The following is a 57,183-nucleotide window of genomic DNA, read 5'->3' as shown; positions in this document are numbered from 1 at the left end:
CCGGCATTACCCATATCAAAGGTATAGCGCAGGGCGATGTTATAACCGATATCCAAATCAGACTCGCCGTTACCAAGTATGTACGCTACAGACACATCGAAGTAGTCATAGCTATTTTGGTATTGCAAGGTACCGTCCTGGCGGAAGACTTGTGTGGCAGTACTATCCACCGCTCCCACTTGTCGAGCGATGGCAATATCCGATCCCGCAAAAACATCGACAATATCGGTAAACATGATCAGACCTGATGCGACACGGCCACCAGTGTATTTACCGTACTCTGAGGCATCAATCCCCGCCCATACATAACGCGCGGTAAGATCGCTGGAATCCGAATCTAAGCTATTGGCAAACTCTGCCGCTCCGACTTGATATTCCGCCCAGCCAATCACCGATACGTCATCATTGACCGTTTGTGCCCCCCCGAGCCCGAGACGGGCATCGAACTTCCCTTCAACATCATTGGATCCTTTATCGGTGACATTGAAGGCCAAGCGCCCGTACACATCAATGGTCGAGCCATCATCACCTTGGAAGATTGTCCCTGCCTGAGCGTACCCTGTACCTAGTAACGCCGACACTGCCACTGCTAATGCTAATGCTACTCTTTTCATGTTCAACTCCTGTTGTACATTTTTATTGTCGAGGCCGTCATTTGCCCCGTAAAAAGCACTGCCATTTTATAAACGCTAAATGCAAAACCAATAAATCAAGCACTTAATCGCGCCTAATTAGCATAGTACAGATCCTAAAATGTTGAATAATTGTTGAATATTTATTGAACTTTTATGCGAAGGAGAAAATGAGCAAGAAAATACTGGGGAGGAAACGTTGAAGGTTTGGCATAAAAAAGGGAAGCAAGATTGCTCCCCTCTTCAGGTATTAAGGTTTAAACCAACTTAGAAGCCGTAAGATGCACCGAATACAAATGCATTGTTGCTGTTGTTCGCTTGGTTACGGTACTCAAAGTATGGCTGCACACCACTGCGAGTCCATGTTGCACGAAGCTCATGATCTTTTGAATCTTTGCGGGAGTCGCCATTATTCGCATCATCATTGAAGTTATAAATAAAGTTATACTTCAGGTTTACAGTTTCGTTTAACTGGTAAGCGATAGATGTATCTGTACGCAGTGAGTCACCCGCACCAGCCGCATCTGTCGCATCAATGTGGTAGCGAGAACGGTGGTACAGAGAGATGTTGTCCATGTTGTAGCCAACTTTAATTAGCGGACGGTACTGGATAGTCTCACCCTCTTGGATCAAGTGGTGGTAACCCGCCGCAACCCATAGGCTATCAGTAATGTTCATTGCTTGCTCAGCGCCTAGAGTAACGTAGGTGCTGTCCTGCGTATTAACTTCACCAATCTGAATACCGTCAAACTCAGTCAGTAGCGTTAGACCACCCAAAGAGTTAGTAAAAGTGTGGCCCGCTTCTAGTGTTGAAGTCGCATCTGCCGCACCGTCACTGTGGAACTGTACGTTACCGGTTACGTAAGATGACGCCATTGCGCCTTGTGCCATAAGTAATGCTACTGCGCCTAATGCAAAACGTTTCATTGTGAACTCCTGGAGACAAATTCTCGCGGCATGTGTGCAATCTTGTTTTTTTACGGCATAAATTATTATTCGAGAAATGGATAGATTCGACAATGAACATAACCCAATTCACTTATTGCTATACAACAGAATAATATTCCAACCCATCCATAGGGTATGCAATCAAACACCAAAAACCACTTGATAAAAAAGTAAAAAACAAACTTAACCACTTCCTTTTAGATGCAAAATATCTTAGAAAGCTGAATAGGAGTTGAACATGAAGCACGGAATTTTATTTAAAATATAACTGTGATCTGGGTATAATTTTACAGCGCGAAATATGTGATCGGTATCCTTTTCTCCCAGCGCTTGCAGGCGTATATAGGCGGCGTTTACAATGCACTTATACTTCTTCACCTCGGTATTCCTATGACGTATCAATGCCCTCTCTGCCACCAGCCACTTAGCCAAAATGAAAAAAACTGGAAGTGTGAAAGCAACCACCAGTTTGATCAGGCCAAGGAAGGGTATGTAAACTTATTGCCCGCTCACCATAAGGGCTCGAAGAACCCTGGCGATAATAAGGAAATGATGCAGGCCAGACGCCTATTCCTCGACGCCGGCCACTATGATCCAATGCGCCAGAAGGTCATAGATAAGCTAGAAAAACACCTACCGGAAGAGGCTGAGCAGCTATTGGATATCGGTTGTGGCGAGGGGTACTACACATCCGGTTTTGCCGCTGCACTGACAGCTCATCCGGCTTTGGAAGTACATGGTTTGGACATTTCTAAAGTAGCGGTTCGCTACGCAGCCAAGCGCTATCCGACCTGCCATTTCTGTGTCGCTTCCAGTCACCGTCTGCCTTTTTCCGACCACTCTCTGGATGGCATGGTACGTATTTATGCGCCATGCAAAGACGAAGAGCTAAAGCGTACGATTAAATCGGGTGGCATTATTGTTACCGTTACGCCGGCAGCCCGCCATTTGTACCAGCTGAAAGAGCTGATTTACGACGGTGTTCGACTTCATGATATGGCAGCTGAAAGTATTGAAGGCTTTGAACTTATCGATCAAACCCAACTCCACTACGACATGGTTCTAACGGGCGAAGAAGCAACAGCGCTGATGCAGATGACACCATTTGCATGGAAAACCAGTGACACTATTTGGCAGCAACTGGCGGCAAGCGAGCAATTCCGTTGCGAAGCCGATTTCGCGATTAGGGTCTATCAACGACAAGCTTAACGGCGCTAAGCTTCAGCCAATACCTCAAACCAAACAATAGTGGTTATCAATTGCATTTGATAACCACTATCAACTCATCTATCATCACAGCCTCTATACTCATACCAAACTCACTGTGACTTGATACCCATGAAGAAATGGCTTTCCCTCGGTCTCGCTGGCCTGATGTTCGGCTGTGCCTCCCAAACCGATATTACCGATATCAACGGCAACGGTGGTGCCCAGCTGTTACCGACTATGTACGACTCGACTATCCAGTCTCCGCAAGGTCAGCCGATGACCCTTGCCCAGCTTGCAAATGCACTTAAAGATGCTGATATCGTGTTGGTAGGCGAATGGCACGGCCACCCTGGCGCGCACCTGATGCAAACTCGCCTCTTTGCCGCTCTGTACCAACAAAACCCAGATATGGCTTTGTCAATGGAGCAGTTCACCCGGGACAAACAGCATGTCGTAAACCAGTACCTAGAGGGTGAGATCGGCGAGAAAACCCTGATCAAAGACGGAAATGCCTGGCCTAACTACAGCAGTGACTACCGGCCCCTGGTTGAATTTGCCAAGATGAACCAGCTGGATGTGATTGCCGCCAATGCCCCGAAATCCATTGTTCGCTGCATAGGCCAGCAAGGCGAGGACTATTTGGAGCTGCTGCCAACCACTGAGCGCAAATGGGTCGCCGAACAGCTGACACTGGGCAACGATGCCTACCATGAGAAATTCAATGCGTCGATGCACCATGGCGATGAAGAAAAAACCCAACGCCAGTTTGCAGCCCAAACCGCTTGGGATGACACCATGGCTGAAAGTATGGTGGATTACCTTGCCCTTTATCCCGGCAAACAAATTATTCATGTTGCAGGACGCTTCCATGTGGCAGAAGGTTTAGGTACCGCTTCACGGATCACCGCACGTAACCCGGATTTGAACGTCATGATGGTGACGCCGGTAACCGAAAAAGCCAATGTGGCAGAAGGAGCGCCTGATTTCACTTTCAAGGTCATGCAGCTACCGACAGCCTATGTCGATAAAAACAAAATGCATGCAGCGATGAAAGAGATTTACGGCAGGAATAAAGCGTTGAAGTGCTATAAATAACAGCGATATAAGTGGATAGCCCTGAAAAGAACTGACCCCACCGGCGGCCAAGCTTGTGGGGTCATAGGGAGAGATACAGCTAATACCTCATAGCGCTTATTATCTCGTACCCGACCTGACCCTTCACTGAACACCGACCTTTCCACTGCATGATCTGTGGCACAGATTTTCGTAGCGCTATCGATACCAATCAGAAAACGTCTCTCCACAGCCGATAAAAATAGAAATAAAGCATAATTAACCATTCATTCATCAGAAAACCAACCAGCCAAAGCAATATTTCGCAACAAACAACCACTCTCACTACTTGGTCATTGCGCTGCAGCATGATCGACCGCACCATGTTGCGCAATTGTTAAAAATCATATGTCATTTTAAGCCCTGATGCGATAAAACATTATGCTAAGCAACGATTTGAACAGCGTGAAACAAACAGGGAGTGTGAGAATGGATATGAAAAACAATAAAATACTGACAGCTATCTGCGTCGCCGCCTCATTAAGCATGGCCTCTGCCACTGCCGTGGCTGAAGTAGCAAAAGTTGCCGTTTCGCAAATTGTTGAGCACCCAGCATTGGATGCTGCACGCAATGGCTTGCTCGATGGCTTGAAACAAAAAGGGTATATCGAGGGCGAGAATCTAGAGTTCAGCTACCAGACTGCGCAAGGCAACCCGGCGATTGCCGTGCAGATTGCCAAACAATTCGTTGGTGAACGTCCCGACGTACTGGTGGGCATTGCCACCCCTACCGCCCAAGCGTTGGCTGCTTCCACTCGCTCTATCCCGGTTGTTTTCACGGCAGTGACCGATCCGGTAGGCGCCAAGCTGGTCAAGGATATGGAAAAGCCAGCCCGAAATGTCACCGGCTTATCCGATCTGTCACCGGTTGCCCAACACGTGGCACTGATGCAGGAACTATTGCCTGAGATGAAAAGTATCGGGGTGGTCTTCAATCCAGGTGAAGCCAATGCCGTTGCCTTGGTCCAACTACTCCGTGCCGCCGCCAAGGACAAAGGCCTCACAGTGGTTGAGGCAACCGCGCTTAAAAGTGCCGATGTCCAATCAGCAGCCCAGATTGTCGCTTCCAAAGCTGACGTGATTTACGCCCCAACCGACAATACCGTAGCCAGTGCAATCGACGGGCTGGTCAATGCCGGCAACCAAGCCAACACCCCGATTGTCGGCGCCTCTACAACCTACATTGAAAACGGTGCCCTCGCCGCTCTCGGCTTCGACTACTATCAAGTCGGCGTGCAAACGGCGGATTATGTTGATGCCTTACTAAAAGGAAAGAAAGTGTCTGATCTTCCTGTAAAAGTGGCAAAAGGCTCCGATCTTGCCCTTAACCAGAAGGCCGCCGACAAGCTGGGGCTCACCTTCCCTGCGGCGGTACTTGAGCGCGCAACATCGATAGAGAAGTAATTATCAATCATAAAGACAAGGAGAATAAGGATGTCTTTCTTTGCCTTTCTCGGGACCCTCGAGATAGGGTTGGTCTATGGACTGGTTGCCCTCGGGGTCTACCTAACGTTTCGTATTCTGGACTTTCCCGATCTCTCGGTCGATGGCAGCTTTCCAATGGGAGCCGCTGTCGCGGCCACTGCGATTATTGCCGGTTTCAACCCTTGGGTAGCCACCTTACTGGCCATCGCCGCTGGCGGGCTTTGCGGGCTGGTAACTGCCTTCTTGGCGGTTCGCTGCGGGATCCTCCACCTCCTCGCCAGTATCCTGACAATGATTGCCGCCTTCTCAATCAATATCCGGATCATGGGCAGTCCCAACCTCTCCCTGTTAGGTGAGGATACCTTGTTTACCCCGTTCGAAATGCTCGCTTTTGAAAACGGGTTAGACGAAGGCATTATCCGTTTAGCGATAGTGCTTGCCTTAGTAGTCGCTAGCGCTTGGTTTATTACCCGCCTGCTTGCCAGTGACTTCGGCCTTGGCCTGCGTGCAACCGGGGTAAACAGCCGGATGGTCAATGCTCAAGGGGGCAATACCGATCTGTATACCTACTTCGGCTTGGCCTTATCCAACGGGCTAGTCGGCTTTTCCGGTGCCTTATTCGCCCAAACCAATAGCTTTGCCGATGTCACGTCGGGGGTCGGCACCATTGTGGTGGGTCTTGCTGCAGTGATCCTCGGTCAAACCCTACTCCCCGGCCGCAAAATCTGGGTCGCAGTCATCGCGGTGATCCTCGGCTCTATTCTTTACCGCTTGGCTGTCGCCTTTGCCCTCAGCAGTGGGATGTTTGGCCTGCAAGCCTCTGATCTCAACCTGATCACCGCCCTACTGGTTGCCGTTGCCCTGATCGCCCCACGCATGAAAGGAAAATTGACTCGCGGAAAGAGAAAATCATCCGCAACCACCAAGAAATTAGCGTAAGGCGTTGAGGTAAGCATGATTGAACTAAACGATATCCGTGTGACCTTCAACGAAGGCACCATTTTGGAAAACCAAGCGCTCAAGGGTGTCTCCCTGACGGTACCTGAAAAGCAATTTGTCACCGTGATTGGCTCGAACGGGGCTGGTAAATCCACCCTCTTGGGAGCAGTCAGCGGGGAGACCCCGATGGTCGGCGGGCAGGTGTTGATCGACAATATCGATGTTACCCAGAAAAGTGTCCACCAACGTGCCCAATATGCGGCAAGGGTGTTCCAAGATCCGCTGGCCGGCACCTGTGGTTCGCTCACCATTGAGGAAAATATGGCGCTGGCCTACAAACGCGGTAGTCAGCGCAATTGGAAACTGGCTCTGTCATCCAAGCGCCGCAAGTTATTTCAGGATCGGATCAGTATATTAGGCCTCGGCCTTGAGGACAGGTTGGGCGATAGCATTGGGCTGCTATCAGGTGGCCAACGTCAAGCAGTCAGCTTGGTAATGGCCACACTGGCAGACAGCAAGCTGCTACTGCTCGATGAGCACACTGCCGCCTTGGATCCCCGGATGGCCGCATTTGTTCTGGCCCTTACCAATAAAGTGGTTGAAGAGTTTGATCTGACAGTCATGATGGTGACCCACTCGATGAAGGATGCATTAGCCTATGGTGAGCGTACCGTGATGCTGCATCAAGGAGAAGTGGTACTTGATGTAGCAGGAGAAGCGCGCAGCCATATGGGCGTGAAAGATCTGTTAGAGATGTTCAGCAAAGTCCGCGGGGAAGAATTGGCTGATGATAGCCTGCTATTAAACTAGCGATAAAATTGCCATTCGCGACCAGCGCCAAATTAAAGTAAAATACACATCGTGCCCAGCGTGTTCTGGGCCCTTTTTGATTTTTAGGAAAACGATGAAAAAAACATTTGCCTTAACTCACCCAAAAAAAGCGGTTCCACGCGTTGTCGAAGCAATCAAGTACGAAGTAAAGAAGTACCTCAAGCGTGAACGTAACAAATCCCTTCCAGCCGGTGCTGATTACTGGGATTTCGACTGTAAGTTTGGTCATACCGAGCAGGAAGCAAAGGTTATCCACGTTAAAGAAATCAATAAGTGCATTGATGAAGCCGAAACACTGGCGCTAACGTCATTCTACTTGGAAATCCTGGCCAAGCCGGGTGTTCGCACCAAGCGAGAAGTTGAAGACGAAGAGTAATCGCCGTTTTCAAGACAAAGCCACACTCGCAGTGGCTTTGTCTGCATCCCTCTTCTTACTTATTCTCTCCCTTCTCTACCTATTCATTTCTTTATTAATCACTTCACAAGGCTCGCAATTGAACGCGTTATTGAGCCATTAGAAGTAAAATTCACCCACTTACATACATTCAAGAATGTATGTAAAATAAAGCTATTGTCCCTACCCAGAGAATAACCATGAAACTTCGTTCGCTAACTGCCAAGGCATGGCTGATATTCCCCATCGGCTTGCTATTGCTGACTGGCTACCGGTTTTCACAATTGGAAGACACCAACCAGATCCTCCCACCACCTCAACCGGTAAAAGTCCAAACGGAGAAGATGACGCCAGAGCTGCTAACAGGTTGGTCCTTCTCCGAAGGGACAGTGCAGGCCTACCGAAAGGCTTTCCTCGATTTTGAAATGCCGGGTAAAGTCGTCACCATCGGTGAACTGGAAAACGGCACCCAGCTTCGGGAAGGTGCTCGCGTCTTCGGTCCGGACAAGACAATCAAACGCGGCCAGCTGTTGGCACAAATCGACAGCCGCCAGAACTCCGCATCGGTCAAAGCGCTCGAAGCCCGCCTGCAAGCTGTACGCGCCCAAAAACAAGAAGCCCAAGCCCGCCTTCAGCAGGCAGAGAATGATCTCGCCCTTTCCCAACAAAACTTTGCCCGGATGGAAGAAGTCTATGAGCGAGGCGTAATTTCTCAGGATGAATTCGAGCGCAACAAAACGGCTCTACTCAATGCCCATTCGGCCGTTACCATGAACATTAGCGCGCTGGAGGCCATCGAATCAGAAATTCTTAGCGTTTCCGCCGATATCAACCGCGAGACGGTGAGCCTTGAAAAGACCAGCTTATTTGCCCCATTCGATGGCTATATTGCCGCGATGAATATCCGCGAGGATAACCACTACTACCCACCGGCAGGTATTACTTCAAACCGCGACCGCGAAGCCAGCAGTGCCATTGTGGTGGTTGATGACAGCTTGCTGGAAATCCAACTGGAACTGCCGGTTGAAGACGCCCGCCAGCTGAAAGAGGGGCAGACCGTTTATCTCGCCAGCGATAACGCCATCCTGTACCGCGCGGAAGAAAACCAGTTCCAAGGTAACGAGGTCGTGACCGGGACTATCTGGTCGGTAAGCCCAACGATCAACCTCCAGCGTCGTTCACAAAGTGTCAAAGTACGAGTGCAAAACGAAGACCAAAAGCTCATCGACGGTGAGTTCGTTCGGGCCTGGATAGCCGCAACGGTCGTTGAAAATGCAGTGTCACTGCCCATCTACGCAATATCGTTCCGCGGTGGAAATGCCTTTGCGTTTGTCGTCAATCACGATAACCAAGTCGAAGAACGCCAGCTTTCCCTCGGCCTGCAAGGACTGCGTCGTATCGAGGTGCTAAGCGGCCTCAAGGCAGATGAACAAGTTGTCACCCGAGGCCAGCACCTACTGGTAAACGGTAGCGCTGTTGAGGTAGTAGGAGCGACCCGATGAGGCCGATTGCACGCAAACTCTTTGTCCAAACCTTGGTTGCCCGCCTGCTATTGGGGATGGTGGTACTCGCAGGGTTGCTGTCGTACAACAACATGGTAAGAGAGAACTACCCCGATCTCGAAATCCCCCAAGCCATCGTGATGACCTTCTGGCCAGGAGCAGCGCCAGAGCAAATCGAGAAAGAGATCACCAAGCACCTTGAGGATGAAATCCGTAGCTTAAAAGGACTGAAGTCATTTTCCAGTGGATCCTATAACTCCTACTCCATTGTCGCGGTAGAGTTTGATGCTGACATGCCGATGAGCGAGTCGATGCAGCTGTTGCGCGCCGCCGTCGATAAAGCCGAGGCGGAATTCCCTGCCGATGGCAGCATTGAAAAGCCCGATATCGAAGAAATGTCGGTCTCCAATATGCCGGTGATCAGCTGGGTACTCAGCGGTGACGTCGACGATATCTTACTGTCGGATACCGCCAAGCGGCTGGAGACCCAGTTTGAAAACCTGCCATTGGTCAAAAAGGTCAACCTCAATGGCATGCGCGAAAAGAGCCTGCATGTACGCCTAAGAATGGACAGGTTGCGTGATCTTGGGATCTCCCCCCTGCTGGTGCGCGATCGCTTACAAAATGCCAACCACGATATGGCTTGGGGAGAGTTCGAGTCTGACGAAAATACCTTTAATCTCTACTTATCCGGTCGTTTCGTTACCGTCGACCAGGTGCGCCAACTCCCTATTACCCGCCTGAGTGATAATCGACCTGTTCGCCTCGGCGAAGTAGCCGAAGTCAGCCACCGCCTTGATCGCGAAGTCAGCCGAACTTTCTTTAGCGTTAACAACCAAGCCTACGAGCCGGGTATTACCCTTGATGTCCTCAAACATCCTGGGGCCGATACCTTCGCCGTTATAGCATCAACCCAGCAGATGGTCGATCAACTCACCAACCGCTCTGATTGGCCCCAAGGGCTATCCTTGTCCCGGGTAAGTGACGACGGTGAGTTAATCGAGTTAGCCTTCAATGATATCTCCAGTTCCATGCAGCAAGCCGTCGTGATCGTGTTTATCGTGCTGATGCTGCTACTCAGCTGGCGCGAAGCCTTGGTTGCCGGTATCGCCCTGCCAGTCACCCTACTGGCGACACTGGCCGTGATGGCAAGCTTCGGCTACTCCTTCAATTCGATGATCATGATCGGCATGGTGCTGGCACTCGGCCTGATGGTCGATGTCTATATTCTGGTGATGGAAGGGATGCACGAAGGTCTCTATGTCAAAAAGCTCCCATTTGCAGAGGCCGCACTTGAAACCGTTCGCCAGTTCATCTTGCCAGCGACCGCTGGACAGCTCACCACCATTTTAGCCATGGTGCCGATGATGATGGTGGGAGGGATTGACGGTAAGTTTATCCGCATTCTGCCGATCACTATCACCGTCACCCTACTGATCAGCCTATTTATCGCCTTTCTGATCTGTATCCCACTGTCGCGCTACATGCTCGAAAGAGCGGCCGACAACGACAAAGAGCTGCTCATCGATAAGCTATCAAGCCGCTATCGCCACCAATTGCGCCGTTGGCTGACCACCTATGTGCTCAAGAGTAAACGCCGGGCCGGGGTATGGGTTGGCGGTACACTGGTTCTCTTCGTTGCCAGTATCATGTTGGTTGGCCTGATGCCCTCGGAAATGTACCCAGAATCCGACGATCGCAAAATCGGGGTATCACTGGTACTCGCCCCCGACGCGACGCTTGAGCAATCACAGCGTGCTGCCGATAAAGCCGGTGAGTTCTTGCGCCAACAGCCTTGGATCGAGAAAGTCATCACCTATGTCGGAGCCAAAAGCCCGATGACAACCGCTTCGCTCAATGATGCCCTATTGCCATCCCAAGAATGGAACCAAGTCGGTTTCAGCCTGACCCTCTACCCGAAAGATCAGCGCGATAAATTATCATTCGAATATCTGGAGGAAATCCGTAATGGCATCCAACAAGCATTACGCAACGAACCCGGGATCGAAGTGTCTCTGGTTCACATCGGTGGCAACCCTGATACCTCAGCACCGATCCAAATTGACTTAATTGGGCCAGATTATAATCAGCTGATTGCTAATGCCGCAGCAGTCAAAGCCGCACTGGCACAGGTGCCGGGCAGCAGCGACATCAACGACAACCTTGGCCCTGCCCGCCATGAGGTGCGCTTTCACTTCAAGCATGAAATGCTGAGTTTCCACCAACTGTCAGAATCTGAAGTCTCGCAGCAGATCCGAGTGGCAATGGAGCAGGACGAAATCGGCCACTTCAAGATTGAAGGTATCGATGACGACGCCAAGATGCGCCTCAGCGTATTGTGGCCAAGCCGTGGCGACAGCCTTGGCGGCCCCCGTCATTTGTCGGAGATGCAGTTACTCCACATCATCAGCCAGGATGGCCGAGCCGTGCCATTGACCGATCTGGTGGATTACCAAATTGTCGAAACTCCACGGGTATTCGTCCACAAGGAAGGCCAGCGTGCCGTTACCGTTGCCTCGCGCACTGAAGGCCGTACAGCCAGCGAAGTGATCACGGCGTTGATCCCGCAATTGGAGCAGCTACAAGCCCAGTGGCCGAACGGCTATTATTATCAACTCGGTGGTGAAATGGCCAAAGCCGACGAGAGCTACAGCGCTATGGGAACAGCCTTCGTCTTGGCCATGTTCTCGATCTTCGTGTTGTTGGCACTGATGTTCAACTCGTTTGCCCAACCGGCGATTATCTTGCTGATTGTACCGCTTGCCTTGATGGGGACCTTCTTCGGTTACTTCCTGTCAGGCACCGCAATGTCATTCTCGGGACTGATCGGTATCGTGTCACTGGCGGGGATTGCGGTAAATAACGGTATCGTATTGGTCGATACCATGAACCGCCACCTCAAGCGCGGCGAGTCTGTCGCCCAAGCAGCCGCCTACGGTGCAGCCGAGCGCCTGAGGCCGATCCTTAGCACCAGCTTGACCACCATCCTGAGCTTGCTGCCACTGGCATACAGCGATCCACAGTGGTACCCGCTTTGTATGGCGATTATTTATGGCTTAGTGGCATCGACCATTATTGCCATTGTAATAATCCCCGCGTTGTATATTCTTTTGACCAAACCATTAGGCAGCCCAGTAGCACAAAGCGCCTAATTGATTATCGGGGGTGCTTTGGCACTCCCGTATTTCGGATAAAGTAGATGGCAAGAAAAAGTAAAGAAGAAGCAGAACAGACCCGGCTATTGTTGCTTGATACCGCAATGAAAGTATTCAGTCAAAAAGGCCTGAACAAAGCAACCCTCGCCGGTATCGCCTCTGAGGCGGGGCTCACCCGAGGGGCGATTTACTGGCATTTCAAAGACAAAGCCGATTTGCTTGATGCATTATGGCAAGAACAGTCGACTGCGGTCCAACACGCGGCAGAAGCCGTCGCAGAACAAACAGGTCCGGCATTGCGAGAAGGGGTACTCAATATCGCCCGGGTGCTCCTGACAGAGATGCGCGACACCCCCAAAATGGCCATGATTATTCAGCTATCACTGCAGGGGTTTACCGATGAAGACCTGCGTCTGCGTAGTATCGAAAAGGGGCAAGAGGACAACGCAAAAGTAGAAGGCGCGATGTTGCAACTGCAGCAAGATGGCCTGTTGTTACCCCACCTCACCGCTGACATTGCTGCGGTTATCTACAGTGGCCTGCTGACCGGGATCTGCGAGCAATGGACAATGTACGATCGCATCGCTAAGACCGATGAACAGATCGAGCAGTATGTCCACTCCCTGTCGTTGGCACTGTTTATCCGGTAATTATTTATCCGGTAGACAAGCCGAATACCTAATTACCGCCAACTCGCTAAAACCAGCGCTCGAGCGATGTTTTATCCAGCTGATTAAAAGCACGATTTAGCACCTGTGCCAGTTCTTTGTAGCGAGGGCGGCTTTTCAGCGGCTGCAGCGCATGCCCTTCACTGACAATCTTGTCATGGATTTCACGGTACCAACTTGCCAGCGACGGCGGTAGGTCGGTCCGGCTTCGTTTGCCCAGCCACCACAGCCCCTGCAACGGCATACTCAAGGCAAATAGCGCCACCGTAATCGCCTGCGGCAAGGCATCGTAATTATCGAACGCCATCTGGCTCAGCACGCTCATAACCGCAACGGCAGGCATCACCCGCGTCGCAAACCGCGTGGCCTTGATATACCGCTGCTCGGGAAACAGAATGGCCAACTCTTTGCGCATTGGCCACGTAGCCATGTAATCCTGACCATAACGGAATGCTTGCCAAATCGAATGTTGTTGACTCATAAACCACCAAACTTCAAAAAAATTAGTAAAAATTCAAAACTAGCAATAACAAACTTGATTCAAATTAATTTTTTCTAAAAATACTTTTGTTATATTGCACCACAATCGCTATCCTATGCACGCCTACATTTATTGTTGCCTGTAATCATCGTTCTGGCAACTGAAGGCGCTTCCAAGGATGGCCCAGAATCTGGGTTTCTCGATTCTATCTAGATACGGATGTAGCACGATTTTGACCCTGATTAGACCGGCTTGTCGAAAAGTCGTCTATCCTATGGGTAATTTTTATATCAGTTGAATATCAACTTTCAGACAGATTATAGGTAGTCACTCATGTCTAAGCTGGTTTTAGTTCTTAACTGCGGTAGTTCTTCTCTTAAGTTCGCTGTTGTTGACGCGGTATCAGGTGAAGAGCACCTGACAGGTCTTGCAGAATGTCTGCACCTTCCAGAAGCTCGTATCAAGTGGAAACTTGACGGTAAGCACGAAGCACAACTAGGCGAAGGCGCTGCTCACGAAGAAGCGCTAGCGTTCATGGTAGACACTATTCTTGCTTCTAAGCCAGAACTAGCAGAAAACCTACAAGCTATTGGTCACCGTGTTGTACACGGCGGCGAGAAATTCACTAAGTCTGCTCTTATCTGTGGCGATGTGCTTAAAGGTATCGAAGACTGTGCAACTCTAGCACCGCTTCACAACCCAGCTCACATCATCGGTATCAAAGCGGCTCAGAAGTCTTTCCCAGCACTTAAGAACGTAGCGGTATTTGACACAGCTTTCCACCAGACTATGCCTGAAGAAGCTTACCTATACGCTCTACCGTACAACCTATACAAAGAGCACGGTATCCGTCGCTACGGTATGCACGGTACTTCTCACCTATTCATCACTCGCGAAACTGCGAAGCTGCTAGGTAAGAAAGAAGAAGAGCTAAACATCATCAACTGTCACCTAGGTAACGGTGCTTCAGTTTGTGCTATCAAGAACGGTCAGTCTGTAGATACTTCTATGGGTCTTACTCCTCTTGAAGGTCTAGTGATGGGTACGCGTTGTGGTGATATCGATCCAGCTATCATCTTCCACCTGCACGACAACCTAGGTTACTCTGTTGAGAAAATCAACACGATGCTAACTAAAGAGTCTGGCCTACAAGGTCTGACTGAAGTGACTTCTGACTGTCGTTTCGTTGAAGACAACTACGGCGAGAAAGCTGAAGCAACTCGTGCAATGGACGTGTTCTGTCACCGTCTAGCTAAGTACGTTGCTGGTTACACAGCTTCTCTAGAAGGTCGTCTAGACGCAATCACTTTCACTGGTGGTATCGGTGAAAACTCTGCACCAATCCGTGAGATGGTTCTAAACCGCCTTGCTATCCTAGGTGTTGAAGTTGACGGTGAAGCTAACCTGAAAGCACGCTTCGGCGGCGAAGGCGTTATCACTACTGAAAACAGCCGTGTTCCTGCAATGGTTGTTTCAACTAACGAAGAACTAGTTATCGCGGAAGATACAGCTCGTCTAGCTGAAATCTAATCGGTCGATACTGACTTCAACGGCTGGCCTAGGCCGGCCGTTTTTTCATGACTTATGACCTTAGGTCATGCTTTTGTGTGGTGCTGTCCAATACCGGTTCACCCATCGTTATTGCACAGCACTGTCGTGTTTCAATAGTTGAGGAATCCATAGTGTCCCGTACTATTATGCTTGTTCCGGTTGGTGCCGGTGTTGGTCTTACTAGCGTAAGCCTTGGTGTGCTTCGTGCAATGGAGCGCAAAGGTGTTCGCGTTTCTTTCTTCAAGCCTATCGCCCAGCCGCGTCACGGCGGTGATCAGCCAGATCTAACAACTAACATCATCACTGCTAACAGTGATATGAAAGTGGCTGAACCTTTCTCAATGGCTTGTGCAGAAGAGCTTATCCGTAACGATAAGAGCGATGTTCTGCTAGAAGACATCGTAGCACGCTTCAAAGAATCAACAGCTAACGCTGAAGTTGCGCTAATCGAAGGTCTTGTACCAACGCGTAAGCACCCGTTTGCGAACCAGATCAACTACGAGATTGCTAAGACTCTGGGTGCGGAAATCGTATTCGTTGTTGCCGCAGGTACTGATAACCCAGCTCAACTTAAAGAGCGTATCGAAGTAGCATGTTCTAACTTCGGTGGTATCAAGAACAAGCAAATTGCTGGTGTTATCGTTAACAAGCTAAACGCACCTGTTGACGCTGAAGGCCGTACTCGCCCAGACCTATCTGAAATCTTCGACGACGCTGAAGCCACTGTGCCTTCAAACGTTGAAGTTATGCAGGTATTCAACTCAAGCCCTATCCGTGTACTTGGCTGTGCACCTTGGAGCGCTGAGCTGATCGCGACTCGTTCAACTGACATCGCTAAGCACCTGAACGCTGAAATCATCAACGAAGGTGATATCGCGACTCGCCGTATCAAGAGCATCACTTTCTGTGCACGTTCTATCCCGCACATGGTTGAGCACTTCCGTCCTGGCTCTCTGCTAGTAACTTCAGCAGACCGTCCAGACGTAATCGTTGCGGCATGTCTTGCTGCAATGAACGGCGTTGAAATCGGTGCCCTACTGCTTACTGGCGGCTACGAGCTACCTAAGCCAGTAATGGACCTATGTGAGCGCGCATTCGAAACAGGCCTACCTGTTATGACTGCACTGGGTAACACTTGGCAGACATCTCTGAACCTTCAGAGCTTCAGCCTAGAAGTCCCTGCTGACGATAAAGAGCGTGTTGAGCTCGTTAACGAATACATGGCAAGCCACATTGACGGTCAATGGATTGAATCTCTAACTGAAGGTTCAGCCAAAGAGCGTCGCCTAAGCCCACCAGCATTCCGTTACGAGCTAACTGAACTTGCTCGTAAAGCGGCTAAGCGTGTTGTCCTGCCTGAAGGTGACGAACCACGTACCGTTAAAGCAGCTGCTATCTGTGCTGAGCGCGGTATTGCTGAATGTGTGCTTCTTGGTAACCCAGAAGAGATCAAGCGTGTTGCTGAGCAACAAGGCGTTACTCTAGGTGCTGGCGTAACCATCATCGATTCAGAAGCTGTTCGTGAAAACTACGTTGCTCGCCTGGTTGAGCTTCGTGGCGCGAAAGGCATGACTGATGTTGTTGCACGTGAGAAACTTCAAGACTCTGTTTTCCTAGGCACTATGATGCTAGAAAACAATGAAGTTGACGGCCTAGTTTCTGGTGCTGTTCACACAACCGCGAACACTATCGTTCCTCCGTTCCAGATCATCAAGACTGCACCGGATGCGTCAATCGTATCTTCTGTATTCTTCATGCTACTGCCTGATCAGGTACTGGTATACGGTGACTGTGCAATCAACCCAGATCCAAATGCTGAGCAGCTAGCGGAAATCGCTATCCAGTCTGCAGACTCTGCGAAAGCATTCGGCATCGAGCCTCGCGTTGCAATGATCTCTTACTCTACCGGTACTTCTGGTAAGGGTGCAGACGTTGATAAAGTACGTGAAGCAACTCGCATTGCTCAAGAGAAGCGTCCTGACCTAGTGATCGACGGTCCTCTTCAGTACGATGCTGCGATCATGGAAAACGTTGCTGCTTCTAAAGCGCCTAACTCACCTGTAGCGGGTAAAGCAACTGTATTCGTATTCCCTGACCTAAACACAGGTAACACGACTTACAAAGCGGTACAGCGTTCAGCAGACCTAGTTTCTATCGGTCCAATGCTTCAGGGCATGCGCAAGCCAGTTAACGACCTTTCTCGTGGCGCACTAGTAGACGATATCGTATACACAGTGGCACTAACTGCGATTCAGGCGAAACAAGCTGACGACGCAAACAAGTAAGACTTTCTTGTTTGAATGCTCTCTAGTTTGAATAAAGTTTCAATGCCCCGCGCTGCGGGGCATTTTTTTATCTATATAAAACAAGTCCCCTATTGTTTTCGTTGAATATTTATTCCACTTTTTTCACGCAACTAACATCATATATTGACCAGCCTCACAATACCCACATAAAGAGCATGTTTATTCGTTAACGAGATGTATTTTCGGAACTTGTATACCACTTTTGGTGTAGTTGATGGTTTATAAATCCACCCTATGAACTTAGTGCAGAAGTTCAAGCGGATTGTAACTTATATGAAACAAGGATAATGGAAGAATGTTCTGGATACACCTGTTATTACTGCTAGCTGTCATTTTGATCGGTATACGCCACGGCGGTATCGCCTTTGGTCTTCTCGGGGGCCTCGGTGTCTCTGTGATGACATTCGTTTTTGGTATTGCGCCAGGCTCCCCCCCTGTTGGCGTTATGCTTATCATCTTGGCAGTGGTTGCAGCTTCGGCCACCCTTGAAGCCACTGGCGGCTTGAAGCTACTGGTTAAATTTGCCGAACGCCTGCTTCGTAAACACCCTGAGCATATTGTCTTCTTGGGGCCGATCTGTACCTATTCCCTCACGGTACTGGTTGGTACTGGTCACTCAGTGTATCCACTGCTGCCTGTTATCTATGACGTTGCCTACAAGAAAGGGATCCGTCCTGAGCGCCCGATGGCAATGGCAAGTGTTGCTTCACAAATGGGGATCACCGCCAGTCCGATTGCTGCTGCTGCCGCTGTCGTCATGGCAACAGCGATGGACAACAGTCTGGACATCAGCCTGATCAATGTGTTGATGGTGACGATTCCAGCAACCTTCGGTGGTCTGCTTATTGGTTGTTTGTGGAGTTTGAAACGCGGTAAAGATTTGGATGCAGATCCTGCATTCCAAGCACGTATGCAAGATGACGAATTCCGTAATAGCTTGGTCGATCCAGAGCAAGAAGGCTCAGCAGAAGAAGAAGCGGAACATCAGCGTACGGCGAAGAAAGGCCTTACCGTGTTCCTATTGGGTATTCTCTCGGTGATCGGTATTGCTTTATTCAGTAAGCAACTACTGCCTCAAGGCGTAGGCATGTCGGTGGCAATTCAGTTCCTGATGCTATCTGTCGGTGCGATTATCCTACTCACCACCAATATTTCACCTAAGCGTATCGTTAACAGCAATGTGTTCATTGCCGGTATGAGTGCCGTTATTACTATCTTCGGTATCGCTTGGTTCAGTGACACTATCATCGGCCACCACAAAGAATACCTCGTCGATCTGGTTAGCGGCATGGTCAATATCTATCCATGGTCATTCGCCTTTGCCATGTTCTTCGTGTCTGCCTTCCTGAAAAGCCAAGCAGCAGTATTAACCATTATGCTACCACTTGGTTTTGCGTTGGGTATCGACCCTGCGGTTCTAATTGGTGTGCTACCTGCGTGTTACGCGTACTTCTTCTTCCCGTTCTACCCTAGCGATCTGGCAGCTATCAGCTTCGACCGCTCAGGCACCACGGCTATCGGTAAATACGTTCTGAACCACAGCTTCATGATCCCGGGCTTTATCGGTGTCGGCTCAGCAACGATTATTGGTTACTTCATCTCAATGATGGTTAACTAATACCGCACCCTATTGCCCAGAAAAAGTACCGAGAATAAAAAAAGGCCGCTACATCCGTAGCGGCCAACATGTCAGACTCGAATCAACACAAGATATAAACTACTAGCCCAATACCAAGCTAGTAAACGTAGAACTCGGTACTCACCACTTACTTGCTGCGTAAGTAGATAATCCAATAACCCATTCCGACGAACACACCACCACCGATAATGTTCCCCAGTGTCACTGGGATCAGGTTATTGACAACAAAATTACTCAAGGTTAAATCGGCAAAATCCGCTGGATTCATCCCCGTCATTTGCCAGAACTCAGGTGTTGCAAGATGCTTGATACCAATCGCCATCGGTACCTGGAACATGTTGGCAATGCAGTGCTCAAAACCCGATGACACAAACATCGCGACCGGCAGGACCATCACCAAAATTTTATCGGTCAGGGTACGCCCACTGAAGGTCATCCATACCGCTACACATACCAGTACATTACACATCACGCCAAGGGCGACTGCCTGCATGAAATCGTGATGCAGCTTGTGCTGGGCAATTTGCATCGCATTGATACCAACAGCACCGCTTCCGGACATGTACTGCTTGGTCATCAGCATGATGGCCACCAGCAGCAAGGCACCAATCAGGTTGCCGATATAGACAACTCCCCAGTTCAGCCACAAGCTCTTCCAGCTGATCTTTCCGCTGGCACGGGCAACCAAAGTCAGTACCGAACTGGTAAATAACTCGCCACCGGTGATCACAACCAAGATCAGACCTAGGCTAAATGCCAAACCACCAACAAAGCGAGACATCCCCCACGCCATATCACCGGCACCGGTTGTCACTGTGGTATAGAAGACAAAGGCGATACCAATATGCATCCCTGCAGTGATCGCCAGCAGCAACGACTTCATCGGATCTTTGGTGGCCTTGCTTACACCTACCTCGGCCGCTTTCTCCGCCATTTGTGGCGGTAATAGCGAATCAAACTGATTCTGACACATATTGTTTGGCACCTGACACATCTTGAAACACACAAAATTAAGGAGGCGAGATAGTGACTTTTATCACACAAATATTCAAGCCATTGCCAAAACAATAATTCGAAATATACGAACGAATTACTCGGTTATACCGAATCAACAGATATTGTAAACATTGAGCAACAAATCCGTACGCCAAAGATTTAAATCACGCTAACATGCCGTCACATTGCCACTACATTTATACCCATTCGTGCATAACAGCAGAATTATATGCACTGCCTGAATCCTGCAACTTGAAGTCACTTGAGGATATACCGAGATCAAAAAAGGCGGCAAAAATGCCGCCTTTCTTCAATAGAGAAGAGGTTATTCAACTACACCAGTTCAACCTGGCAAATCACCTCATCATCAAATGACAGCACCTTTAGGGTGTTGCCTTCAAGTAGGCCGTAACTGGCCTGGTATTCACCACGCGGAATCGTCACCGAGCCCGGGTTGTAGACATACAGCGTGTCTTTCTTTTCGGCAACCGGTAGGTGAGTATGGCCTGAAACCACAACATCACCATCACGTAAGCGCGGGTGTTTGTCACCGTTATACAGGTGACCATGAGTCAAGAACAGACGGCGGCCATTTGGCAGCAGCACAAGGTTATAGTCCGCCATCATCGGAAAGTCCAACAGCATCTGGTCAACATCGCTATCGCAGTTACCCCTGACAGCGGTGATCTTTTCTGCATGCTGGTTAAGCTGCTCGGCCACGTCAATCGGTGCGTATCCTGCCGGCAACGCATTACGTGGGCCGTGGTTGAGTACATCCCCCAGCAGAATTAAGTGGTCAGCACCACTTTGCTCAAACTTGACTAGGGTACGACGGGTGCTTTCGGCACAGCCGTGGATATCAGAAGCAAAAAACAATTTCATGTCTGGTGATCTTTGTTCGAAACAGGATGCAGCGATCCTACACCGAAGGCCACGACAATGCCATTCGACCGGATAAGGTCTTAGCATACCGCAGCAAAGGTATACTACTCATCTCGCAGCATGCCGTTAAGGACGATATTGTTGTAGCTCACCATGCCTATGATCTTGCCGCTTTCAATAACCGGCGCCCGGCTGATACCGAAGCGCTCAAATAAGCGGGCACAGTAACGGACATCCATCGTTGCACTGACTGACAAAGCGGGTTTGGTCATGATCTCATAGATATTGGTCCGCTCCGGCGAACGATCCAGTGCCAGTACATTCTTGGCAATGTCGTTCATCAAGACGATGCCATATTCATCGTCATCGTTACGCTTGTTTACGATAAGAGCCTTGATTTGTTTTCGCTTGGCGATCCGGATTGCCTCGGCAACAGTAGTCAGCCCTTCGACAATCGCGAAGGTGTCCATCATGACATCTCGTACCCGGACCAATGTGTCATTACTCATAGCTTCGCCTCAACGACTTTGGTTAGTGTTTCTACCTGATGGGCCACGCCCACCGCATCCTCGACATCAAGCTGGACAGCAATTCCCTGTCCGGAAGAAGAGTCGAAGTCCCCGACCTGCTCGATGGTTTCCAAAATAGTTCGTGCCAAATGTTCTTCAACGACAAACAAGATCACATCACGCTGGACATCGAGCCCGAGGCCGAAAAAAGTTTTCTTCTGGTACAGCCCTTCCCCGCGGGCATTGTTGATCACCGTCGCGCCGGTCGCCCCAGCCTTGCGGGCAGCATCCAAGACGGCATCGGTTTTCGAATCTTCAACAAAAGCCAATATCAGCTTAAAGCGCATTTTCTTCTCTCCTCTTTGCCTGCCTTGCCGACAATTGGGCATAACCCATCACTGTGATCATCGGAAACAAACTGGCAAATGCAATTAGCCCGAACCCATCGAGCATCGGGTTTCTGCCCGGTACGGTGGAAGCCAGCCCTAGGCCTAGGGCTGTCACTATCGGCACCGTTACCGTCGATGTTGTCACACCGCCGGAATCATAGGCCAAAGGTACAATCATTTTCGGTGCAAAATAGGTCTGCACCACCACCACGCAGTAACCTGCCAAGATGTAATAATGCAGCGGGTCACCGACCACAATACGGTAGCTACCAAGCGCAATCCCCACCGCGACCCCCAATGCAACCGCAACACGCAGACCGTTGACACTGATGGTATCGCCCGATACTTGATTGGCTTTTATCGCAACCGCAATCAGGGAAGGCTCGGCAATAGTGGTACTAAAACCAATTGCGGCGGCAAAAATATACACCCAGTAATACTGGGTCCAAGGAATGACTGCCGGGATCCCCTCTCCGCTATCGAACAGGAAATCCATCGCCGTCAACTGAACCGCCATTGACTCCCCCAATGGGAATAGGGCTAGCTCAAGTCCGAGTAGAAAAAATGACAACCCGACAATAACGTAGACGAAGCCCAGCGCCACCCTGGGCCAATTGGTGACCGGGCGGCGCAATACAGCAAGCTGGAAACCAAAGATGATAACGGCAATCGGCAGGACATCGCGCACTGTCATCAGCAGGGTGGTGAAAAAATGAGGAATAATTCCGCTGAGCTCTGTCATCCCTATCCTCCTAGTGCACCAGCATGCCGTAGGCCATGACAAATATCATTGGCGTCAGCGAGGCAAAAGCAATTAAGCCAAAACCGTCCACAATGGGATTACGCCCTTTGATCGAGGATGCCAATCCCACTCCCAATGCGGCCACCAAAGGCACGGTAATGGTTGATGTCGTCACCCCGCCAGAATCGTAGGCAATCCCGACAATGGCCGCCGGCGCAAACCACGTCATGACCATTACCGTCAGATAGCCCCCCATAATCATCCACTGGATAGGCCAGCCTTTTAATATCCTTGTGACCCCGAGCATGATGGCTATCCCTACCGACAGGGCAACTGTAAGGCGCAAACCGGTGGCATAATCCAGCTGGCTCTTGGCATCGGTCGCTATCAAGCCCCCCTCGGCTGCCACCTTGGCGGCCTCGGCGGCAACGGCGGTGAGCGCGGGCTCAGCGATGGTCGTACCAAACCCCAAGCAGAAGGCAAACAACAACAGCCACCACACACTGCCCTTGCTGGCAAAGGAGCGAGCCATTGACTCGCCGATCGGAAACAGCCCCATTTCCAGCCCAAACACAAACAGCGTTAACCCGACCACGACAAAAGCCAAGCCGACGAGGATCGGGCCCAAATGTGGCAGCGGTTGCTGAAGGACAACCAATTGGAAGAAGCTAATCACCAAGATGATCGGTAATAAGTCTCGCAGGCTCGACAACAAGGATTTCAGCAGAGCGAGCAAAAAAGCCATTCCACCTCCTGACTGTAGGCCGGCATTTGAAAAGGGTATACCTTCAAGGTACTCCCCATTAATAATTAGACACAGCTTTTATGTGCCAACACGAGAGCTAGCACACATAACCTTATGTCATAAGGAGGGTATAACAAGTCTTTGGTTTAGCTATACTTACGTCTAGGACTAAGCACCACAAAGATAGATACGCTAAAGGTGGGTATGCTATAGATGGGTAAGCTTTAGAGGAGCAGCATGAAAATATTAGTGACCGGCGGGACCGGATTTATCGGCTCGGCATTAATCAATGCGCTAAAAGAACATGACATCACCGTATTGAGCCGCAACCCAGCCAAAGCGAGCCAAAACCTAGGCAGCAGGATCAACGCCGTCGCCTCCCTAGACCAATTCGATAACCTTGATGACTTTAATGCGGTAATCAACCTCGCCGGAGAGCCCATTATCAACAAACGCTGGAGCCCGCAGCAAAAAAAGAAAATTTGCCACAGCCGTTGGGGCCTGACAGAACACCTTGTCGAAAAGATCCAAGCCGGCAGCCAACCGCCCCACACCTTTATCAGTGGCTCGGCAGTGGGGATCTATGGCGACCAGCTAGACACGGTCATCGACGAGTCCTTTGCTATCAGCAATCAGGTTAAACACGATGACTTTGCCCACCATGTCTGCCAGCGCTGGGAAGAGATTGCCAATGAAGCCAGCAGTGAACAAACCCGGGTCTGCCTGCTGCGTACCGGTATTGTGCTAGGTAAACATGGCGGCGCATTGGCAAAGATGCTGCCACCTTACCAACTAGGACTTGGCGGGCCGATAGGCAATGGCTCGCAGTACACGCCCTGGATCCACCTGCAGGATATGGTGGATGCGATTGTCTTTCTGCTGCAGACACCCTCAGCCAGCGGTGCCTTCAACCTAACGGCCCCCGAGCCGGTGACCAACAAGGTATTCAGCCAATCTCTAGCCAAAGCCCTGCGCCGCCCGCATTTTCTTTTCACCCCTGCTTTTGTGCTGAAAGTCGTACTTGGCGAAGCATCCTCCTTGCTGCTGGAAGGGCAACGTGCCGTTCCACAAAAACTAGAGGCACTCGGCTTTGATTTCAGCTACCGGGATATTGACTCAGCCCTTAAGGCAATTGTTGCGGCTTAACCTTTTCACCGATTAAGTTTTTCGCCTTCACTCGAAAAAAGCTCCCATTACACAAGCGGTAACGGGAGCCAGGGATTCATGTATCGCGATCAGCCACGTACCGGTAATAGCAAGCTGTTAATCATCGATCGGATGATCAGCACCACCAGCAGAAGAGACAGCAAAGGCACCATCAACCACACTCCCGGGTGCCAGCTAACGGGTAACTCAAAGCCCCATTTCACCAGCGCAGCGACTACCGCTTCAGCACCAGCCGCAGCCATCACACCCGCCAGCAAAGCCATAATGCCGTATTCACCCCACACGGTTGCCGATACCCTTTTGCGGCTCGCCCCCAAGGTACGGTACAAGCGTATTTCGTCCCGTCGCTGGGCCAAGCTTAACCGCAGTAGGGTCATCACCAGTAGCAGCCCACTGACCACGCCCAAACCCGCCAATACCGACAGCGACAACGACACTTGCTGCATGATGCCTTGGATTCGGGTGGCCATGGTACGCAAGTCAAGCAAGGTTACCGTTGGATAATCCCGACCAAGCTGGTTAATCACTGCCTGCTGATCAGCCTCGATACGGAAACTGACCAGCCAGGTGGCAGGCAGCTCGGCCATCACATCTGGTGTGAAAATAAAATAGAAGTTGGGCCGCATATTTCGCCATTCGACATCGCGAATACTGGTCACCTTGGCACTGAAAGGCTGGCTATTAACATTGAAGGCCAACTCATCACCAACCGTGATATCCAATCGCTCGGCGATACCGGATTCAACCGAGACCCCACTTTCCTTGCTCCATTCACCGGCGATTAGTTCATTGTGAACCGGTATCGACTCACGCCAGGTAAAATTCAGCTCGCGGCGCAGTGACTCATCACGCTCTTGGTTACCTTGCTGGGCCCTTTCCAGCAAGTCTTGCTCATTGATATGGGTTATCCGGCCACGGATCACCGGGTAGCTATCGGAGCGCATCACCTGCTGCTGATCCAGAACGTCCAAATATTGCTGTTGCTGCTCCGGGCTGATATTGAGGGCAAACACATTGGGTGCATCGGCGGGCAAGGTTTGCTGCCAGTCCGCCAATAGATCAGAGCGGAGCAACCAGATCACCGACAGCAGCATCAGCGAGCTAGTCAAGGCTGCCAACTGAGCCCCCGTCGCTATCGGACTGCGGTTAATTCGGCTCAACGCCAAGGTAATTGCCGGCCCCCAGCGACCCCGCTTGAGCCCCCGCACAATCACGACACCCAGCAAGGCAAGTACCACAAGGATAAGCGCTAAACCCAACAAGGTTAACCACATCAATCCATTGCTGCCCAACCAGAACAACCCAGCCGCCAGTGGCAACAGTGCCAGCAGATAGCCCTTGTTGCTGCTCTGCCAGTTTTCCTGGCGCTGGATCACCGAGATGGCCGGCGCATCGACCAACCGCAGCAGCGGAATCCCCATTCCAGGTATCGCGACCAGTAAGGCAACCAGAACACTCACGACCAGCGGCGTAAACCCGATCCCCGGCAAAGGCTCAGGCAGGACATCAACCAGCGGTACCCGCAGCAAGTATTCGAGCAAAGCCCCTATGGTTATTCCGGCAACAAGGGCTAACGCAAATAACATCGCTAACTGGCGCGCCAGCCATTGCCAGAGCCACTTCCTGCTGGCCCCGAGGCTTTTCATCATCGCCACCACCTCCGTTCGGGTAGAAGCGTAATGCATACAGGTCAGTACCAGAGTCGCCGTTGCCATCAGTATCACGAGGATCAAGGTCAGCGAGAGGTATTGGCGGGCTTTTTCAATCACATCACCGGTGCGCCCCTGTGAGGTTTCACTCAACCAGCGATCTCCTGGTTCAAGCGCTACTTGCGCCTGCAATGCCTTTAGCTGGCTATCTGTACCGGTAAAATAGGCCCGGTACTGAACCCGGCTCCCCGGCTGGATCGCCCCGGTGTTATCCAAGTCACTGGCGTGGATCAGCATTGCTGGCATCTGGCTAAAGGGGTTAAACGACAGCTCCGGCTCTTGCACTATCGTCCCGCTGACCTTGAGTTCGGCATCACCAATGGCCAGCACGTCACCGGGTTTGACCTTCAGTAAATCGAACAACCGCTCAGCCAGCCACAATTCACCGGGCTGAACCTGATGGCGAATACCGGACGGGCTTTTCAGCTCAAGTTCGCCGCGTAGAGGGAAGTCACTCTCGACGCTTTTGACACTGACCAACTGCATCGCCTCATCACTAAAGGCCATGGTGCCAAAGCGTACCTGCTGAGATACGACCAACCCGAGTTGCTCTGCCTTATCCAGAGTTGGTTCATCGACAGGGTTAGCCGAGCGAAAGACCAAGTCCGCCGCAATCATGGATCGGCCCTGATCAACCATGATCTTCTCAACCCGGACAACCAATGCGGCGAGGGCAAACACGCAAGCAATAATCAACGTCAGGGCAACAGCCACAGGCCACAACTGACCATGCCACAGCTCACGCCAGCTCCATTTGAGTAGCATAGAGCGGTTCGTCGCCGATGTGTCAGATTGAAGTTCAGTCATCTCTGTCATGCGGCTACCAAGCTCCCACTTTCCATCACCAAGGTTCGGTCACAGCGTTGTGCCAATTGCGGGTCATGGGTGACCAATACCAAGGTTGTACCGTGATCGCGATTAAGGGCAAATAGCAACTCGATTATCGTGGCGGCAGTATGTTGGTCGAGGTTACCGGTTGGCTCATCGGCAAACAGGACCCGAGGCCGAGTCATAAACGCCCGAGCCAAAGCAACCCGCTGCTGCTCGCCACCGGATAACTGTGCCGGCAAATGTACCTCCCGGCCAGCAAGACCGACTTTCTCGAGGAGCTCACGGGCCCGCCCTTCATCGGCTTCTTCTCCTTTTATGATGGCGGGCAGCATCACATTTTCCAGCGCCGACAGGGATGGGATCAGCAAAAAGCTCTGGAACACAAAGCCAATACTGTCGCTGCGCAGTGCGGCACGTGCCTCATCATCCATCGCTGCCAGAGGCTTGCCTAATAATTCGATGCTACCTTGGCTCGGAATATCAAGGCCGGCCAATAAGGTCATCAAGGTTGACTTGCCCGCCCCTGATACACCGACCAAGGCAATTGCCTCGCCTTGCTCGACCTCGAGCGAAACATCCTGCAAAATGGTGAGCGACGATGATGCGGTCGTCACCTGCTTGGACACTGATACAGCTTTAATCACGGATGTAGACATGATGCGATTCCTTTCAATCATTTTTGTTCTTGTTTTCACTCAGCAGGCCTTTGCCGCCACCCTCGTTGTTCTGGGTGACAGCCTCAGCGCCGGGTACCAAATGCAGGCAGAGCAAAGCTGGCCAAGCCTGTTGGATACCGAGCTTGAAAAATATGGCCACGACGTCACCGTCATCAATGCCAGTATTTCCGGTGACACCACTGGCAATGGGATGGCTCGGCTTCCCCGCCTGCTGGAACAGCACCAACCCGACATTGTCTTGATCGAACTGGGTGCCAACGACGGGCTTAGAGGATTTCCTCCTACAACTATACGCAATAATCTTGGTGAGATGATCACCCAGATTGAGCAAGCAGGGGCTTATCCGCTGCTTATGCAAATATTTGTACCGCCAAATTACGGCAAGCGCTATAGCGATCAGTTTGCAAAAGTGTATCAAGATATCAGTAGCCAGCTGGAGATCCCGCTGCTGCCTTTTTTCCTTGAACACATTATTCTCAAGCAGGAATGGATGATGGATGACGGCTTACACCCCAAACCCGATGCCCAACCCTGGATAGCCGAATTCATGGCCAGAGAAATTGCCCCACATATTTAACCAACACAACAACAGACTGTTTGACAAGGAATGCTCCCGACTATGCCTAGTAACACGCTCCGTATTCTGATCACCGGTTGTAGCAGCGGCATTGGCTACTATTGTGCACAAGCACTCCACCAGCAAGGCCACCAGGTTGTTGCCAGCTGCCGTCGGCAAAACGATGTCGACAGGTTAAAAGAAGAAGGCTTGCACTGTGTGCTCATGGACATGGATGACGAAGCCTCGATTGAGCATGGATTTAGCGAAATGCTTGCTATCACTGGCGGTACATTGGATGTGCTGTTCAACAACGCGGCCTACGGCCAGCCCGGCGCCCTTGAAGATCTGCCAACCCACGCCCTGCGTCAGCAATTCGAAAGTAACCTGTTTGGCTGGCATCACCTGACGAGACTGGCTATCCCTGTAATGCTGGCACAAGGCAGCGGTAAAATCGTCCAGAACAGCTCAGTTCTGGGCCTTGTGGCAATGAAATACCGAGGCGCCTACAATGCCAGCAAATTCGCTCTTGAAGGGTATACCGACACCCTGCGCTTGGAATTGGCCAATACCCCTATCAAAGTCAGCTTGATTGAGCCCGGTCCAATAGAGAGCCAGTTCAGGGCCAATGCCAAAGCAAAGTTCGAGCAATATATCGACATGGCGAACTCCCGCCACCACGCCAGTTACCAAAGCACCCTCAACCGACTTGGCAAGTCATCACCCTCGAACAAGTTCACCCTCGGGCCTGATGCTGTGCTCAAGCCATTGCAAGCCATTCTGTCGGCCACTGAGCCAAAAGCCCGCTATTATGTTACCCAGCCGACATACATATTCGGATTCCTACGCCGTATTTTGCCGACTAGACTGCTCGATTCGATGTTAATCAAAAGTGATTAATACACTCAACCACCTTGCAGCCCAATGATAGCCCCGGTCAATAGTGCCCAATAAACACACAGGGAAATAAGCAAGTTACAAGTAACCGGGATCAAAAAAGCAGCAGTGGGGAAATACAAACCTTAAAAAACACTGAATAGCCGGGCGGAAGTAAGATTTCCGCCAATAAAAACAAGAAATGTAATATTTGTGTCACACAGCACAGTTAAGCTTGTCGTGTAAATTGAAGGTTACTCCCTACTGGCCTTCACTTTTCTCCGTAACCGTTCCGATACAGAAAAGAAGAAAGGTGTGACGATGACATTACGCCAAGTAAATATCCTTTGTGTGTGTGTGACACTCGCATTGCTGCTAACGTTTCAATAAAACTGGAGAGCCCGAGCCCGGCTCTCCATTTTTATTTGATCCTGTTACAACTGGCTCTGCGATATTCCCCCTGGGTAATTTCGCCCCAACCTGTACCATCTCACTGCTTCACCTTGAAAATTCACGCCTTCCCCCCCATAACTAGTTCAACGAAGAAATTTATGGCCTACGCGCTTTTTCAGAAGTCCAGGGAGTGAAGATAAACCCATGTATGACCAACTAGCCATCGAATTGAACGAACAGAATCTTCAACAGGTAATCGAGCAATCGATGCAAACCCCTGTCGTGATCAGTTTTTGGGCCCCATCCATGCCTGAAACCGCTGAAGTTAATCAAATTTTGGAAAAGCTGGCAGCGTCTTACCAAGGCCAGGTCACCCTTGCGATCCTTAACTGCGAAGCTGAACCCATGGTTGCAGGCCAATTTGGCGTACGTAGCCTACCGACCGTTGCTGTGTTTAAAAATGGCCAGCCGGTTGATGGCGCTGCGGGTCCGCAAACGGAACAAAGCCTCGCTGAGATGCTAGCTAAACACCTTCCAAGCCCAGAAGAGCTGGCTCTGAAAGCGGCCTTGGAACAGGTTGATAACCAGCAGTACAACGAAGCCTTACCGGTACTGCGTGATCTGGCAACCAAGTTTGCTCAAAACAGCGTGATCAATTTGGCGATTGCCGAATGCCTACTGGGCACTTCCCAGTTCGACGAGGCAGAAACCTTACTTGCCACTATCCCGATGCAAGATCAGGATGCCAAGTACAAGGGCTTGATGGCGAAACTGGAACTGCATCAGCAGGCCAGTGATTCCCCGGAAATCCGTCTATTAGAAGAGAAAATGGCGGCTGAACCCGACAACCGTGATATTGCCTTTGAATTGGCAGTGCAATATAGCCAGGTTGAGCGTGCTGAAGAAGCACTGGAATTACTCATCAACCTACTTCGCAAAGACATGAATTTTGCTGATGGTGCGGCGAAGAAGAGCATGATGGACATTCTCGCCGCCCTTGGTCAAGGCAATGCGGTTGCTAGCAAATACCGTCGTCAGCTATACTCACTGCTGTACTGAGTACATACAACGGCTTGCAATGTATAATGATAAAGCAGGGAATTCCCCTGCTTTTTTTGTCTCAGCCGTTGCGGCATAAGCCTTCAATGATTGGGCAGCTCGCCCCCTCATCCCCCGGGCACTGCTTGGTCAAGGTCTCCAAAGTCTGCTTCATCTCCAACAACTCTTTGATCTTCTCGTCAATCTCGACCAGCTTTTGCTCGGCCTTGGCTTTGACGTCAGCGCTACGCCGTTGTGGATCGCGGGAAAAAGCCAGTAGCTCGCGGCCTTCATCCAAGGTAAAGCCCACCAAGCGCGAGCGCCGGATCAAATGCAGCTCATCGATATGCTTGGCACTGTACTGGCGGTAGCCATTTGCCGCCCTTCCCGGGGGCGAAATAATGCCTTTATCTTCATAAAAGCGGATGGTCTTGGTAGTCAATCCGGTTTGCTGGGCGACTTCACTGATGTTCATACTCATCCTTACAGCTAATGGAAGGTTATGCTTATTAGTATTCTCTGTTTACCAGCCGGTGACAAGCTGATTTTTACTTTTCTCGATAAGTCTCAAAAGGCATTGACCTTCCAGTTGATGGAAGCTTTAAGATGAGTTCAAGTGAATCAAACTGTATCATCAGTAAGGCTTAAATATGGTCGAGTTAACCCTGCCGCTGAGAAAGGTGCGCTGTATGAACTGCGCCAATAAAATCAAGGCAGCCCTCACAGCACTACCGGGCATCGAGTCCGTTGATGTCAACACAGAGCAAGCGATCTTGCAGGGGACATTTGCCCCAGAGAACGCCATTGCAGCCATTAATCAGCTTGGGTATGAAGCTGGCTATCAACATCATCTGCCGCTCGCCGGCCTGTCATGCTGCAAGTGTGTCCGCAAGGTCAAGGATGCACTGGACAGCCGCCCTGATATCTTCTCTTCAGACGTCAGCAAAACCGAGCTCAGTGCCGTCGGCACCTTGCCTGAACCGCAATTAATCGAGTTGATAGAGTCACTCGGTTTCAGCGTGCCGCACACGCAAGCAAAAGAGCCTGACGCTGAAAAGCTGGCCACTCACACCCACGAGCTATCCCTGACGGGGCTTAGTTGCGGTAAATGCGTCGCCAAAGTGGAAACCTTGTTCAAACAGCACCCCGATGTAGCCGCGTTTTCGGTCAGTAAAACCCATGCCAGCGTGCAGACAGCCTTGGATCAAGCTGCTGTCATCAGCTTGATTGAAACCGCTGATTTTGGCGCTTCCCCGGCAGCAGATAAAACAAACACTGACGAAGGCAGCGCGGAAAGCGCAGCAACTGACAATAGATCAGAAAAAGCCTCGGAAGACAGGCAAACCACTGCCGGCAAACCGCAGGACGGCATAACGTCACAACAATTTATCTTATCTGGAATGACCTGTGCCAGCTGTGTCAGCTCAGTCGAGAAGGCGATTCTCAGTGTCGCTGGGGTCGCATCCACCAGCGTTAACCTCGCTGAAAGAACAGCCCTGGTGAGCAGTAACGTAGATAGCCACCTGATCATCCAAGCTATCGAGGATGCAGGCTATCAGGCGGAACTGTCTGAGGATGAACTAACACGCCGCCAACGCCAGCAAGTCCAGAACGAACAGGTTTACCGCCAACATATCAAAAATGCCTACATTGCACTGGCCGTCGGTGGCCCGCTCATGGCGTGGGGGGTATTTGGCGGCAGTATGATGATCACCTCCAAAGCCGATCAATTAGGCTGGGGGGCCATTGGCCTAGTCACCCTATTGCTGCTGGTAACTGTCGGTAAGCATTTCTTCGTCAATGCCTGGAAAGCCTTCAAGCACCACCGTGCGACAATGGATACCCTAGTTGCTCTGGGAACCGGTGCAGCATGGCTCTATTCGATGTTCGTTGTGCTGGCTCCTGACTGGCTACCGATGCAGGCCCGCCATGTTTACTTTGAAGCCTCGGCGATGATTTTAGGTTTGATCACCTTAGGTCATGCCTTGGAAGCCCGTGCTCGCAGCCGGACCTCCAAAGCGCTTGAACAGCTAATGGATTTACAGCCGCAAACCGCCATCATCGTGGACAATGGCGAAGAGCGGGAGGTCCCCCTTGCCGACGTCCGTACCGGCATGGTCCTGCGCCTCCACCCCGGCGCCAAGGTCCCAGTCGATGGCACAATCCTCGAGGGACAAAGCTATATCGACGAGTCGATGCTCACCGGGGAGCCTATCCCAGCCAACAAAAAAGCAGGCGATACCCTCCATGCCGGTACAATCAACCAGCACGGTAGCCTGCTGTTTACGGCAGAAAAAATAGGCCGAGATACTATGCTAGCCAGGATCATTGATCTGGTCCGCCAAGCACAGAGCAGCAAGCCGGCACTGGCAAGGCTAGCGGATTCCATTTCCGCTATTTTCGTGCCTGCCGTCATGATCATCGCTATCGTCACGGCCATGATCTGGTACTACTTCGGGCCAGAGCCTTCCTCGGTCTATATGCTGGTGACGGCGACGACCGTGTTGATCATCGCCTGTCCTTGTGCGCTGGGTCTCGCCACCCCGATGTCGGTCACTGTTGGTGTCGGCCGCGCCGCTGAATACGGGGTATTGATCCGTAACGCCGAAGCGCTACAGATCGCTGCCGATGTCGATACCGTGGTACTGGACAAAACCGGAACACTGACGGAAGGCAAGCCCGCGCTCATCGATAGTGACTGCTATAACGGCTTCAATATAGGACAACTGCTGACACTGGCAGCCAGTCTAGAACAGGGCTCTGAGCACCCTCTCGCAACAGCTATCGTCAACGCCGCTAAGACAGATGCGCTCAGCCTAGCGCCACAACAGCACTTCCAGGCCCAACCTGGCTTTGGCATCAGCGGAGAAGTGCAGGGCCATAGCGTGCTGCTAGGTAACCAAAAACTCATGGCACAGCACCAGATCGATCTCTTACCGGCGCAACAAGCAGCGGTAAGGGCCAGCGAGCAGGGAGCTACGCCAATTTATGTGGCGGTCGACGGCCTGCTGGCGGGCTTGCTGGCCGTCAGTGATCCGATCCGCCATGATTCGGTAGCAGCCATCAAGCGAATGAAAAAGATGGGACTTGAGGTCATCATGCTCACGGGTGACATTCCGGCTACCGCTAACGCCATTGCCAAGCAGGCCGGTATCGAGCATGTCATTGCCGGCGTACTACCTGATGGCAAAGCCAGCGAAGTGGAAAAAATACAGCAGCAAGGCAAACGGATTGCCATGGTAGGTGACGGCATCAATGATGCCCCGGCCTTGGCCCAAGCCGATATCGGTATCGCAATGGGCAGCGGTAGCGACGTCGCGATTGAGAGTGCCCAGCTGACTCTGGTACGTCACTCCCTGCATGGTGTACCCGATGCACTGCAGCTCTCTAAGGCAACGCTTCGCAACATGAAGCAGAACCTATTCGGGGCTTTTGTGTACAACACGCTCGGTATTCCGGTTGCAGCAGGGATCCTGTTCCCGTTTACCGGCGCCTTGCTCAGCCCTGTTGTGGCCGGTGCTGCCATGGCATTATCTTCCATTACCGTTGTCAGCAATGCCAACCGGTTACGGCTTTTCAAGCCTGACAGCGAAGACAGACAAGGTACCCAGCCCCATTCACAACCGAAGACGGAGAATTAACATGGTCGCAATCATCGGCACCCTTGCCATTGCCTTTATCGTCTGGTGGTTCTGGCTACAGCCCAAAAAGTAACCCCTAGCTCTATCCGATCCGATGATGAGCTGATATAACAAACACATTACTGGTTATATCAGCTCACAGGATCACTATGCTGAAGTCACTCTTCACCCGCACAGCGTTACTACTGCCTTTCATCACCACCTGCGTTGTTGCCGAGCCCCTCGTTTGGCAGGCTGAAAATGCCAACCGACAATTTATCATCCTTGGCTCAATCCATGCCGGTGACGAAAACTTCTATCCGCTGCCGACAGCGTTTACCGCCCACTGGGACAGTGCCGATGCCCTCGTGGTTGAAGCCAATATCCTCAAACCCAGCTCGGCCCAGCTCAACCCAGCCATCGCAACAACGGCCCAGATGCTGACGGACAGTGAAAAACAGTCGCTTGCAACCACCGCCAAACTAGCCGGCTTATCTTCCTCGCCACTGCTTAGCTCGCCGCCTTGGCTGGCAGCAATCAGCCTGCAGATGAAAATGGCCGAGCAAGCTGGACTCAGCCCGGATAGAGGCATTGATATCACCCTGCTCAAACGCGCCCAGGCCAAACAAATGCCCATTCTCGAGCTGGAAAGTATCGAACAGCAGTTGCGCTTGATGGAGCAACTCGATGACCACGGCAAAGATCTTCTGATGACCACGGTCAATGAGTGGGAAGAGATGACCAACCAGCTCTCTTGCCTGATCAGCGCTTGGCAGGCCGGCGATCAACAGCAGCTCGCGACCCTGTTTGATGACAGCCAGTACACCGATAAAACCGACGCAGCCCTGATCAACGACCGCAACCATGACTGGGCAAAGCAACTAACAAACGATCCGACGTATCAGCGGGGCAAGTTCTTGATCGTTGTCGGTGCCATGCACCTACTAGGGGAAGAGGGACTGCCCGCACTGCTCAAGCAGCAAGGCTTTTCAATCAAACAGCTAAGCCAAAGCGAGCAAGTCTCTTGCGGGTAAGGGCTTAGGAGAGGTTATACCTAAGCGCCAGTGATGCGCTACCAAGCTGCGCTATTTACCGACTCCGCAGTTTAGAGAATTAATACGCCAGACACGAAAAAAGCCCCAAACTACGTGTCCCGGACTTTCGCTGCTGGCTTTCAATAGTGGTCGGTGAAGAGGGATTCGATGCGACTGGGCTTCCAGACCTCGACCCTCTGGTCCGCTATTCTCAAAATCCTGAGATGCGCGACCAAGCAGCGCTATTCACCATTCACCCTGTTTACCGATATTAAAACGCCAGAAATGAAAAAAGCCTCAACTTCGCGTCCCGGTCTTTCTAACGAGGCTTTCAATAGTGGTCGGTGAAGGTACACCAGAAATGAAAAAAGCCTCGTCATTTCTGACGAGGCTTTTAATAGTGGTCGGTGAAGAGGGATTCGAACCCCCGACCCTCTGGTCCCAAACCAGATGCGCTACCAAGCTGCGCTATTCACCGACGATAAATAATGGCTGTATGAACATACCACTATTTTAAATAGTGGTCGGTGAAGAGGGATTCGAACCCCCGACCCTCTGGTCCCAAACCAGATGCGCTACCAAGCTGCGCTATTCACCGACGATAAATAATGGCTGTATGAACATACCACTATTTTTAATAGTGGTCGGTGAAGAGGGATTCGAACCCCCGACCCTCTGGTCCCAAACCAGATGCGCTACCAAGCTGCGCTATTCACCGACAATAAATAATGGCTGTATGAACATACCACTATTTTTAAATAGTGGTCGGTGAAGAGGGATTCGAACCCCCGACCCTCTGGTCCCAAACCAGATGCGCTACCAAGCTGCGCTATTCACCGACAAGTACAAATAAAAAGTCTTTTTAAACTCTCTACTTGAATCAGCTTCGTTGCTGAGGTGGCTTATAATACTCAGCCAAAGATTTTACGCAAGTAGAAAAGCACATTTTTAAAGAAAACCATTACCAACTGCTCACAGATCTACCAACCCTGACGAAAAAGTGATCGCAACCACACCCATTAACACAAACTGAATACAACCTGTAAACCATTGATCCAGATCATCACAACATTTTAGCTTCATTGTTTATCTTATGACCATTATCCCGCGTCCTAAAGGAATACACATGGATTTTTGGTTAGATCTCCTCTTTGGTAATGCCGTAGGCCTATCGTCAATGATCGTTATCTTTATCACGCTGGGATTAATGCTATTTTTTGGCGGTTACTTTGTTTACAAGGTACTGTCTGCACCCTCTCCTCACTAGAGCCATTTCGCAATGTCATCTGCTTGCGCCAGGGTCCAACTTGTCGGTTTTGGCCCTGGATTTATTTTCTCCGCTCCGTATCACAGTTCCGTCTCCTCACCTGTAACATGTTGCAATCCTTAGTAACTGAAGTCTCTTGGGTATCGAAGTCGCTGGGTATATAATCGAGATATATGCCTTCAACCCTGAAACACCATGTCTGAAAACGATGAACTAGATCTCTTTCGAGAAATGATGGCTGATGTCGCCCCTATCAAGCAGGACAAAGTCGAAGTCGCCCACAAACACCAAGTCACCGAAGCCCAACTTGCACGGCGTGTCGCGGCCCAGAGCTTGTCTGACAGCGACCCTGAATACCTTTCTTTAGACTACGCAAAAATGGTCAGGCCTGACGATATGCTGGAATTCAAGCGTGATGGTGTTCAAGAAGGCGTATTCCGTAAGCTCCGACTGGGCAAATACGACATCAATGCTCGGCTGGATCTGCACCGCAAGACCCTCAAAGAAGCACGTGACGAAGTGCTTCACTTTCTTCGCCAGTGCCAAAGATTGGATATCCGTACTGTGATAATTGTTCACGGTAAAGGAGAGAAATCCAACCCGCCGGCTTTGATGAAAAGCCATGTAGCCACCTGGCTGGAGCAAATTTCTGATGTGATGTGCTTCCATTCGGCCCTGCGCCAACACGGGGGTAACGGTGCAGTCTATGTCATGCTGAAAAAAAGCCCAGAACGCAAACTGGAGAACCGTGAGCGTCACAGCAAACGACAGGGTTAGGAAAAAGGAGCCGAAGCTCCTTTTTTTGTGTTTATCAGCCTGCATATCCCATCGGCACTAAGCCTGAATAACAACCCGCATCGCCAGCAGAATCAGCACAACACCTGAGAGCCTATCAATCATCTGCGCTTTAGTACGAAGTTTTTCCAGCACCCTAGGGTTAGACAATACAAAAGCAATAAGGGTATACCATAAGCCATCCACCAGCAGGGGTGTTGCAACAATAATGGCTCGGCTACTCAATTCCGTTCCTACCGCGACAAACTGGCTGAACAGCGCAAGGAAGAACAGTGCAAGCTTAGGATTAAGCAATGAAATCATCGCACCATCACGGGCGGCTTCCACTAGGCTGGTTGATTGCCCCGCCGCCAATTTAGCCGCTACGCCACCTTTAGAGCGCAACGCGTTTACCCCAAGGTAGGCTAAGTAGCCCGCTCCCGCGTAGGTGATAACACTAAACAACGTCGGTGACTGCTTTAGCACAACCGCTAGGCCCAACAAGGTAACCAGTGCATAAATCCCAACGCCTGCAGCATGTGCCCAAGACGTTACTACCCCATGTAGTCGGCCACCTGCCAAACTGTGCTTGGCAACGACAGCCAAGCTTGGACCCGGCGACATTGCGCCTAGCATGCATACCATGAGTAACGAAAGCCAAATACTGAGTGTCATTATTATTTCCTATCCATTAGGGATGATTTGTGCCCGTAATATACCGAAGTGAAGGTCATGCTTGGAAATCAAAAGAAATCATTGTGGCTATGACTTAAGATCATAACTGTAGAAGGCCCCTAAATCGAATACATCGAGCTTCGCATCACCATAAGCACTTGCTCACGGAACCAGCGGTGGGCAGGGTCATTCTCATAGCGGGGATGCCAAATCAGCCAATAGCGATGTTCTGGCTTGGGGATAGGCAGGGCTTTATAAGTAATATCAAACCAAGCCTGCATATTGCGGGCAATATGCTCGGGCAACACCATCAGCATATCGGTGCGAACTAAGGTTTGAAATGCAGCACTGAAGAAAGGAACAGAAAACTGCACATCTCGATGTAATCCCTGTGCTTTGAGCTCCCGCTCAACAAAACTGTCTTTGTCACCGCCCGCCGACACCCGCATATGAGGATAACCAACAAGCTGCTCCAATGACAATTCCGGTTCATTGGCCAAAGGGTGCTTCCCACGCATCACGCACACCGGGAAGTCCGAGCCAATATGGGCACCGCACAAGCCTTCGGGGATCTTCGGCAGCATGGTAGAAACCAACTGGATATCCAAATCAGCTAAATTAAATAAGTACTCCGGCGACCAAAGACGGTAACTGATATTAACCTGCGGCGCCTGCTGCTGCACCCGGTCGACAATTTCAGGCAGAATATACTGGGCAACATAATCAGAGGAGGCCAAGATCATCGGCCCAGTCCAATGCTGCGGTGAGAATATGGGCTCTTCCAGTAACCCTTGGCAACTGGCAAGGATCTTATCGACCTTGTCCTTGAGTTGCAGCGCCTTGGGCGTCGGCAATAAGCGGTTCCCCTCCCTTATCAGCAAAGGATCACCGAACAGCTCCCGCAACTGGGTAAGCTGGCGGCTAACTGCCGACTGGGTCACGCACAAACGCTCAGCGGTACGGCTGACATGCGACTCTTCCAGCAGTACCTGCAGGGTCCGCAGCAAATTCAAATTTACGTTCTGCATTGCCAGCCTTTCATTTTAGAAATATGTGTCTTTGGTCCGATTACAGTTTTGCCAACGGGGCAAACTGTCCGCCCGTCAGTGCGAGCAAATCACTGGGAGCCAATTCGATTTCCAATCCCCGCCGTCCGGCACTGACACAGATGGTTTCGTACTGCTGGGCCGAGGCATCAAGAAAGGTCGGTAGACGTTTTTTTTGCCCCAGCGGGCTGATCCCGCCGACAATGTACCCGGTCGTCTTTTCCGCTATCTGGGGATCGGCCATATCTGCCTTCTTGGCACCAGCCGCCTTCGCTGCCGCTTTCAGATCGAGCAAACCTGCTACAGGTACAATCGCAACCGCCAACTTTTTCGAATCACCATTGAGAGAGAAAAGTAAGGTCTTGAACACCAGATTAGGATCCTGTCCCAGTACCTCTGCCGCTTCCAGACCAAAATTGGTGTTGGCCGGATCGTGCTTGTACTGATGAATGGTATGAGGGATTTTCTTTTTCTTGGCAAGGTTGATAGCAGGGGTCATAACCACTCCAATTCCGATTCCTATAACAGATAGCCACTATAGCCCAATGCGATTGATGCAAAAAGAAAAAAGAAGGGAGCGCTTCTGGGGAAAATACAAACAAAAAAGCCCTGCATCAGCAGGGCTTCGTTCTCTCTAAGCGGTGAACCGTAAGCGTTAGCGGTAAACCATCTCGCCTTTTGCCGCGAAAGCATTCACGTCAATAGGACTATTGCTCTGCAGGAATTCCTTCAGGACTTCTGCATCCACAAAGCCGGTATTTACATAGCCTAAGTGGTCGGTAAGCTTAGGATAACCATCACCACCCGCCGCATTGAAGCTCGGTACCGTGAAACGGTATGTTTCAGTCAGGCTTAGCGGCTTGCCGCCAATCTTCACATCGCTGACCTTGCCGCTAGCGACCGTCATAGAAATACCATAGAACTGGGCATAGGCACCCGAATCTACCGGCTTGGTGGCAACCACATTTAGGTAGTCCATCACCTCGCTACCCGACATATCCGTATAGGTAACAATGTTGCCAAACGGCTGAACAGTCAGCACGTCCTTATAGGTGATATCGCCAGCGGCAATCGAATCTCGCACACCGCCTGAGTTCATCACAGCGAAATCTGCCTTGGCGCGCTGCATGTGAGAAGCCGCAATCAAACGTCCCAAGTTAGTTTGCTGGAAACGAACCACGTTACGGTCGCCTTCAAGTTTACCGTTAGATTCGGCGATCTTGATATTGAGCTGATCCTGACCACGCTCCTGGAATGGCTGCAGGAACGCTTTTACTTCAGCATCTTGGGCAATCTCATCCTGAATAAAGACACGCTCTTTGGATCCATCAGCCAACTTCACTTTCTTCTTCAGGTTAACCGGGATCAAATCGTAGCTAACCATCTGTAGCTCGCCATTCTGGAACTCAAAATCAGCACGGCCGACATATTTTCCCCACTCGTGAGCCTGGACAATCCACGTACCATTTTGCTGATCCGGCTGACACTCATCGCCCGGATTGAAGTTCTTGTTGTACATGTTTGGCCCTTCCATGCACACAGGCTCTTGGGAGTGGCCGCCCACAATCATATCCAACTCACCGGCAGGCAGGTAACGTGCTAAGGCAACATCACCCGGGGCATTGATACCGTTATTACCATTGGCATAGTGGCCCATGTGGGTCGCCGCAATGATAACGTCAGGGTTCTCGGTATCTTTCAGCTCTTCGATCACCTTCTGCGCTTCCGCTTTAGGATCGCGGAAATCAACACCGCCGATATATTCAGGGTTACCGATTTTCGCCGTATCTTCGGTTGTCAGACCGACAACGGCGATCTTAATGCCTTGCTGCTCGAAGATCTGGTAAGGCTGGAACAGGCGTTCACCGCTTTCCTTGCCATAAATGTTGGCAGACAGCATCGGGAATTCAGCCCACTCTTCCTGCTTGCGCAAGACTTCCAGCGGGTTATCGAACTCATGGTTACCCAGTGCCATCGCATCGTAACCCAGCATATTCATGCCCTTGAAGTCCGGCTCAGCATCCTGCAAGTCAGACTCTGGCACACCGGTGTTAATGTCACCCCCAGAAAGCAACAGAGTTGTACCGCCTTCAGCCGCCACTTCTGCACGGATCTGATCCAATAGCGTCTTACGTGCCGCCATACCGTACTCACCGTAGGAATTCTGCCAAAAACGACCATGGTGATCGTTGGTGTGGAGAATAGTGATCTTGTACGTTTGATCAGCCTGCCAAGATGGCGCTGTAGTTTCAGATTGAGTCGCACAGCCTGACAGTGAGGCCAGAATCGCAGCCGTTAGCGCTGCCTTGGTGAAAAAGCGTTCCTTCATGGGGGGTCACCTTAATCTCGTTATATGATTGATTTGACAGCGTCAGTTTAAGTTATTTAGTGCACGCTGTTGTGTGGTTTTCATCAATCTGTTGACCAGATCACTATACAAGCATCGCAATTTCATAACGCTGAAGTAACAAGCAAAAAAAAGCCTCACTGGCGTGAGGCTTCTGATATCATTTCGGGTTTTCCCAATCTAACTGCCCGGTAATCAAGCCGTCGCTAACTTCCGCGCTGGGTGCTTAAGGAAAATCGCAGTAATCGCGGCAAAGGCCAAGAAGAAACAGTAGTAAGAGTGACTCACCACTTCTAGCGGCGACAGGCCGAACACCGACCCCAGCAACAGCGCCTGTGCACCATATGGCAAAACACCCTGTATCACACATGAGAAGATATCGAGCAAACTCGCCGAGCGGCGAGGTGTCACACCATTCTCTTCTGCCAACTCTCGCGCTACACCGCCAGAGACGATAATCGCTACTGTATTGTTCGCGGTACAGCAGTTGGTCAGTCCTACCAGCCCAGCAATACCCAATTCACTAGCCCGCAAGTTTTGTGCTTTAGAATGCTGCTTGCTAAAGACACGAATGACTTTGCTGATCAGCTGCGTTAGGTATGCTAAGCCACCCTGGCGGCGCATCAACTCACCCATACCACCGATAAGCATCGACAATAGGAAGATTTCCTGCATGTTACCGAAACCAGCATAAATGTCCTGGCCGTAGGTCGACAGGCTGTAGTCTGGGGTGCCAAACAGGCCAATACCACCAGCAAGCAAGATACCGATGCTCAGTACGACAAAGACATTCAGGCCCGACACCGCCAATACCAAGATAGTGATATACGGCAGCACTTTCAGCCATTCGACGTCGGTTGTTGCAGGGACTTCCGTCGGCGTACTGCTGAACATGAACAGCAGAATAGCAGCGATAGCCGCTGGCAATGCGATACGGATGTTTTCACGGAACTTGTCTTTCATCTGACAGCCCTGAGAACGCGTCGAGGCAATCGTGGTATCCGAAATAATCGACAGGTTATCACCAAACATCGCGCCACTCAGCACCACACCAGCCGTCAGTGCCACATCCATACCCGCTGTTTGTGCGATACCCAAGGCAACCGGTGCAACCGCAGCAATGGTGCCCATCGAGGTCCCCATCGCTGTCGCGATAAAGGCCGAAATAACAAAGATACCCGGCAGAATCATGCTGGCTGGCAGCATTGAAAGGCCAAGGTTTACCGTTGCGTCCACGCCACCCGTCGCCTTAGCGACAGAAGCAAATGCACCAGCCAGAAGATAAATCATACACATAGCAATAATATCGCTATGGCCTACCCCGCGCAGGAACTGTTCAATTGCCTTGTTGAGCTTTTCCTTACTCAACAAGATAGCCACCATGACAGCAGGCAGCGCAGCTACCGGTGCCGGCAATTGGTAGAAAGCAAAATCCACACCTTGCAACGTCAGGTAGGTACCGACACCGATGAACAAGGCCAAAAATATTCCCAGAGGGAGGAGCGCCACCGCTGAAGGAGCCGGCTCGCTAGAAGTATGTTGTGTTGTATTCGACATGATGACTACAGGACATCTATTTTAGAAATTGCGCCTAGACTAAGTGTTGTTAATGGCCGCGTCAACATCTAGACGTCTAAACATCTAAAAAAGCCAGTGATCGCAGAATAGTAAACTCATCAGGTATTACTGTAACAACACACATATCATTTACCGATGAGCGACATTTTATTGACGGAGTTGGAGCTAATTTCGTCAATCAAAAGTCACAATAAATCAGCAGTTTGATTTTTTTTCGACCAAGGCTACTTTTCCGTGCAACAGGCAATAAATCGCTATAGAATCCGCGACGCAAACACCTACCCACCCTCTGTTGTTGAGATAAAGACAATGACACTAACCTTGAAACAGAAACTCATCGGCGCCAGCCTTTTTGCTGTTGTCATTATGGCCACAGCACTCACTTGGCTTGCAGCTGACCAACTCTTTGACCAAACGCGTCAAGGGATCTATGCCCGAGCAGAAAGCATTGCCAGTGCTGCGAACGAAGGGATTGGCGACTGGGTGCAGATCCGTCGTGATATCGCCCGCTCATTCAATGATTACAGCACCGAGGAAAACATGGTGCCGTACCTCCAGCTAGCTCGAAAAGCTGGCGGATTCGATGATATTTTCTTCGGTACACCGGCCGGGGACATGTTCCGCTCCCACCCAGAGCGTAACCGCGCTGACTACGATCCTCGCACCCGTCCATGGTATCGAGATGCTGTCAGTGCCAACCGCCAAATTGTCACCACCGCATACCGTGACGCCATCACCAACTCGTTGCTGATCACCATTGCCGAACCGGTACGTAAAAACGGTAGCCTGCTGGGCGTCGTCGGTGCCGATGTACTGATCGATCAGTTAGTCGGTGATGTGATCAACTTAGATGTCGGCAAAAATGCCTACGCCATGCTGATCAACAAACAAGACAACACTTTTCTTGCCCACCCTGATGAGTCTTTGCTCCTTCAGCCCATCAACCGCTTTAGCAGCGAGCTCAATATGGCGCTTATTGACGATGCAGCCCGTAACGGCAGCATTGAAATGGCGACCATCAAAGGTAAAGAGAAGCTGTTCTACTTTGCGCCAGTTCCGGGTACTGACTGGGTGCTGGGCCTAGAGATGGATCGCGCGACCGAAGAAGCCAGTCACACTACCCTGCTTCGCCAGCTGATCATCACATCCATCGTGATCACCCTGATTGTGGTTGCCATTTCCGCGACTCTGGTTGGCTACCTGTTCCGCGACTTGGCCCGAGTCTCTGACGCATTGGCTGAGATTGCGACAGGTGAAGGTGATTTAACTCAACGCCTGGAGCCGCGCAGCGACGATGAAGTCGGCCAGCTTGCCCATAACTTCAACCGCTTTGTGGGCAACATGCATACGATGGTCTGCAAGCTTAACGATGTGTCGAACTCGCTGACCCAACAGGCACACATTACCGCCTCTCAGGCAGAAGAGCGCAGCACCCGTATCCAGCACCAGCAAGATGAAATCAATATGGTGGCAACAGCCATCAATGAAATGGCGGCAGCCACCCAGGAAATTGCCGGCAACGCCGACAGCACGGCACGTACGGCCGGTGAAACGGTGAATGTGTCTGATCATGGTGCTACCCAAGTGGGCCAAAGCCAGCATTCCATCACCAGTCTTGCCACCGAAGTCGATACGGCTACCGGCGTGATCGGCGAGCTGAATACCCATGCCCAGAGCATCAACACAATTTTGTCGACCATCCAGGGCATTGCCGAGCAAACCAACCTACTAGCACTGAATGCTGCCATCGAGGCTGCCCGTGCTGGCGAGCAGGGACGAGGTTTTGCCGTCGTTGCCGATGAGGTAAGAGTACTGAGTCAACGCACCCATGCGTCAACGCAGGAAATCCAGCAGATGATCGAAACCCTGCAGCAAACCACAGGCAAAGCGGTCGGGATCATGGAAGACAGCCGCAAGCTTGCAGAAACCAGTGTTGATGATGCCAACTCCGCATCGGCCAGCCTGTCGCAGATCAACAGCGCAGTCACCAATATCAATGATATGGCCACTCAAATTGCCTCTGCAGCAGAAGAGCAATCGTCAGTGACATCGGAAATAACCCGCAATACCGAAGGGATCCGCGATGTCTCCAACGAGCTTGCAGTCGAAGCCAACGAGGCCGCCAAGCAAGCCGCTGAACTTTCGGAACTCTCCTTCCAACTCCAGCAGGAAATCAGCCGCTTCAAGCTATAAGCTAAAAGCGAGAAAAGAAAAGCAACAAAAAAGGCGATACCGAGGTATCGCCTTTTTTATCTGTAAAACTGCTAAGCGTTACTTGATATCGATCTCTTCGAAACCTTTTACCAAGTCATCAAGCTGCTTCAGCTGGCTCAGGAACGGCTCAAGCTTATCCAGCGGGAACGCTGACGGGCCATCACAGCGCGCTTGATCCGGAGTCGGGTGCGCTTCCATGAACAAGCCAGCAATCTTGGTCGCCAGACCAGAGCGAGCCAAATCAACCGTCTGCTCACGACGGCCACCAGAAGCGGCACCGTTTGGATCACGACACTGCAGGGCGTGAGTCACGTCAAAGATGATCGGGCTACCTTTAGACGCCTTCTTCATCACGTCAAAACCCAGCATATCAACAACCAGGTTGTCATAGCCGTGCAATACACCACGCTCGCACAGGATGATGTTTTCGTTGTCGCACTCGGCGAATTTTTCAACGATATTACCTACTTGGCCTGGGCTCATGAACTGAGGCTTCTTCACGTTAATCACCGCGCCAGTCTTAGCCATTACCTGAACCAAATCAGTCTGACGAGCCAAGAAGGCAGGAAGCTGGATCACGTCAACCACATCGGCAACAGGCTGGGCCTGGTACTGCTCGTGGATGTCGGTAATGATCTTCACGCCGAAGGTGTCTTTCAGTTCTTGGAAAATCTTCAATCCTTCTTCCATACCCGGACCACGGTATGAATGCACAGAAGAACGGTTTGCCTTGTCGAAAGAAGCCTTGAAGACATAAGGAATGCCTAGCTTGTCTGTCACTTCAACGTACTTTTCACAGATTCGCATCGCCAAATCACGTGACTCCAGTACGTTCATACCGCCGAATAGGACAAACGGCTTATCATTGGCAACATCAATATCACCAACACGAACAACTTTCTGTTCCATCATCTTCTCTCTTAATTTTTGAACCTATGCCCGGCAGGGATCAATGCAGGGTCAGCGGCTCTTTGTTGAGTTCTTTGACCTGAATTTTCAGCAGCTCAGCAGCTGGGTCTTCAGGGCATTGCTCGATAAAATATTCGTAATCCGACACCGCCGCATGGCTGCATTCCAGTTGCTGGTAAATATAGCCGCGATCACGGATTTCGTGCGGGTCTCCCGGACGAAAAGCGCCGAGAGCCACATCGCTGCAGCGCAACGCTTCGGCAAACAGCCCCTCACGCAGCAGGGCACTTTTCATCACAGTTAACCAGCGAGCCAAAATATCGCCATTATCGGCCGTAACGAAATGTTCACTACGCAGCTCACTAAAAGGCCCCTTGTGCCCCTTCAGCCAAGCCGCCATCATATGCTTGCTCAGGTACTCACCATCAAACGGGTTAATATACTGAGGCTCGCTGCCGTACCACTCGACCTTCAGGACAAACTGGGTAGGAAAACCCACTGCGCTTACCGGCAAGTCCAGACGATGCGCCAGGAAAAGGAACAGGGCACCGAGGGTGACCGGGATCCCTTTCTTGCGCTCGAGTACCTTGTCGAGGAACACGTTGTCCGATGAAAAGTACTGCTCGTGATCGCCAATAAAGCCCCACTCGCGGTAAAACAGTCGTAGCAAGCCTTCAAGACGTAAGTAACTATCCGGCTCATCCATCAAGGCATGCTCTGCCTCCTGGGCAAGGCGTGCCAACTGGATATTGACCCAGCCTGCGGGGAAATGCGGATCCACCGCTTCTGTCATCGCAACCGCGCCATCCACCAGCGGCATCTGCTCCAGTTCTTGTTCGGTAAAGCGTAACATGGTTATCCTAGGAAAGAGGTTTTGGTCATTGCAATCTTGGCCGCTGCCATTATCCAGCCCAGCGAGCCGAAAAAGGCAAAGGTCTTGAAGACCTTGTTAGAACCCATTTTCAGGGTGAAGTAGCCAAGTGCAATATAAGCCAAGACGCAACTAATCTTCTGCGTCATCCAGCCACCAGCTTCGGTAAACGGCACGAAACCAGTAATGAAAATCAGCGTCACCCCAGTCAGCAACAACACCGTATCAACGACATGCGGGGTAATTTTAATAAACTTTTTCTCGCTCAGGGTCGAGTTGGCCATCATCAAGCAGTAACGCAATATAAACAATGTCACGCTCAAGATGATAGCCAGCATATGTAGGTGTTTAACAGCGGTATACATAATTATTATCTCTCTATCCTTGCCAGCAGCCCATGGTTACACGATCCAGGCCTGCATAGTCCTGTGCTGTGGATACCTGCAGGTACCCCAGCGCCTCTAAAATTTCACGTACTGCCACACCTTGCTCGTAGCCGTGCTCCATCAGCAGCCAGCCACCACTTTCAAGGTGTTGGCGACCCTGTTCACTGATCACCTGGATATCAGCCAAGCCATGATCCTCTGCCACCAAGGCACTCTTGGGTTCAAAGCGGACATCACCCTGCTCAAGGTGCGGATCTGCCCCATCAATGTATGGCGGGTTACTGACTATGACCGAAAAGCGCTCTTGCTCTGTCAGCGGGCTGTACCAGCTGCCAGAAAGAAAGCGGGCGTTGGTAATGTGCAGGTTGGCACGGTTTTCTTCGGCCAGTGCTGCCGCTTCCGGGCGCAGGTCAATACCTGTGACCGCAATATCACGCCGCTCAGAGGCCATCGCCAAGGCAATGGCTCCGGTTCCCGTCCCTAAATCCAACACATTACAGGCTTCAGCAGGCAGCTTCTCCAGTGCCAGCTCGACCAGCCTTTCGGTATCCGGACGCGGGATCAAGGTATGGGGCGCAACTTTCAATGGCAGTGACCAGAACTCACGCTCGCCGACAATATAGGCGACCGGCTCACCGGTCAGGCGCCTAGCCATCACCGCCTCAAACGCTGCCAGTTGGCCGGCATCTAATTCTTTCTCGGGCCAGGTCAGCAAATAACTGCGGGGCTTATCAAGTACATGGCACAACAAAACGGCTGCGTCTATATGCGGGCTGTCAGAGCCCGCATCCACCAATGTCTTCACCGCCTGCTTAAGCTGGGCGTCTATCGACAGGGTCATTAGTTTTGCTCAGCCATTGCTGCAAGCTGATCTGCCTGGTGCTCTTGCAGTACCGGCTGGATCAGGCTGTCCATATCCCCTTCCATCACCTCATTCAGGCGGTAGATAGTCAGGTTGATACGGTGGTCTGATACACGGCCCTGCGGGTAGTTGTAGGTACGGATACGGTCAGAGCGATCGCCCGAGCCAAGCAGGTTACGACGGGTGCTGGCTTCTTCGGCGTGGCGCTTCTCTTCTTCGGCCTTGATAATACGGGCCGCTAGCACTGACATCGCCTTGGCTTTGTTCTTGTGCTGGGAACGCTCGTCCTGACACTCGACAACGATACCGGTCGGCAAGTGCGTAATACGGATAGCAGAATCGGTGGTGTTTACGTGCTGGCCACCGGCACCAGATGCACGGAAGGTATCGATTTTCAAATCGCCCGCATTGATTTCCGGGATTTCCGCTTCTGGGATTTCCGGCATTACCGCCACTGTACAGGCTGAAGTATGGACACGGCCCTGAGATTCAGTCGCAGGTACACGCTGAACACGGTGGCCACCCGATTCGAATTTCAATGTGCCGTATACGGCTTCGCCACTGATTTTTGCAATCATTTCCTTGTAGCCACCGTGCTCGGCATCGTTGGCACTCATCACTTCCACGCGCCAGCCGCGTGATTCGGCATATTTGCTGTACATACGGAACAAATCACCGGCAAAGATACCGGCCTCATCGCCACCGGCACCGGCACGGATTTCAACAAAGCAGTTACGCTCGTCGTTTGGATCTTTAGGGATCAGTAGAACTTGAAGTTCGTCTTCAAGACGGATGATCTCCGCTTTTGCTTCCTTGACTTCCTCTTGTGCCATTTCACGCATTTCAGGATCGTCTTCGTTGGCCATCTCTTCAGCAGTTTCCAAATCTTCTTTGGCTTGCTGGTAAGCCTGGAAGCACTTGGTGACTTCCTCCAGCTGTGAATATTCACGGGAAAGCGCACGGAACTTGTCCTGGTTACCAATGATCTCTGGATCACTGAGTAAGTGCTGGACTTCTTCATAACGCTCAACCAGCGTTTCTAATTTCACTAAAATTGAAGGTTTCATATAGATTTCTACTGTATTCCATTAGAGACAGGGAAGGTTCCCTGCCCGAATTAATTCTTGCCGATATCTAAACCGAGCGTTTCGCGGATCACGGCCAGCTTTTCTGGCTCCCCTTCTTTAGCCGCCTGCTGCATGGCACGGGTAGGCGCGTGGATAAGCTTGTTGGTCAGTTTGTTACTGAGCTCCACCAGCACTTTTTCTGGGTCACCCCCGTTGGCCAGCGCCTGCAGACTGCGTGTCAGCAAATCTGACTTGAGCTCTTCAGCTTGGCAGCGGTATTGGCGAATACTGTCGACCGCTTCAAGCGAGCGGATCCAACTCATGAACGCCGCGCTTTCCTCACTGACGATCGCTTCGGCCTGTATGGCCGCCACTTTACGCTGTTCACGGTTTTTCTCAACAATACTGTGCAAATCATCAACCGAGTAAAGGTATGCATCGCTAAGCTCACCCACTTCCTGCTCAATATCGCGGGGAACCGCAATATCCACCAACAGCATTGGCTGGTGGCGGCGAGCCTTGATGGCTTTCTCGACCATCCCCTTACCGATGATCGGTAGCGGACTGGCGGTTGAGCTGATCACGATATCGGCTCGGTGGAGGTGCTCCGGGATCTCCGGCAGGCTGATCACCTCGGCACCGAACTCTTGGGCGAGGTTTTCTGCCCGCTCCTTGGTCCGGTTAGCCACGATCAAGCGATTGCAACCTTGTTCGACCAAATGGCGGGAAACAAGCTCAATGGTCTCGCCAGCACCGACCAACAACACGGTGGCTTCTTCAAGCGACTCAAAAATCTGTTTAGCCAATGTACAGGCAGCAAAAGCCACCGATACTGCGTTGCCGCCAATATCAGTTTCTGTACGAACCCGCTTTGCCACGGTGAACGTTTTGTGAAACAGCTTTTCCAGCATCCCCTGAATAACTTGGCTATCCCGGGAGTCAGAATAGGACTGTTTGACCTGGCCGAGGATCTGCGGTTCGCCCAATACCAGCGAATCGAGCCCGCAAGAGACTCGCATCAGATGACGGACAGCCGCCTGCTCTTCATGAAAGTACAGGCTTGGCATCAGCTCTTCAGTATTGATCTGGTGAAATTTACTCAACCAGTCAATCATGAGCCCGGGGCCATGCTGCGTCACATCGCAATATAGCTCTGTACGGTTGCAGGTTGAGACAATCACCCCACTATGGACCTCTGGATGGTTTTCCAGCTGGGTCAAGGCCTGCTTCATCTTTTCAGGCGAAAACGCAACCCGTTCACGCAAGTCTACCGAGGCTGTTTTATGGTTTATTCCTAGTGCAAGCAATGTCATGGAGACGGTGTACCACTTCGCCGATGAAATATGATTTAAGGGCGGATTTTACTTGATGCCCCCGCTTAATTAAAGAACGCATATCGAATCTACATGGCAATAATCCACATAAATTAGCATTCAATTATTCAAAGGATAGGAAAAAAGAGTGATAGCCACCTGCCTTTTTCCGAGAGAAGGAGTTGGAAATATTAAGGTTTTACCGCTATTGTTTGCCAACAATACTCAATAAAAAAGTGATAACGATGATGTCATTATTGCGACATGCCCGACATCCTTTTGCCCGCATTCCCCGTAAAGCACCATGGTTAGCCCTTATTCTGTCGCTGCTGGCAGGCTGTGCCACCCAACCACCGCAGACAAGCCAAACCGACTGGGATAGCCATGAACAAGCGCTTCAGGCACTCTCCAGCTATCAGGCCAATGGAAAGCTCGGCTACAAAGGCAAGCAGCGGTTCGGCGCCAATCTGATCTGGGAAACCGCGCCTGAAAAAGACCACCTCTTACTGACTAACTTTTTAGGTTCGACCCTGTTAAAGCTTGATGCGACCCCAAGTCACGTGACCTTGGTCGACAATTCGGGCAACACCCACCAGGGCACCAATGCCAGTGAGTTGGTATCCAGCCTGACAGGCATCAACTTACCGATCGAGCAGATGCGTGACTGGCTCATCGGTTTACCGACGGCGGCCGATACCTACCAGCTCAATAACGAAAACCGCGTTGGCTACCTTGCCAAGCGGGTTGACGATAAACTGTGGCAGCTCGATTACAACGAGTACGACTACTCTGTCAGCCCGGCCCTGCCCAAGCGCATGGTCTTGAGCACCACCGGCGCCAGCATTACCCTTATTATCCATCAATGGTCCATTAACTAGAGTACGCTATGATCACCCGCACCACCCAATGGCCGGCACCGGCCAAGCTGAACCTATTTCTCTATATCACCGGCCGCCGCGCGGATGGCTACCATGAACTGCAGACCCTGTTTCAGTTCCTCGATCATAGCGATACCTTGACCATTACCGCTAATGACAGCGATGAGATCACCCTATCACCGGCGATTGAGGGTGTGAAAACCGAGGACAACCTGATCTACCGTGCCGCGGATGCGCTGCGCCGACGGGCGGGGATCCAGGCTGGGGCGGACATCCATATCGACAAAATCCTGCCGATGGGCGGGGGCCTTGGCGGCGGATCCTCCGATGCAGCCACGACACTGGTTGCCCTCAACTATTTATGGCAAACCAACCTCAGTACCGATGAGTTGGCCGAACTGGGTTTAGCACTCGGTGCTGATGTACCGGTCTTTGTCCGCGGGATAAGTGCGTTTGCCGAGGGCGTCGGTGAGCAATTACAACCTGCCGAGCCGAAAGAAAAGTGGTATCTGGTTGTCAAACCAGAGGTAAATATTGCTACCGTTGATATTTTCACCCATCCGGGGCTAAAAAGAGATAGCAAAAAACGGTCTTTAAATGCCCTGTTAGCAGGGGTTTACGAAAACGATTGCGAAAAAATCGTCAGATCACTGCACCCCGAGGTTGATAAGGCGCTTTCGTGGCTGTTAGAATACGCGCCGTCGAGATTGACCGGCACTGGCGCTTGCGTGTTTGCTGAATTTAGCAATCCAGAAGCGGCCACTGCAGCCCTGAATAAATTACCTGACTGGCTCCACGGATTTGTCGCAAAAGGTGTCAACACATCTCCCCTTTTGACAGCCTTGTTCGCACATTCTACGGATTGTCAGTAACTACAACTTGGACGCAACCTGAGGTTTCCACCGTGCCTGATATGAAGCTGTTTGCTGGTAACGCGACACCAGAACTAGCCCAACGCATTGCTGACCGTCTTTACATTTCTCTAGGAGACGCAACAGTTAACCGTTTTTCCGACGGTGAAGTCTGTGTTCAGATTAATGAAAACGTTCGTGGTAGCGACGTATTTATCATTCAATCTACTTGTGCGCCAACCAATGACAACCTAATGGAACTGGTTGTTATGATCGATGCGCTACGCCGTGCTTCTGCAGGCCGTATCACCGCTGTAATTCCTTACTTCGGTTATGCTCGCCAAGACCGCCGCGTCCGTTCTGCCCGTGTGCCAATCACGGCGAAAGTCGTTGCCGACTTCCTGTCAAACGTGGGTGTTGACCGCGTTCTGACTGTTGACCTACACGCAGAGCAAATCCAGGGCTTCTTCGATGTTCCTGTAGATAACGTTTTCGGTAGCCCTGTACTACTAGAAGACATTCTGGCGAAAAACCTGGAAGATCCAGTGGTTGTTTCTCCAGACATCGGTGGTGTTGTCCGTGCTCGCGCTATCGCGAAGCTACTTGATGACACAGATATCGCTATCATCGACAAGCGCCGCCCACGTGCCAACGTTTCTCAGGTAATGCACCTGATCGGCGATGTTGAAGGCCGTGACTGCATTATCGTTGATGACATGATCGATACCGGCGGTACGCTGTGTAAAGCAGCTGAAGCGCTGAAAGACCGTGGTGCTAAGCGCGTATTCGCTTATGCAACGCACCCGGTATTCTCTGGTAGCGCGCCACAGAACATCCGTGAGTCTGTGATTGACGAAGTTATCGTAACTGACTCAATTCCTCTGACTCAGGAAATCGTTGACACAGGCCGTGTATCGGTTCTGACGCTATCAGGCATGCTTGCTGAAGCAATCCGTCGCATCAGCAACGAAGAGTCAATCTCGGCGATGTTCCAGCACTAATTCTGGATTGCCAAAGAGATTCAGCGCCCCGCCTTGTGCGGGGCGTTTTTCGTTAAGATATCAATTTTGCCTAATTTGATATAATATGGCGCGCGATTTTACAGCCCCTAGACTTGAGAGATCAGTGTGAGTAACAATATTCGCTTACTTGTTGGCCTAGCAAACCCCGGAGCCGAATATGCCAGGACCCGTCATAATGCCGGAGCCTGGATCGTAGAAGAGCTGGCCCGTGTACACAATGTCAGCCTACGAGAAGAAGCCAAGTATTTTGGCCAAACCGCCCGGATCCAGACCAATGGGCAGGATCTTCGCTTGTTGATCCCGTCGACCTACATGAACCTCTCGGGTAAATCGGTTGCTGCTCTGGCGAAATTCTTCCAGATCAAACCAGAAGAAATCCTGGTTGCCCACGATGAACTTGATCTCCCACCGGGTGTGGCCAAGTTCAAGAAAGGTGGTGGTCACGGTGGTCATAACGGCCTGCGCGACATCATCAGCAAAATGGGTAACAACAAAGATTTCTACCGCCTGCGTGTGGGTATCGGCCACCCGGGCGATAAGAACAAGGTCGCTGGCTTTGTTCTGGGCAAGGCGCCAGCCAAAGAGCAAGAAAATATCGATGCCGCCGTTGATGAAGCGGTACGCTGTATGGATATTTTGCTCAAAGATGGCTTAAACAAAGCCCAAAACCGACTACATTCATTCAAAGCTGTATAAGCCGGATATTGTAGTCAATACTGAATTTATTTTTCGGCAGCGGGTCTGCCGGACTGTTTTACCGAACAATTACCAAAAGGGTTTCACACCATGGGTTTTAAATGCGGAATCGTCGGCCTGCCTAACGTAGGTAAGTCCACTCTTTTCAACGCCCTGACCAAAGCAGGGATCGAGGCAGCGAACTTCCCGTTCTGTACTATCGAACCAAACACAGGCGTTGTGCCGGTGCCGGATCTGCGTCTTGATGCCCTGGCAGCTATCGTTAACCCTGAGCGCATCCTGCCGACAACGATGGAATTCGTTGATATCGCCGGCCTCGTTGCTGGTGCATCAAAAGGTGAAGGCCTGGGTAACAAATTCCTAGCCAACATCCGCGAAACGGATGCAATCGGCCACGTTGTGCGTTGTTTCGAAAATGACAACATCATTCACGTCGCAGGTAAGATCAACCCAATCGACGATATCGAAGTGATCAACCTCGAGCTTGCTCTGTCGGATCTTGATACCTGTGAGCGTGCAATCCAACGCCAGGCCAAGCGCGCCAAAGGCGGTGATAAAGATGCCAAATTCGAAATCGCTGTACTGGAAAAAATGCTACCAACCCTAACCGAAGGTGGTATGGCACGCTCAATCGAGCTAAGCAAAGAAGAGTTTGCTGCGATCAGCTACCTGAACTTCCTGACGCTTAAGCCAACCATGTACATTGCCAACGTGAGCGAAGACGGCTTCGAAGATAACGAGTACCTAGACATGGTGCGCGAGCTTGCAGAGAAAGAAAATGCAGTCGTTGTGCCTGTATGTGCCGCTATCGAATCTGAAATTGCAGAGCTTGACGATGCTGACCGTGAAGAGTTCCTGTCAGACATGGGTATCGAAGAGCCGGGCCTAAACCGTGTGATCCGCTCTGGTTACGAGCTATTGGATCTACAAACTTACTTCACCGCTGGTGTGAAGGAAGTGCGTGCATGGACGATCCCTGTAGGTGCAACCGCCCCACAAGCAGCAGGTAAGATCCACACCGACTTCGAAAAAGGCTTTATCCGTGCAGAAGTAGTCGGCTACGACAACTTTATCGAGTTCAACGGTGAGAACGGCGCGAAAGAAGCCGGTAAATGGCGTCTGGAAGGTAAAGACTACATCGTTAAAGACGGTGACGTTGTCCACTTCCGTTTCAATGTGTAATTAAACACAACGCTTTTTAGTCTTTCAGAAAGCCAGCCTTAGTGCTGGCTTTCTTTTTATGTGCGCACCAACAATCGCTTCGCTCGATTTAATGCAGTTACGGCCAATATTGTTTTCCACCAACAATGTTGTTTTATCGCTTTCAGACGCACTAAAACGCATAAAAGCAGTTGTTTAGCACGGCAAACGCCCAGTTCGTCCAAATAACCAACGAACAAGCGGATTTTTTCAAGATATTCAAAAAAACTGTTGACGCTTTTGGCTGGTATGAGCATAATGCGCCCCGTTCCCGAGACGGCGGCCAGACAGGCAGGCGGCTTGGAAAACAACAAAATGGCTACGTAGCTCAGCTGGTTAGAGCACATCACTCATAATGATGGGGTCACAGGTTCGAATCCCGTCGTAGCCACCATCTCCCTTCTTAGGAAGCGAGATACACTGTGCGGAAGTGGCGAAATTGGTAGACGCACCAGATTTAGGTTCTGGCGCCGCAAGGTGTGAGAGTTCAAGTCTCTCCTTCCGCACCATTATTTTTTCGGTTGAGCCTTAGGCTTAATTGAAACAAGTCTCTGAAAAGAGCGACTGCAGGTCTATCGCCAAGCGGTAAGGCAGCGGCTTTTGATGCCGCCATTCCCTGGTTCGAATCCAGGTAGACCTGCCAACTTTACAAGGTTGTAGATTACTAGTATAGTCGGCAACCCATGATGGCTACGTAGCTCAGCTGGTTAGAGCACATCACTCATAATGATGGGGTCACAGGTTCGAATCCCGTCGTAGCCACCATTCTCTCCTTTACGGTGAGACACAAAATATGCGGAAGTGGCGAAATTGGTAGACGCACCAGATTTAGGTTCTGGCGCCGCAAGGTGTGAGAGTTCAAGTCTCTCCTTCCGCACCATATTTTCTTAATAAGCTTTTTGCTTCATTAGGAAAAAAGAAGTCTCTGAAAAGAGCAACTGCAGGTCTATCGCCAAGCGGTAAGGCAGCGGCTTTTGATGCCGCCATTCCCTGGTTCGAATCCAGGTAGACCTGCCAACTTTACAAGGTTGATGATTATCATGTATAGTCGGCAACCCATGATGGCTACGTAGCTCAGCTGGTTAGAGCACATCACTCATAATGATGGGGTCACAGGTTCGAATCCCGTCGTAGCCACCATTTCTCTCCTTTACGGTGAGATGCAACAATTTGTGCGGAAGTGGCGAAATTGGTAGACGCACCAGATTTAGGTTCTGGCGCCGCAAGGTGTGAGAGTTCAAGTCTCTCCTTCCGCACCATCATTCTTCGATTGAGCTCCGGCTTAATTRAGAAAACCAGAGAAGCAGCTGGCAACAGCACAAAATGCGGAAGTGGCGAAATTGGTAGACGCACCAGATTTAGGTTCTGGCGCCGCAAGGTGTGAGAGTTCAAGTCTCTCCTTCCGCACCATTCTCTCTGGATTCAAGTCTCTGTAAAGAGCATCTGCAGGTCTATCGCCAAGCGGTAAGGCAGCGGCTTTTGATGCCGCCATTCCCTGGTTCGAATCCAGGTAGACCTGCCATATTACACTCATTAGCAAATGCTGATGATACATGTTGGCTACGTAGCTCAGCTGGTTAGAGCACATCACTCATAATGATGGGGTCACAGGTTCGAATCCCGTCGTAGCCACCATTCTCTCCTTTACGGTGAGACACAAAACATGCGGAAGTGGCGAAATTGGTAGACGCACCAGATTTAGGTTCTGGCGCCGCAAGGTGTGAGAGTTCAAGTCTCTCCTTCCGCACCATATTTTCTTAATAAGCTTTTTGCTTCATTAGGAAAAAGAAGTCTCTGAAAAGAGCAACTGCAGGTCTATCGCCAAGCGGTAAGGCAGCGGCTTTTGATGCCGCCATTCCCTGGTTCGAATCCAGGTAGACCTGCCATATTACACTCATTAGCAAATGCTGATGATACATGTTGGCTACGTAGCTCAGCTGGTTAGAGCACATCACTCATAATGATGGGGTCACAGGTTCGAATCCCGTCGTAGCCACCATTTCTCTCCTTTACGGTGAGATGCAACAATTTGTGCGGAAGTGGCGAAATTGGTAGACGCACCAGATTTAGGTTCTGGCGCCGCAAGGTGTGAGAGTTCAAGTCTCTCCTTCCGCACCATCATTCTTCGATTGAGCTCCGGCTTAATTAAGAAAACCAGAGAAGCAGCTGGCAACAGCACAAAATGCGGAAGTGGCGAAATTGGTAGACGCACCAGATTTAGGTTCTGGCGCCGCAAGGTGTGAGAGTTCAAGTCTCTCCTTCCGCACCCA

The 57,183-nt window shown here is 51.0% G+C and carries 50 protein-coding genes and 20 tRNA genes (1 of these 70 only partly in view); 42 read left to right on the top strand and 28 right to left on the bottom strand.

Going from position 1 to position 57,183, the window contains the following annotated elements; all coding sequences use genetic code 11:
- Together L4D79_RS27740 and L4D79_RS27735 are read right to left on the bottom strand one after the other, a co-directional pair.
- On the bottom strand, positions 1-614 hold the 5' portion of the coding sequence (locus tag L4D79_RS27740) for a porin (RefSeq protein ID WP_428656624.1). The gene continues 439 nt to the left of window position 1, outside the view; the window shows 614 of its 1,053 coding nt (coding positions 1-614); the start codon lies at positions 612-614; its stop codon lies beyond the left edge, outside the window.
- Between the two features lie 285 nt (positions 615-899).
- Positions 900-1,559: an oligogalacturonate-specific porin KdgM family protein gene (locus L4D79_RS27735; RefSeq protein WP_428656622.1), complete on the bottom strand. Its 660-nt coding sequence runs from the start codon at positions 1,557-1,559 to the stop codon at positions 900-902.
- Positions 1,560-1,970: 411 nt separating this feature from the next.
- Between L4D79_RS27735 and rlmA the strand changes: the two genes are divergently transcribed.
- The 9 genes from rlmA to L4D79_RS27690 all read left to right on the top strand — a co-directional run bounded on the left by rlmA (position 1,971) and on the right by L4D79_RS27690 (position 12,798).
- Positions 1,971-2,789 (top strand): 23S rRNA (guanine(745)-N(1))-methyltransferase, encoded by an 819-nt coding sequence (gene rlmA / locus L4D79_RS27730; protein WP_428656620.1) that lies wholly within the window; start codon positions 1,971-1,973, stop codon positions 2,787-2,789.
- Positions 2,790-2,918: 129 nt separating this feature from the next.
- The gene (locus L4D79_RS27725; protein WP_428656617.1) at positions 2,919-3,884 is read left to right on the top strand and encodes a ChaN family lipoprotein; all 966 of its coding nucleotides are present in this window, start codon (positions 2,919-2,921) and stop codon (positions 3,882-3,884) included.
- Between the two features lie 504 nt (positions 3,885-4,388).
- Complete coding sequence (locus L4D79_RS27720) at positions 4,389-5,306, top strand: ABC transporter substrate-binding protein (RefSeq protein WP_428656683.1); 918 nt, start codon at positions 4,389-4,391, stop codon at positions 5,304-5,306.
- A gap of 30 nt (positions 5,307-5,336) precedes the next feature.
- Positions 5,337-6,266: an ABC transporter permease gene (locus L4D79_RS27715; RefSeq protein ID WP_428656615.1), complete on the top strand. Its 930-nt coding sequence runs from the start codon at positions 5,337-5,339 to the stop codon at positions 6,264-6,266.
- A 15-nt stretch (positions 6,267-6,281) separates the two neighbouring features.
- A complete protein-coding gene (locus L4D79_RS27710; RefSeq protein ID WP_428656613.1) occupies positions 6,282-7,076 on the top strand; it encodes an ABC transporter ATP-binding protein in 795 nt (264 codons plus the stop codon).
- Between the two features lie 94 nt (positions 7,077-7,170).
- Complete coding sequence (locus tag L4D79_RS27705; RefSeq protein WP_428656610.1) at positions 7,171-7,473, top strand: DUF6172 family protein; 303 nt, start codon at positions 7,171-7,173, stop codon at positions 7,471-7,473.
- 218 nt (positions 7,474-7,691) lie between these two features.
- Positions 7,692-8,993 (top strand): efflux RND transporter periplasmic adaptor subunit, encoded by a 1,302-nt coding sequence (locus L4D79_RS27700; RefSeq protein WP_428656608.1) that lies wholly within the window; start codon positions 7,692-7,694, stop codon positions 8,991-8,993.
- Positions 8,990-12,145, top strand: a complete 3,156-nt coding sequence (locus L4D79_RS27695; protein ID WP_428656606.1) for an efflux RND transporter permease subunit — start codon at positions 8,990-8,992, stop codon at positions 12,143-12,145. Before L4D79_RS27700 ends, L4D79_RS27695 begins: the two co-directional genes overlap by 4 nt.
- 47 nt (positions 12,146-12,192) lie before the next feature.
- Positions 12,193-12,798 carry a TetR/AcrR family transcriptional regulator gene (locus tag L4D79_RS27690; protein WP_428656604.1) on the top strand — a complete coding sequence of 202 codons (606 nt, stop codon included), beginning with the start codon at positions 12,193-12,195 and terminating at the stop codon, positions 12,796-12,798.
- 46 nt (positions 12,799-12,844) lie between these two features.
- Here the strand turns inward: L4D79_RS27690 and yfbV are convergent, their stop codons facing one another.
- Entirely contained in the window at positions 12,845-13,297 is a 453-nt protein-coding gene (gene yfbV, locus L4D79_RS27685; protein WP_428656602.1) for a terminus macrodomain insulation protein YfbV, read from the bottom strand.
- 333 nt (positions 13,298-13,630) lie between these two features.
- On the opposite strand from yfbV, the gene L4D79_RS27680 reads away from it, so the two are divergent.
- The 3 genes from L4D79_RS27680 to L4D79_RS27670 all read left to right on the top strand — a co-directional run bounded on the left by L4D79_RS27680 (position 13,631) and on the right by L4D79_RS27670 (position 18,772).
- Complete coding sequence (locus L4D79_RS27680; RefSeq protein ID WP_428656600.1) at positions 13,631-14,827, top strand: acetate kinase; 1,197 nt, start codon at positions 13,631-13,633, stop codon at positions 14,825-14,827.
- A 167-nt stretch (positions 14,828-14,994) separates the two neighbouring features.
- Entirely contained in the window at positions 14,995-17,133 is a 2,139-nt protein-coding gene (pta, locus tag L4D79_RS27675) for a phosphate acetyltransferase (protein WP_428656680.1), read from the top strand.
- A 316-nt stretch (positions 17,134-17,449) separates the two neighbouring features.
- Complete coding sequence (locus tag L4D79_RS27670; protein WP_428656598.1) at positions 17,450-18,772, top strand: anaerobic C4-dicarboxylate transporter; 1,323 nt, start codon at positions 17,450-17,452, stop codon at positions 18,770-18,772.
- A gap of 148 nt (positions 18,773-18,920) precedes the next feature.
- Here the strand turns inward: L4D79_RS27670 and focA are convergent, their stop codons facing one another.
- The 6 genes from focA to L4D79_RS27640 all read right to left on the bottom strand — a co-directional run bounded on the left by focA (position 18,921) and on the right by L4D79_RS27640 (position 23,056).
- Positions 18,921-19,766: a formate transporter FocA gene (gene focA, locus L4D79_RS27665; RefSeq protein WP_428656596.1), complete on the bottom strand. Its 846-nt coding sequence runs from the start codon at positions 19,764-19,766 to the stop codon at positions 18,921-18,923.
- Positions 19,767-20,122: 356 nt separating this feature from the next.
- A complete protein-coding gene (gene yfcE / locus L4D79_RS27660) occupies positions 20,123-20,671 on the bottom strand; it encodes a phosphodiesterase (protein WP_428656593.1) in 549 nt (182 codons plus the stop codon).
- 104 nt (positions 20,672-20,775) lie between these two features.
- A complete protein-coding gene (locus L4D79_RS27655; RefSeq protein ID WP_428656591.1) occupies positions 20,776-21,180 on the bottom strand; it encodes a CBS domain-containing protein in 405 nt (134 codons plus the stop codon).
- Positions 21,177-21,527 carry a P-II family nitrogen regulator gene (locus L4D79_RS27650; RefSeq protein WP_428656588.1) on the bottom strand — a complete coding sequence of 117 codons (351 nt, stop codon included), beginning with the start codon at positions 21,525-21,527 and terminating at the stop codon, positions 21,177-21,179. Before L4D79_RS27650 ends, L4D79_RS27655 begins: the two co-directional genes overlap by 4 nt.
- Positions 21,517-22,311: a DUF1538 domain-containing protein gene (locus L4D79_RS27645; RefSeq protein WP_428656585.1), complete on the bottom strand. Its 795-nt coding sequence runs from the start codon at positions 22,309-22,311 to the stop codon at positions 21,517-21,519. Before L4D79_RS27645 ends, L4D79_RS27650 begins: the two co-directional genes overlap by 11 nt.
- 10 nt (positions 22,312-22,321) lie before the next feature.
- Entirely contained in the window at positions 22,322-23,056 is a 735-nt protein-coding gene (locus L4D79_RS27640; protein ID WP_428656582.1) for a DUF1538 family protein, read from the bottom strand.
- Between the two features lie 237 nt (positions 23,057-23,293).
- On the opposite strand from L4D79_RS27640, the gene L4D79_RS27635 reads away from it, so the two are divergent.
- Positions 23,294-24,202: a TIGR01777 family oxidoreductase gene (locus L4D79_RS27635; RefSeq protein ID WP_428656580.1), complete on the top strand. Its 909-nt coding sequence runs from the start codon at positions 23,294-23,296 to the stop codon at positions 24,200-24,202.
- An 89-nt stretch (positions 24,203-24,291) separates the two neighbouring features.
- Here L4D79_RS27635 and L4D79_RS27630 read toward each other — a convergent pair whose 3' ends face one another.
- Together L4D79_RS27630 and L4D79_RS27625 are read right to left on the bottom strand one after the other, a co-directional pair.
- The gene (locus L4D79_RS27630) at positions 24,292-26,748 is read right to left on the bottom strand and encodes an ABC transporter permease (protein WP_428656578.1); all 2,457 of its coding nucleotides are present in this window, start codon (positions 26,746-26,748) and stop codon (positions 24,292-24,294) included.
- The gene (locus tag L4D79_RS27625) at positions 26,745-27,419 is read right to left on the bottom strand and encodes an ABC transporter ATP-binding protein (protein ID WP_428656576.1); all 675 of its coding nucleotides are present in this window, start codon (positions 27,417-27,419) and stop codon (positions 26,745-26,747) included. The genes L4D79_RS27630 and L4D79_RS27625 overlap by 4 nt, the downstream gene beginning before the upstream one ends.
- Here L4D79_RS27625 and tesA point away from each other — a divergent pair.
- From tesA to L4D79_RS27610, 3 genes are all read left to right on the top strand, one after another.
- Complete coding sequence (tesA, locus tag L4D79_RS27620) at positions 27,418-28,017, top strand: multifunctional acyl-CoA thioesterase I/protease I/lysophospholipase L1 (protein WP_428656574.1); 600 nt, start codon at positions 27,418-27,420, stop codon at positions 28,015-28,017. The two genes, L4D79_RS27625 and tesA, sit on opposite strands and share 2 nt — an antisense overlap.
- A 42-nt stretch (positions 28,018-28,059) precedes the next feature.
- A complete protein-coding gene (locus L4D79_RS27615; RefSeq protein ID WP_428656571.1) occupies positions 28,060-28,896 on the top strand; it encodes an SDR family oxidoreductase in 837 nt (278 codons plus the stop codon).
- Between the two features lie 573 nt (positions 28,897-29,469).
- The gene (locus tag L4D79_RS27610; protein ID WP_428656569.1) at positions 29,470-30,324 is read left to right on the top strand and encodes a co-chaperone YbbN; all 855 of its coding nucleotides are present in this window, start codon (positions 29,470-29,472) and stop codon (positions 30,322-30,324) included.
- A 61-nt stretch (positions 30,325-30,385) separates the two neighbouring features.
- Here the strand turns inward: L4D79_RS27610 and cueR are convergent, their stop codons facing one another.
- Positions 30,386-30,778, bottom strand: coding sequence for a Cu(I)-responsive transcriptional regulator (gene cueR / locus L4D79_RS27605; RefSeq protein ID WP_428656567.1), 393 nt, complete (start codon positions 30,776-30,778; stop codon positions 30,386-30,388).
- Between the two features lie 214 nt (positions 30,779-30,992).
- Between cueR and L4D79_RS27600 the strand changes: the two genes are divergently transcribed.
- Together L4D79_RS27600 and L4D79_RS27595 are read left to right on the top strand one after the other, a co-directional pair.
- A complete protein-coding gene (locus L4D79_RS27600; RefSeq protein WP_489685946.1) occupies positions 30,993-33,944 on the top strand; it encodes a copper-translocating P-type ATPase in 2,952 nt (983 codons plus the stop codon).
- 149 nt (positions 33,945-34,093) lie between these two features.
- The gene (locus L4D79_RS27595; protein WP_428656563.1) at positions 34,094-34,957 is read left to right on the top strand and encodes a TraB/GumN family protein; all 864 of its coding nucleotides are present in this window, start codon (positions 34,094-34,096) and stop codon (positions 34,955-34,957) included.
- A 401-nt stretch (positions 34,958-35,358) separates the two neighbouring features.
- Here L4D79_RS27595 and L4D79_RS27590 read toward each other — a convergent pair.
- The 4 genes from L4D79_RS27590 to L4D79_RS27575 all read right to left on the bottom strand — a co-directional run bounded on the left by L4D79_RS27590 (position 35,359) and on the right by L4D79_RS27575 (position 35,796).
- Positions 35,359-35,435: transfer RNA gene (locus L4D79_RS27590), tRNA-Pro, on the bottom strand.
- Between the two features lie 43 nt (positions 35,436-35,478).
- Positions 35,479-35,555, bottom strand: a tRNA-Pro gene (locus tag L4D79_RS27585).
- A gap of 43 nt (positions 35,556-35,598) precedes the next feature.
- Positions 35,599-35,675 (bottom strand) — tRNA-Pro (locus L4D79_RS27580).
- A 44-nt stretch (positions 35,676-35,719) separates the two neighbouring features.
- Positions 35,720-35,796, bottom strand: a tRNA-Pro gene (locus L4D79_RS27575).
- Positions 35,797-36,083: 287 nt separating this feature from the next.
- Between L4D79_RS27575 and L4D79_RS27570 the strand changes: the two genes are divergently transcribed.
- The gene (locus tag L4D79_RS27570) at positions 36,084-36,224 is read left to right on the top strand and encodes a DUF3149 domain-containing protein (RefSeq protein WP_006232775.1); all 141 of its coding nucleotides are present in this window, start codon (positions 36,084-36,086) and stop codon (positions 36,222-36,224) included.
- A 195-nt stretch (positions 36,225-36,419) separates the two neighbouring features.
- Positions 36,420-37,001 (top strand): DNA endonuclease SmrA, encoded by a 582-nt coding sequence (gene smrA, locus L4D79_RS27565; RefSeq protein ID WP_428656561.1) that lies wholly within the window; start codon positions 36,420-36,422, stop codon positions 36,999-37,001.
- A 57-nt stretch (positions 37,002-37,058) separates the two neighbouring features.
- On the opposite strand, the gene L4D79_RS27560 is transcribed toward smrA, so the two are convergent.
- The 5 genes from L4D79_RS27560 to L4D79_RS27540 form a co-directional block, all read right to left on the bottom strand.
- Positions 37,059-37,673 carry a LysE family translocator gene (locus L4D79_RS27560; protein WP_428656558.1) on the bottom strand — a complete coding sequence of 205 codons (615 nt, stop codon included), beginning with the start codon at positions 37,671-37,673 and terminating at the stop codon, positions 37,059-37,061.
- Positions 37,674-37,792: 119 nt separating this feature from the next.
- Positions 37,793-38,701, bottom strand: coding sequence for a LysR family transcriptional regulator (locus tag L4D79_RS27555; protein ID WP_428656556.1), 909 nt, complete (start codon positions 38,699-38,701; stop codon positions 37,793-37,795).
- Positions 38,702-38,741: 40 nt separating this feature from the next.
- Positions 38,742-39,218 carry a Cys-tRNA(Pro) deacylase gene (gene ybaK / locus L4D79_RS27550; RefSeq protein WP_428656553.1) on the bottom strand — a complete coding sequence of 159 codons (477 nt, stop codon included), beginning with the start codon at positions 39,216-39,218 and terminating at the stop codon, positions 38,742-38,744.
- A 156-nt stretch (positions 39,219-39,374) separates the two neighbouring features.
- Complete coding sequence (gene ushA, locus L4D79_RS27545; protein WP_428656551.1) at positions 39,375-41,048, bottom strand: bifunctional UDP-sugar hydrolase/5'-nucleotidase UshA; 1,674 nt, start codon at positions 41,046-41,048, stop codon at positions 39,375-39,377.
- A 213-nt stretch (positions 41,049-41,261) separates the two neighbouring features.
- Positions 41,262-42,623: a Na+/H+ antiporter NhaC family protein gene (locus tag L4D79_RS27540; RefSeq protein ID WP_428656549.1), complete on the bottom strand. Its 1,362-nt coding sequence runs from the start codon at positions 42,621-42,623 to the stop codon at positions 41,262-41,264.
- Between the two features lie 330 nt (positions 42,624-42,953).
- On the opposite strand from L4D79_RS27540, the gene L4D79_RS27535 reads away from it, so the two are divergent.
- On the top strand, positions 42,954-44,837 hold the full coding sequence (locus L4D79_RS27535) for a methyl-accepting chemotaxis protein (RefSeq protein ID WP_428656547.1): 1,884 nt from the start codon (positions 42,954-42,956) through the stop codon (positions 44,835-44,837).
- Between the two features lie 78 nt (positions 44,838-44,915).
- Here the strand turns inward: L4D79_RS27535 and kdsA are convergent, their stop codons facing one another.
- The 6 genes from kdsA to hemA are packed head-to-tail and all read right to left on the bottom strand — an operon-like array spanning position 44,916 to position 50,266.
- Positions 44,916-45,770, bottom strand: coding sequence for a 3-deoxy-8-phosphooctulonate synthase (gene kdsA / locus L4D79_RS27530; protein WP_428656544.1), 855 nt, complete (start codon positions 45,768-45,770; stop codon positions 44,916-44,918).
- A 37-nt stretch (positions 45,771-45,807) separates the two neighbouring features.
- Positions 45,808-46,620, bottom strand: coding sequence for a SirB1 family protein (locus L4D79_RS27525; protein WP_428656541.1), 813 nt, complete (start codon positions 46,618-46,620; stop codon positions 45,808-45,810).
- Positions 46,621-46,622: 2 nt separating this feature from the next.
- Complete coding sequence (locus L4D79_RS27520) at positions 46,623-47,003, bottom strand: SirB2 family protein (RefSeq protein WP_428656539.1); 381 nt, start codon at positions 47,001-47,003, stop codon at positions 46,623-46,625.
- Positions 47,004-47,016: 13 nt separating this feature from the next.
- Positions 47,017-47,865, bottom strand: a complete 849-nt coding sequence (gene prmC / locus L4D79_RS27515; protein WP_428656537.1) for a peptide chain release factor N(5)-glutamine methyltransferase — start codon at positions 47,863-47,865, stop codon at positions 47,017-47,019.
- Positions 47,865-48,953, bottom strand: coding sequence for a peptide chain release factor 1 (gene prfA / locus L4D79_RS27510; RefSeq protein ID WP_428656535.1), 1,089 nt, complete (start codon positions 48,951-48,953; stop codon positions 47,865-47,867). The genes prmC and prfA overlap by 1 nt, the downstream gene beginning before the upstream one ends.
- Positions 48,954-49,003: 50 nt before the next feature.
- Positions 49,004-50,266: a glutamyl-tRNA reductase gene (gene hemA, locus L4D79_RS27505; RefSeq protein ID WP_428656533.1), complete on the bottom strand. Its 1,263-nt coding sequence runs from the start codon at positions 50,264-50,266 to the stop codon at positions 49,004-49,006.
- Positions 50,267-50,511: 245 nt separating this feature from the next.
- Here hemA and lolB point away from each other — a divergent pair, with 245 nt between their 5' ends.
- The 5 genes from lolB to ychF all read left to right on the top strand — a co-directional run bounded on the left by lolB (position 50,512) and on the right by ychF (position 54,895).
- Positions 50,512-51,144, top strand: coding sequence for a lipoprotein insertase outer membrane protein LolB (gene lolB / locus L4D79_RS27500; RefSeq protein ID WP_428656531.1), 633 nt, complete (start codon positions 50,512-50,514; stop codon positions 51,142-51,144).
- 8 nt (positions 51,145-51,152) lie between these two features.
- Positions 51,153-52,016, top strand: a complete 864-nt coding sequence (gene ispE, locus L4D79_RS27495; protein ID WP_428656528.1) for a 4-(cytidine 5'-diphospho)-2-C-methyl-D-erythritol kinase — start codon at positions 51,153-51,155, stop codon at positions 52,014-52,016.
- Between the two features lie 32 nt (positions 52,017-52,048).
- The gene (locus L4D79_RS27490) at positions 52,049-52,996 is read left to right on the top strand and encodes a ribose-phosphate pyrophosphokinase (protein ID WP_255040959.1); all 948 of its coding nucleotides are present in this window, start codon (positions 52,049-52,051) and stop codon (positions 52,994-52,996) included.
- A 126-nt stretch (positions 52,997-53,122) separates the two neighbouring features.
- Entirely contained in the window at positions 53,123-53,713 is a 591-nt protein-coding gene (gene pth / locus L4D79_RS27485; protein ID WP_107350369.1) for an aminoacyl-tRNA hydrolase, read from the top strand.
- 90 nt (positions 53,714-53,803) lie between these two features.
- The gene (gene ychF / locus L4D79_RS27480; RefSeq protein ID WP_428656525.1) at positions 53,804-54,895 is read left to right on the top strand and encodes a redox-regulated ATPase YchF; all 1,092 of its coding nucleotides are present in this window, start codon (positions 53,804-53,806) and stop codon (positions 54,893-54,895) included.
- Between the two features lie 56 nt (positions 54,896-54,951).
- Here ychF and L4D79_RS27475 read toward each other — a convergent pair whose 3' ends face one another.
- Positions 54,952-55,170: a hypothetical protein gene (locus L4D79_RS27475; RefSeq protein WP_428656523.1), complete on the bottom strand. Its 219-nt coding sequence runs from the start codon at positions 55,168-55,170 to the stop codon at positions 54,952-54,954.
- Between the two features lie 60 nt (positions 55,171-55,230).
- Here L4D79_RS27475 and L4D79_RS27470 point away from each other — a divergent pair.
- From L4D79_RS27470 to L4D79_RS27395, 16 genes are all read left to right on the top strand, one after another.
- A tRNA-Met gene (locus L4D79_RS27470) sits at positions 55,231-55,307 on the top strand.
- A 30-nt stretch (positions 55,308-55,337) separates the two neighbouring features.
- Positions 55,338-55,422, top strand: a tRNA-Leu gene (locus L4D79_RS27465).
- Between the two features lie 59 nt (positions 55,423-55,481).
- Positions 55,482-55,556, top strand: a tRNA-Gln gene (locus L4D79_RS27460).
- A gap of 45 nt (positions 55,557-55,601) precedes the next feature.
- Positions 55,602-55,678: transfer RNA gene (locus L4D79_RS27455), tRNA-Met, on the top strand.
- A gap of 30 nt (positions 55,679-55,708) precedes the next feature.
- Positions 55,709-55,793, top strand: a tRNA-Leu gene (locus L4D79_RS27450).
- A gap of 62 nt (positions 55,794-55,855) precedes the next feature.
- Positions 55,856-55,930 (top strand) — tRNA-Gln (locus L4D79_RS27445).
- A gap of 46 nt (positions 55,931-55,976) precedes the next feature.
- Positions 55,977-56,053, top strand: a tRNA-Met gene (locus L4D79_RS27440).
- 34 nt (positions 56,054-56,087) lie between these two features.
- A tRNA-Leu gene (locus L4D79_RS27435) sits at positions 56,088-56,172 on the top strand.
- Between the two features lie 66 nt (positions 56,173-56,238).
- Positions 56,239-56,323 (top strand) — tRNA-Leu (locus tag L4D79_RS27430).
- A 37-nt stretch (positions 56,324-56,360) separates the two neighbouring features.
- A tRNA-Gln gene (locus L4D79_RS27425) sits at positions 56,361-56,435 on the top strand.
- A 36-nt stretch (positions 56,436-56,471) separates the two neighbouring features.
- A tRNA-Met gene (locus L4D79_RS27420) sits at positions 56,472-56,548 on the top strand.
- Positions 56,549-56,578: 30 nt separating this feature from the next.
- Positions 56,579-56,663 (top strand) — tRNA-Leu (locus L4D79_RS27415).
- A gap of 61 nt (positions 56,664-56,724) precedes the next feature.
- A tRNA-Gln gene (locus tag L4D79_RS27410) sits at positions 56,725-56,799 on the top strand.
- 36 nt (positions 56,800-56,835) lie between these two features.
- A tRNA-Met gene (locus tag L4D79_RS27405) sits at positions 56,836-56,912 on the top strand.
- 34 nt (positions 56,913-56,946) lie between these two features.
- Positions 56,947-57,031 (top strand) — tRNA-Leu (locus L4D79_RS27400).
- A 66-nt stretch (positions 57,032-57,097) separates the two neighbouring features.
- Positions 57,098-57,179, top strand: a tRNA-Leu gene (locus tag L4D79_RS27395).
- The last annotated feature ends 4 nt before the right edge of the window (positions 57,180-57,183 follow it).

Source organism: Photobacterium satsumensis (assembly GCF_050336935.1).
Taxonomy (GTDB): Bacteria; Pseudomonadota; Gammaproteobacteria; order Enterobacterales; family Vibrionaceae; genus Photobacterium; species Photobacterium satsumensis.
This window is presented reverse-complemented; position numbering and strand designations above follow the sequence as displayed.

Excerpts from the sequence above, each read along its gene's own strand:
- L4D79_RS27735 (WP_428656622.1), bottom strand. The coding sequence starts at position 1,559 with ATGAAACGTTTTGCATTAGGCGCAGTAGCATTACTTATGGCACAAGGC.
- rlmA (WP_428656620.1), top strand. The coding sequence starts at position 1,971 with ATGACGTATCAATGCCCTCTCTGCCACCAGCCACTTAGCCAAAATGAA.
- L4D79_RS27725 (WP_428656617.1), top strand. The coding sequence starts at position 2,919 with ATGAAGAAATGGCTTTCCCTCGGTCTCGCTGGCCTGATGTTCGGCTGT.
- L4D79_RS27720 (WP_428656683.1), top strand. The coding sequence starts at position 4,389 with ATGGCCTCTGCCACTGCCGTGGCTGAAGTAGCAAAAGTTGCCGTTTCG.
- L4D79_RS27715 (WP_428656615.1), top strand. The coding sequence starts at position 5,337 with ATGTCTTTCTTTGCCTTTCTCGGGACCCTCGAGATAGGGTTGGTCTAT.
- L4D79_RS27710 (WP_428656613.1), top strand. The coding sequence starts at position 6,282 with ATGATTGAACTAAACGATATCCGTGTGACCTTCAACGAAGGCACCATT.
- L4D79_RS27705 (WP_428656610.1), top strand. The coding sequence starts at position 7,171 with ATGAAAAAAACATTTGCCTTAACTCACCCAAAAAAAGCGGTTCCACGC.
- L4D79_RS27700 (WP_428656608.1), top strand. The coding sequence starts at position 7,692 with ATGAAACTTCGTTCGCTAACTGCCAAGGCATGGCTGATATTCCCCATC.
- L4D79_RS27695 (WP_428656606.1), top strand. The coding sequence starts at position 8,990 with ATGAGGCCGATTGCACGCAAACTCTTTGTCCAAACCTTGGTTGCCCGC.
- L4D79_RS27690 (WP_428656604.1), top strand. The coding sequence starts at position 12,193 with ATGGCAAGAAAAAGTAAAGAAGAAGCAGAACAGACCCGGCTATTGTTG.
- yfbV (WP_428656602.1), bottom strand. The coding sequence starts at position 13,297 with ATGAGTCAACAACATTCGATTTGGCAAGCATTCCGTTATGGTCAGGAT.
- L4D79_RS27680 (WP_428656600.1), top strand. The coding sequence starts at position 13,631 with ATGTCTAAGCTGGTTTTAGTTCTTAACTGCGGTAGTTCTTCTCTTAAG.
- pta (WP_428656680.1), top strand. The coding sequence starts at position 14,995 with ATGCTTGTTCCGGTTGGTGCCGGTGTTGGTCTTACTAGCGTAAGCCTT.
- L4D79_RS27670 (WP_428656598.1), top strand. The coding sequence starts at position 17,450 with ATGTTCTGGATACACCTGTTATTACTGCTAGCTGTCATTTTGATCGGT.
- focA (WP_428656596.1), bottom strand. The coding sequence starts at position 19,766 with ATGTGTCAGAATCAGTTTGATTCGCTATTACCGCCACAAATGGCGGAG.
- yfcE (WP_428656593.1), bottom strand. The coding sequence starts at position 20,671 with ATGAAATTGTTTTTTGCTTCTGATATCCACGGCTGTGCCGAAAGCACC.
- L4D79_RS27655 (WP_428656591.1), bottom strand. The coding sequence starts at position 21,180 with ATGAGTAATGACACATTGGTCCGGGTACGAGATGTCATGATGGACACC.
- L4D79_RS27650 (WP_428656588.1), bottom strand. The coding sequence starts at position 21,527 with ATGCGCTTTAAGCTGATATTGGCTTTTGTTGAAGATTCGAAAACCGAT.
- L4D79_RS27645 (WP_428656585.1), bottom strand. The coding sequence starts at position 22,311 with ATGACAGAGCTCAGCGGAATTATTCCTCATTTTTTCACCACCCTGCTG.
- L4D79_RS27640 (WP_428656582.1), bottom strand. The coding sequence starts at position 23,056 with ATGGCTTTTTTGCTCGCTCTGCTGAAATCCTTGTTGTCGAGCCTGCGA.
- L4D79_RS27635 (WP_428656580.1), top strand. The coding sequence starts at position 23,294 with ATGAAAATATTAGTGACCGGCGGGACCGGATTTATCGGCTCGGCATTA.
- L4D79_RS27630 (WP_428656578.1), bottom strand. The coding sequence starts at position 26,748 with ATGACAGAGATGACTGAACTTCAATCTGACACATCGGCGACGAACCGC.
- tesA (WP_428656574.1), top strand. The coding sequence starts at position 27,418 with ATGATGCGATTCCTTTCAATCATTTTTGTTCTTGTTTTCACTCAGCAG.
- L4D79_RS27625 (WP_428656576.1), bottom strand. The coding sequence starts at position 27,419 with ATGTCTACATCCGTGATTAAAGCTGTATCAGTGTCCAAGCAGGTGACG.
- L4D79_RS27615 (WP_428656571.1), top strand. The coding sequence starts at position 28,060 with ATGCCTAGTAACACGCTCCGTATTCTGATCACCGGTTGTAGCAGCGGC.
- L4D79_RS27610 (WP_428656569.1), top strand. The coding sequence starts at position 29,470 with ATGTATGACCAACTAGCCATCGAATTGAACGAACAGAATCTTCAACAG.
- cueR (WP_428656567.1), bottom strand. The coding sequence starts at position 30,778 with ATGAACATCAGTGAAGTCGCCCAGCAAACCGGATTGACTACCAAGACC.
- L4D79_RS27600 (WP_489685946.1), top strand. The coding sequence starts at position 30,993 with ATGAACTGCGCCAATAAAATCAAGGCAGCCCTCACAGCACTACCGGGC.
- L4D79_RS27595 (WP_428656563.1), top strand. The coding sequence starts at position 34,094 with ATGCTGAAGTCACTCTTCACCCGCACAGCGTTACTACTGCCTTTCATC.
- L4D79_RS27570 (WP_006232775.1), top strand. The coding sequence starts at position 36,084 with ATGGATTTTTGGTTAGATCTCCTCTTTGGTAATGCCGTAGGCCTATCG.
- smrA (WP_428656561.1), top strand. The coding sequence starts at position 36,420 with ATGTCTGAAAACGATGAACTAGATCTCTTTCGAGAAATGATGGCTGAT.
- L4D79_RS27560 (WP_428656558.1), bottom strand. The coding sequence starts at position 37,673 with ATGACACTCAGTATTTGGCTTTCGTTACTCATGGTATGCATGCTAGGC.
- L4D79_RS27555 (WP_428656556.1), bottom strand. The coding sequence starts at position 38,701 with ATGCAGAACGTAAATTTGAATTTGCTGCGGACCCTGCAGGTACTGCTG.
- ybaK (WP_428656553.1), bottom strand. The coding sequence starts at position 39,218 with ATGACCCCTGCTATCAACCTTGCCAAGAAAAAGAAAATCCCTCATACC.
- ushA (WP_428656551.1), bottom strand. The coding sequence starts at position 41,048 with ATGAAGGAACGCTTTTTCACCAAGGCAGCGCTAACGGCTGCGATTCTG.
- L4D79_RS27540 (WP_428656549.1), bottom strand. The coding sequence starts at position 42,623 with ATGTCGAATACAACACAACATACTTCTAGCGAGCCGGCTCCTTCAGCG.
- L4D79_RS27535 (WP_428656547.1), top strand. The coding sequence starts at position 42,954 with ATGACACTAACCTTGAAACAGAAACTCATCGGCGCCAGCCTTTTTGCT.
- kdsA (WP_428656544.1), bottom strand. The coding sequence starts at position 45,770 with ATGATGGAACAGAAAGTTGTTCGTGTTGGTGATATTGATGTTGCCAAT.
- L4D79_RS27525 (WP_428656541.1), bottom strand. The coding sequence starts at position 46,620 with ATGTTACGCTTTACCGAACAAGAACTGGAGCAGATGCCGCTGGTGGAT.
- L4D79_RS27520 (WP_428656539.1), bottom strand. The coding sequence starts at position 47,003 with ATGTATACCGCTGTTAAACACCTACATATGCTGGCTATCATCTTGAGC.
- prmC (WP_428656537.1), bottom strand. The coding sequence starts at position 47,865 with ATGACCCTGTCGATAGACGCCCAGCTTAAGCAGGCGGTGAAGACATTG.
- prfA (WP_428656535.1), bottom strand. The coding sequence starts at position 48,953 with ATGAAACCTTCAATTTTAGTGAAATTAGAAACGCTGGTTGAGCGTTAT.
- hemA (WP_428656533.1), bottom strand. The coding sequence starts at position 50,266 with ATGACATTGCTTGCACTAGGAATAAACCATAAAACAGCCTCGGTAGAC.
- lolB (WP_428656531.1), top strand. The coding sequence starts at position 50,512 with ATGATGTCATTATTGCGACATGCCCGACATCCTTTTGCCCGCATTCCC.
- ispE (WP_428656528.1), top strand. The coding sequence starts at position 51,153 with ATGATCACCCGCACCACCCAATGGCCGGCACCGGCCAAGCTGAACCTA.
- ychF (WP_428656525.1), top strand. The coding sequence starts at position 53,804 with ATGGGTTTTAAATGCGGAATCGTCGGCCTGCCTAACGTAGGTAAGTCC.
- L4D79_RS27475 (WP_428656523.1), bottom strand. The coding sequence starts at position 55,170 with ATGCTCATACCAGCCAAAAGCGTCAACAGTTTTTTTGAATATCTTGAA.